A 48,267-nucleotide genomic window follows, 5' to 3' on the forward strand; every position below is an offset into this window, starting at 1 on the left:
GATCTCCACGATCCCCGGCGTCTCGTCGAGGATGCTGAACCAGATCTTCTGCTTCTCGGCGTCGGTGTAGGCGTCGAAGACCTCCTCCGGCGTGGCGGGCAACTGGCGCGCCATCCGCATCTCCAGCGTCATTCGTCGGTTCCTCTCGGTTCGGTGCGCAGGGTGAAGTAGGCGTCGAGACCGTCCAGGCGACGACCCCAGAGCCGCTGGTAGAAACTGATCCACGCCATCGCGTCGTCGAGCGGGGCGACACTGAGGCGGCACTGCCGGGCCCGGCCGACCTTTTCGGTGACGACCAGACCGGCGTCCTCGAGAACCTGGACGTGCTTCTTCATGCCGGTCAGGGTCATTCCGGTGGGCTCGGCGAGCTCGCCGACGGTGGCGGGACCCTCTCCGAGCCGGATGAGGACTCCGCGGCGGGTGGGGTCGGCCAGGGCGGCGAAGACCCGATCCAGGACGGCTTGCTGAACCATGTGGTTCACCGTAGGACACTGAACCGGAAAGTTCAATGTCCCCCGTGGCGTCGAAAGCGTTACGCCCGACCGGTCCCGATGGTCGGCATTGAGCGGAATGGGAGCGCTCCCGTAGCGTCGGTACTCCCCCGCCTGGCAGCCCTTAATGACAGGAGCATCCCGTGCGAAAACTCATTGTCAGCGCCGGCGCCGCACTCCTGGCAGGCACCGCGGCCGCCGTCGCGTTGCCGGCCGGCGCGGAGGCCGCCGGCTGCGCGGTGCAATACGGTGTGCCGTCGCAGTGGCCGGGCGGTTTCAACGCCGACGTCACGGTCACGAATCTCGGCGACCCGCTGACAAGCTGGAACCTGACCTGGTCGTACGGCGCCGGTCAGACCGTCGCGCAAGCCTGGAACGCGGCCGTGACCCAGAGCGGCGCCGGGGTGAGCGCCCGCAACGTCGCCCACAACGGGGCGGTGCCGACCGGCGGCTCGGTGTCGTTCGGCTTCACCGGCACGTGGACCGGAAGCAATCCCTCCCCCACGAGCTTCGCGGTCAACGGCGTGACGTGCACCGGCGGCACGACGCCGTCCGGCGGCACGCCGTCGGTCAGTCCGAGCACCGGCCCGCCGGCCACCGCGGACATCACCGTGAACACCGCCACCCGTCATCAGACGATCGACGGCTTCGGCGCGGCGGTCTCGATCTGGGGCGGCGCCTGGTCGGCCGCCGAGACGCAAACCCTCGTCGGACTCGGCCCCGGCCAGCTGGGACTGTCGATCGTGCGTACCGGGATCTCACCGGTCTCCAGCGAATGGCCGACACATGTCAACGCCCTGAAGACCGCGAAATCGTACGGCTCCGGAGTGAAGATCCTGGCCTCACCATGGACCGCACCGGCTGCGTGGAAGACGAACAACAGCCGGATCAACGGCGGCAAGCTGAGGACCGACTTCTACGACGACTACGCCGGTCATCTCAGCAACTACGTCCAGTACATGCGCGGACAAGGGGTCGGCATCGACGTCACCTCGGTGCAGAACGAGCCCGACTGGCACCCCGACTACGACTCGATGGACTGGAGCGGCACCGAACTGCGCAACTTCGTCCGCGACCAGGGCGCCAAGGTGCAGAACACGAAGCTGATGGTGGCCGAGGCCGTAAACCTCAACTACGGCTACACCGACCCGGTCCTCAACGACACCACGGCCCGCAACAACATCGGCTACATCGGCGGCCACCTCTACGGCACCGAGGAGTCCGGGCGGCTCAAGAGCTACCCGCTCGCCGGTCAGCACAACAAGCCGGTGTGGATGACCGAATGGAACCTCCACGAGGCCGACGGCAGCGGATCGAACATCTGGGGAAACCGTGCCAACCCGGCGATCTGGAACGAAACCCTCGACGACATCATGCGTACGGTCCACCGGTCGATGGAATCGAACTGGAGCGCCTACATCTGGTGGTACGGCAAGCGGTACTACTCGTCCTCGGTGACGGCGAGGCCGCCTACGGCACCACCGCCGGAGCCGTGCTCAAGCGCGGCTACGCGTCTCCCAGTTCTCCAAGTACGTACGGCCGGGTCACCAGCGTGTCGCCCTGGCCAAGAGCACCAAGGCGTCACCGCTGGAGGTGACCGCCTACGAGGGCGGCGGCCAGGTCACGGTGAACGTGCCGGCCCGCAGCATCTCCACCGTCGTGCTCACCCTCTGACGGCGCCCACGCCCCGCCCGGCCGTCGGGCGGGGCGTGAGACCCTTGCGCGGTGACATCACCCCAGCCACGCCGCGGACGCGGACGACCCGGCCACGACCAGGCAACGGTTCTCTCGACCGCGGTGGGGCTGTTCAACCGCAAGGGGTACGACGCCACCAGCATCGGTGACCTGGCCGCCGAGCTGGGTGTCACGAAGTCCGCCATCTATCACCACTTCGCCAGCAAGGAGGATCTGCTCCGGCTGGCACTGGACGACGCGCTCGACGAACTGACCATGGTCGTCACAGCGGCCGCCGGCGACACCGACGGCACCGGCGCGTACGAACGGCTGCGCGGCGTAGTGCGCCGGTCCGTCGAGGTCCTGGCCGCCCACCAGCCGGCCGTCACCCTGCTGCTGCGGGTACGCGGCAACACACCGGTCGAGACGGAGGCCCTGAAACGGCGCCGGTGGCTGGACGACCAGCTCGCCGGCCTGGTGCGGGCCGCGATCGCCGAGGGCGCTCTCCGCGACGACCTGTCCCCCGATCTGGTCAGCCGCCTGCTGTTCGGCATGGTGAACTCGCTTGTCGAGTGGTACCGCCCGGAAGGCACCCACGACCCGGTCTCGGTCGCCGACGCGGTCACCTCGATCGCTTTCGACGGCCTGTCCCGGCGCGATCATCACCCCGGTGCCCGCTGAGCGTCGTCCGGCCGGAAACTGGTAACCCGGCCCGTGCGATGCGGGCCGTCATGTCGGCGTGAAGCAGTACGCCTGCGGTACCTCGCGGCAGCCACCGGGTGCCGGATCATGGGGGCATGGATGACGCGGACTTCGATCGGCTCTGCCGCCGGGTGTACGCCGGGGCACGAACCGGCGTGCCGGACTGCACCGACGCCTTCGACCTGGCGGCCTCGGTGCTGGAGTCGAGTCCCGCCGACGCGGACGCCACCGAGCTGGCGCTGCTGAGCATCGACTGCACCGAGGCGGGCCGGCCCCGGATGGCGGCGCTCGCCCGCGCCGTGCTGGAGGCGGCCGGTTTCGAGCCTGGTTTCGCGGACGAACCGGGCTGGCTGGTGCACCTCGAGGACGCCATGCGCCTGGTGAACCGGGACGTGGCCGCGAGCGGCCTGCCCCACGCCTGCCGGCTGCACGTCCGGGACGACGAGCTCGGCCTCAACGGCAACGCCTACGCGGAGAGCTGGGACGGTGAGCCGGGCACCGGAACCGGTGTCTACCCCCGCTCCGGCGCCGACTCGGTGTCCGCGCTGGTGGCGGTGGCGGAGGATACGCAGGACGCGGTGATGCACACGTTGTGGTCGGCGTGGCCGGTGTGCCCCGTACACCGGCGCGGGGTCCATGCCCGGCAGCACGGCGAGGCCGGAGTCTGGTGGTGCGGCAGCGAGGGCGGCCATGTCGTGGCGGCGATCGGCGCATGGGAGGACCGCTGAGCCGATCGCTACGGCCGAGGAGGGTCGAACTCGGCTGACGCCGGCGTGGGCGGGGTCGGATCGGCGGTCACCAGGTGAAGAAGCCCTGTCCGGTCTTGCGGCCCAGGTGTCCGGCGGCGACCAGGTCGCGCAGGATGGCCGGCGGTTCGAAGCGGGGACCGAGTTCGCGGGCCAGATGTTCGGCGATGGCGAGCCGCACGTCGAGGCCGACCAGGTCGGTGGTGCGCAGCGGGCCGGTCGGGTGCCGGTAGCCGAGGGTCATCGCGGTGTCGATGTCGGCGGCGCCGGCCACTCCTTCCTCCAGCATGCGCATCGCCTCGAGGGCGAGGTGCACCCCGAGGCGGCTGCTGGCGAAACCCGGGGTGTCGTGCACGACGATCGGGGTCTTGCCGAGCGCCTCGACCCAGCTGCGGGCTTCGGCGACCAGCCCGGGTTCGGTACGGGCACCGACGACGATCTCGACGAGGGCGCTGACCGGCACCGGGTTGAAGAAGTGCAGGCCGAGGAACCGGCCCGGACCGGTCAGGCCCGCGGCAAGCGAGTCGATCGACAGGCTGCTGGTGTTGGTGGCCAGCACCGCCCCGGTGGCGTGTTTCTCGACAATGGCCAGGATTCGCGCCTTGAGAGCGGCGTCCTCGGGAACCGCCTCGATCACCAGGCCGCAGCCGGCCAGCGCGGACGGGTCCGTGGTGACCTCGAATCCGCCGGAGGTGCCGGCCCGGTCGAGGATGCGCCGGATCCGGGAGCGGGCCGCCTCGACGGTCTGCGGATCGGTCTCGATGACCGTGACGTCGCTGCCGGCGGCGAGGAACGCGTGTGCGATGCCGGCGCCCATCCGGCCGCCGCCGTAAACCCCGACCGAGGCGGGAACGGGCCCGGTCACGGGCGTTCCACGAGCAGGGCGCTGCCCTGGCCGACGCCCACGCACATGGTGGCGAGCCCGCGGCGGCCGCCGCCGCGCTCGAGCCGGCCGAGCAGGGTGACCAGGATGCGGGTTCCGGAGGCGCCGAGCGGGTGGCCGAGGGCGATGGCGCCGCCGTCGGCGTTGACCAGTTCCGGGTCCAGGCCCAGGTCGCGGATGCAGGCCAGGGACTGCGACGCGAATGCCTCGTTGAGTTCGACGGCGTCCAGGTCGCCGGTGGTCCAGCCGGTCCGTTCGAGCACCTTGCGGGTGGCGGGCACCGGTCCGATGCCCATGACCTCGGGGGCGACACCGGCGTTGGCGGCGGCGACGAGGCGGGCCCGCGGCTGCAGGCCGGTACGGGCGAGGAAGCTTTCACTGACGATCACGACGGCGGCCGCACCGTCGTTGAGCGACGACGCGTTGCCGGCGGTGACCACACCGCCGGGGCCGTGGACGGGGCGCAGCCGGGCGAGCCGTTCCAGGCTGGTGTCGGCGCGCGGGCCCTCGTCGGTGTCGAACGAGCCGTCGCGGGTCGGTACCGCGACGATCTCGCCGGCGAACCGGCCGTCCTTGATCGCGGCGACCGCGCGTTCGTGGGAGCGCAGGGCGAACGCGTCGAGTTCCTCGCGGCCCAGCTGCCAGCGCTGGGCCACGGTCTCCGCGGTCTGCGGCATGGTGGCGGTGGTCGCCTCGCCGAAACGCGGGTTGGTGAAGCGCCACCCGATCGAGGTGTCGAAGCTGGCGCCGGGTTTGGCGAACGCCTTGGCCGGTTTCTCGGTCACCCACGGGGCGCGGGTCATCGACTCCACTCCCCCGGCCACGACGACGTCGGCGTCGCCGGCCACGATCAGGGCGCGGGCGGTGGCGACCGAGGTGAGGCCGGACGCGCACAGCCGGTTCACGGTGAAGCCGGGGATCGTGTCGGGCAGGCCCGCCAGCAGCACGGCCATCCGGGCGACGTTGCGGTTGTCCTCACCGGCCTGGTTGGCGGCGCCGAGGATCACCTCGTCGATCGTGCCCGGATCGATGCCGGCGCGGCTGACGGCCTCGCCGACCACGAGTGCCGCGAGGTCGTCCGGGCGCACGTGGGCGAGGGCCCCCGCGTAGCGGCCGATCGGCGTCCGGGCGCCGGACAGGACGAAGGCTTCAGACATTCAACCGCTCCTGGCGTACGAGAGAAGGCGTTGTTCAGGCGTCGAAATCGACGGTGACCGTGTCGCTCACCGGGAAGGTCTGACAGGTCAGGACGAACCCGGCGGCGACCTCGGAGGGTTCGAGGGCGTAGTTGCGGCGCATGTCGGCCTCGCCGTCGCGGACCAGCGCCCGGCAGGTCCCGCACACCCCGCCCTTGCAGGCGAACGGCAGGTCGGCCCGGCCGGCCTGCGCGCCGTCGAGGATCGTCGTGTCCCGCGACACCGTCGTGGTGGCCTTGCGCCCGTCCAGGACGGTGGTCAGGGCGGTGCTGGCGCCGGCGATCTCCACCCCGGCCCGGCGGGGCTGCGGCGGGGGCGCGTCGACGTAGAACAGCTCGACGTGGATCCGTTCGGCCGGTACGCCGAAGCCGGCGAGCACGGCACGGGCGTCCTCGATCATCTGCAGTGGCCCGCAGAGCCAGACGTGGTCGTAGGTCTCGGCCGGGCTGACGTCGGTGAGCAGCTTGATCAGCCGGTCGCGGTCGAGCCGCCCGGAGAACAGTTCCACGTCGCGAGGTTCGCGGGACAGCACGTGCGAGACCTGCAGCCGGTGCCGGTACCGGTTCTTCAGGTCGCCGAGCTCCTCGGCGAACATGACGGTGTTGGTCGCCCGGTTGCCGTAGAGCAGGGACACGTGCGCGTCCGGGTGGGTCAGTACGGTCGCGGCGATCGACAGCAGCGGGGTGATCCCGGAGCCGGCCGCGATGCAGAGGTGCCGTTCGCCGCCTTCCGGGTCCGCGTCCCACGCCCCGGTCGGTGTCTGCACCTCGATGACGGTTCCCGGCTTGACGTCGTGGACCAGCCAGGACGAGAACAGCCCGTCCGGGATCTCCCGCACCCCGATCCTCGGCGCGGCACCGACCGGCGCGCAGATCGAGTAGGAACGCCGCTCCTCCCGCCCGTCGATCGTCCGGCGGAGGGTGAGCGCCTGGCCGGCTCGGAACGCGTACGCCTCGCGCAGTTCGTCCGGGACCGCGAAGGTCACCGCGACCGCGTCGTCGCACAGACGCTCGACCGCCGTGACCCGCAGCGGGTGGAAGGCGGTCCGGGGGCGGACGGCGACGGACATCAGATCTCCTTGACGTGGTCGAACGGTTCGAGGCAGTCCGTGCAGCGGTAGAGCGCCTTGCAGGCGGTCGCGCCGAACTCCGACACCCTCTCGGTGTGCGCCGAGCCGCATCGCGGGCAGGTCACGGCACGCCGGGTCGGCCCCAGGAGGAGCGGAACCGGTCCGCCGGCGGACGGCGCCGGGCCGGGCGGTGACAGACCGGCGTCACGCAGCGCGGCCCGTCCGTGCTCGGTGATCCAGTCGCTGGACCAGGCCGGGTCGAGGACCACCCGCACCTCGACCCGCGGAAACCCGGCGTCGGTGAGCCGGTGCACGAGGTCGTCACGCATGGTCGCCATGGCCGGGCATCCGCTGTAGGTCGGCGTGATCGACGCGACGACCACGTCCCCCTCGACCCGGACGTCGCGCAGCACACCCAGGTCGGCGAGCGTGAGCATCGGCATCTCGGGGTCCCGGACCTCGGCGGCGACCGCGGCGGCCCGCTCGAGGACGGTCACCACAGCCCCATCGGGTGGGCGCGGGCCACCACCTGCATCTCGGCGAGCATCAGGCTCAGCGACTCGGTGTGCAGCCCGTCGCGGCCGGTACGGCCACGCGTGCTGATCAGCGCCGGCCGTTCCACGTCGGCGACCGCCAGGACCTGGTCGAGGATGATGTCCGCCTCGGCGCGTACCTCGCCCGGGTCGACCGCCGCGGCCAGGGACCTCTCGATCGGGTGGGCGGTGAACATTTCGTCGTGCAGCGGCCAGAGCTGCTCGAGAGCGCCAAGCAGGCGGCGCCGGGACTCGTCGGTGCCCTGCGCGAGGGTGACGAACCAGCGTCCGGCCCAGTCCCGGTGGTACGCCAGCTCCTTGACACCCTTGGCGGCGACCGCGGCCAGGACGGCGTCGGCGCTGTCGCGCAGCCGTTGCAGGACCGCGAGCCGGGCGATCGAGAACAGCAGCAGCCGCACCACGACGTGCGCGAAGTCGCCGTTGGGCACCTCGGCCATCCGCACGTTGCGGAACTGCCCGGCCTCGCGGAAGAACGCGAGGGCGTCCTCGGCCGGCACCGGCGACCCCTCGGGCAGCGAGGGAACGATCGACGGGTCGGCGGCGGCCGCCCGGGCCAGCAGCAGCCGGGCCTGTCCGAGCAGGTCGAGCGCGAAGTTGGCGAGCGCGATGTCCTCCTCGAGCTCCGGGGCGCGGCTGCACCACTCGGCGAGGCGCTGGGACAGCACGAGCGTGTCGTCACCGAGCATCAGGCAGTAGACGGCCAGGTCGGCGGCGTCGATGCCGGCCGGCACGGTCGTGTCGACGCCGGCCAGCGGGTCCTCGAAGTCGGTGCCGAACGCCCACTGCGACGAGTCGCCGCCGAGCAGGCCGTCGTAGACGCTTTCGTCGTTCATCGTGGCCTTCTCACATGTGCGGGACGTCGGCGGGGATCTCGTAGAAGGTGGGGTGCCGGTAGACCTTGTCGCCGCTCGGGGCGAACAGCGGGTCCTTCTCGTCCGGGCTGGACGCGGTGATCGCGTCGGCACGCACCACCCAGATGCTCACGCCCTCGTTGCGGCGGGTGTAGACGTCCCGGGCGTGCGACAGGGCGAACGCGTCGTCGGGCGCGTGCAGCGAGCCGACGTGCACGTGGTTCAGGCCGCGCTTGCCGCGGATGAACACCTCGTAGAGCGGCCAGTCCCGCTTCACTTCAACCCCACTTCGGTCGTACGGGCGGCGAACGCGCTCGCGGCCTCGCGGACCCAGGCGCCGTCCTCGTGAGCTTTCCGGCGGTGTGCCATGCGCTGGGCGTTGCACGGCCCGTTGCCACGGATCACCGCGGTGAGCTCGTCCCAGTCGGGCTGCCCGAAGTCGTGGTGACCGCGTTCGGCGTTCCAGCGCAGTTCCGGGTCGGGCAGCGTGACGCCGAGTGCCTGCGCCTGCGGCACGGTCATGTCGACGAACTTCTGGCGCAGCTCGTCGTTGGAGTTGCGCTTGATGCCCCACGCCATCGACTGCTCGCTGTTGGGCGACTTGTCGTCGGGCGGGCCGAACATCATCAGGGACGGCCACCAGAACCGGTCGACCGACTCCTGCACCATGGCCCGCTGCTCGCCGGTGCCGCGCATCATCGTCATCAGCAGTTCGTAGCCCTGCCGCTGATGGAATGACTCCTCCTTGCAGATCCGGATCATCGCCCGGCCGTACGGGCCGTAGGAGGTCCGGCAGAGCGGCACCTGGTTGCAGATCGCGGCGCCGTCGACCAGCCAGCCGATGGTGCCGACATCGGCGTACGACAGGGTCGGGTAGTTGAAGATGGACGAGTACTTCTGCCGGCCGCTGAGCAGGAGTTCGACCAGCTCGTCGCGGGAGACGCCGAGCGTCTCCGCCGCGGAGTACAGGTAGAGACCGTGACCGGCCTCGTCCTGGACCTTGGCCAGCAGGATCGCCTTGCGCCGCAGCGACGGTGCCCGGCTGATCCAGTTGCCCTCCGGCTGCATCCCGATGATCTCGGAGTGCGCGTGCTGGGCGATCTGACGGATCAGCGTCCTGCGGTAACCGTCCGGCATCCAGTCACGGGGCTCGATGCGGTCGTGATGCGCGATGGTCGCGTCGAAGGAGGCTTGCAGCCGTGCGTCCGGCGGCTCTACCGGCGTCGTCGTCATGGACCCTCCGAACACTCCGACAATTTACTTAACGATCGGTCTGTAATACGGTGACACGAGGCTGCCGCTCTGCGCAACCGCCCCGATCCCGAGCTTCGACCCTGGAGGAGTCAGCGTGAGCACGCTGCTGGAGAGCTACGCCGCCGGAGGATGGTTCCGGGCCGCCGACGAAGGTCAGCCGCTGCTGGACGCCGCCACCGGCGAGGAGGTCGCCCGGATCTCGAGCCGCGGCCTCGACCTGGCCGCGATGGTCGGGTACGCCCGCGACACCGGCGGACCGGCCCTGCGCTCGCTGACCTTCCACGAGCGGGCCTCCGCCCTCAAAGCGCTCGCCAAGCACCTGATGGCCGGCAAGGACGAGTTCTACGCGCTGTCCGTGCGCACCGGCGCCACCGTCCGCGACACCGCGGTGGACGTCGACGGCGGCATCGGCACGCTGTTCAGCTTTGCCAGCAAGGGCACCCGCGAGCTGCCCAACGACACGATCGTGCTGGACGGGTCGCTGGAGCGGCTCGGCAAGACCGGGGCGTTCGTCGGGCAGCACATCTGGACGTCGCGGCCCGGCGTGGCCGTACAGATCAATGCCTTCAACTTCCCGGTGTGGGGAATGCTGGAGAAGCTCGCCCCGGCCTTCCTCGCCGGGTTGCCGACGATCGTCAAGCCGGCCAGCCAGACCGCATACCTGACCGAGCTCGTGGTCCGCCGGATCATCGAGTCGGGCCTGCTGCCGGAAGGCAGCCTGCAGCTGATCAGCGGCAGCGCCGGCAGCCTGCTGGACGAGCTGACCATGCAGGACTCGGTGGCGTTCACCGGCTCGGCCCACACCGCCGGCATCCTGCGGCGCCACCCCGGCGTCATCGACGGCGGCGTGCGCCTGGGCGTCGAGGCCGACTCGCTGAACTGCTCGATCCTCGGCCCGGACGTACGCACCGAGGACCCCGAGTTCGACCTGTTCATCAAGGGCGTCGTCGCCGAGATGACGGTCAAGGCCGGTCAGAAGTGCACCGCCATCCGGCGCGTCATCGTGCCGTCGCGGATCGCCGGCCAGGTCGAGGACGCGCTCGCCGCGCGACTCGCCAAGATCACTGTCGGTGATCCGCGCAACGCCGAGGTACGGATGGGCGCGCTCGCCAGCCTCGGCCAGCGCGACGAGGTCCGCAAGGCCGTCGAGGCGCTGCGGGCCAGCTCCGAGATCATCGTGGGCGACCCCTACGGCGGTACGCTGCTCGACGGCGACGCCGAGCGCGGCGCCTTCCTCACGCCGCTGCTGCTGCGCGCCGCCAAGGGCGCCGTCGAACCGCACAACGTCGAGCCGTTCGGACCGGTCAGCACCGTGATCACCTACGACGGCGTGGACGAGGCCGTCGCCCTGGCGGCCCGCGGCAAGGGCAGCCTGGTCGCCTCGGTGGTCACCCACGACCCCGACGTGGCCCGCTCGGTCGTCCTCGGCCTCGCGCCGTGGCACGGCCGCGTGCTCCTGCTCGACCGCGACGACGCCAAGGAGTCCACCGGGCACGGCTCCCCGCTGCCGATGCTGGTGCACGGCGGCCCCGGCCGGGCCGGCGGCGGCGAAGAACTCGGCGGCATCCGCGCGGTGCTGCACCACATGCAGCGCACCGCCGTCCAGGCCTCACCCGACCTGCTCACCGCGGTCACCGGCCAGTGGACCACCGGGGCGGCCCAGCGGGTCGAGGAGATCCACCCGTTCCGCAAGAGCCTGGCCGAGCTGCGCATCGGTGACACCGTCAAGTCCGCGACCCGCACGGTCACGCTGGCCGACATCGAACACTTCGCCGAGTTCACCGGTGACACGTTCTACGCCCACACCGACGCCGAGGCCGCGGCCCGCAACCCGCTGTTCGGCGGTATCGTCGCGCACGGCTACCTGGTCGTGTCCCTGGCCGCCGGCCTGTTCGTCGAACCGTCGCCGGGCCCGGTGCTGGCCAACTACGGCGTCGACAACCTGCGGTTCCTGACCCCGGTCAAGGCCGACGACACCATCGCCGTGACCCTGACCGTCAAGCAGATCAAGCCGCGCAACAGCGCCGACTACGGTGAGGTCCGCTGGGACGCCGTGGTCACCAACCAGGACGGCGCACCGGTCGCCACGTACGACGTGCTCACCCTGGTCGCCAAGAACTGAGACCAACCCCCGCCGATCTTGTGAGGTGGTGGCCCCGCGGAGGGCCGTACCTCACAAGATCGATTTTTTGTGCGCCATGATGCAACCACTGCTCTCGACAGCCGGTCATGGAGAACGTGAGACAAAAAAGATCGCCGGGCGGGAGCGAGCGTGACCGGGAATTCCACGAGTTCGTGGCGCGGCGGCGCGGACGGCTGCTGTACACCGCCCGGCTGCTGACCGCCGGCGATCCGCACCTGGCCGAGGACCTCGTCCAGACGGCGCTCACGAAACTGTACGTGTCCTGGGCCGCGTTCAGCCGGGCCGACAACCCGGACGCCTACCTGCGGCGGGCACTGGTCAATGCGCTGACCGACGAGCGCAAGCGGGTCTGGCGGCGGTTCGAACGGACCGTCGCCGAGATCCCCGACCGGCCCGGGACGGCGGACCCGCGGGGCGACGACCCGGAACTGGCCCGGGCCCTGCGGGAACTGCCACCAAGGATGCGTGCGGCCGTCGTCTTCCGGTTCCTCGACGAACTGGACGTCGCGCAGACCGCGGCGGCGCTCGGCTGCTCAGCCGGAACCGTGAAGAGCCAGACCGCACGTGGTCTGGAGAAGCTTCGCGCCGCGCTGAGCCGGTCCGGCGGGGACACCGTTCTTCAGACCTATCGAGAGGAAGTGAGCCGGTAATGGATCTCCACACCAGGCTGCAGCGGTTCGGCGGGCCGATCGAGTCCGTGCCCGAGGAGACCGTCGAGGCCGACGTGGCCCGCGGCCGGCGCGCCGCACAGCGGCGGCGCGTGGTCCAGACCGTCGGCGGTTCGACGTTCGCGGTCGCGGCAATCGTGGCCACGGTCGCCTTCAACGGCGCGCCGACCGGCGGCACCGGTGGGCCGAGCCATCCGCCCGCGATCGTTCAGGGCACCGTCGGCAACCTGGAACTGGTGCGCTACGAAGGCCGCCAGCCGAACAACTTCACCATCGAGAAGGTGCCGGAGGGCTTCTTCATCCAGAAGGACTACTGGGGCGGGCTCACCATCGCGCCCAAGTCGGTGGAGAACCCCGCTCCGGACGTGGACCCGTCGAAGAGCCCGATGTACGACCCGGACGACTTCTCCGGCAAGATCGCGATCTTCCTGGAGCAGAAGGCCCACCGCGGCGACATTTCCGGGGAGACCGTCGCCGTCGGCGAGCACCGGGCGATCCTGCATCCGACCGGCTCGACCTGGCAGCTGCTCATCGCGGTGGACCCGAAGGTCTACGCCACCGTGCAGGTCGACGTCGCCCTGAGCCGGGAACAGATTCTCGAGCTCGGTGCCGGTCTGCGCGTGCACCGGGCCGCCATCGACCGGATGGCCGCCGGCAACTGATCGCTTCCCCGTCCACCGGTGGGCGGACCATCACCCCGTCCGCCGAGGAGCCAACGGCGCTCGGCCATCGGACTCCGGCAGGTCGGTGTCCGAGCGTGCCGAGGCCGGGCTGACCCACTCGGCCAGCAGCACGGTGGCGTCGTCCTGCAGCCGGCCGTGCTGGTACTCCAGGATGGCGTGCACCAGGCGACGGGTCGTCTCCGGCAGGGGCAGCCCGTCAGCGACGGCACGGACGGTGAAGTCGACCAACCGCTCGATGCCGAACTGGTCGCCGTCGGCGGAGCGTGCCTCGATCACGCCGTCGGTGTAGAGCAGCAGGTGGTCGCCCGGCTCGAGGGCCTCCTCGACCACGACCGGCACCCGGCTGTCACCGAGGCTCACCGGCAGCGCCGTCGGCGTGGGAAGCACCCGGACCGGCTTGCCGTGGCGGATGACGATACCGCTGGGATGACCCGCGGAGATCATCCGGAGCAGGCCGGTGCGCTGGTCGACCTCGGCCAGGACCGCGGTGATCAGGCCGCGCCGGTCGTGCTCGCGTACCGCCCGGTCGATGTGGTGATAGGTGGCGATCAGGTCGAGACCGGCGCGGCGGGCGTTGCGGTAGCCGGCCAGCGCGAGCGACGCCAGGATGACGGCGCCCATCCCGGCGGACGAACCGTGCCCGACAGCATCGAACAACGCCAGGTGGGCGACGTCGCCGTTGACGGCGTAGTCGAAAGCGTCGCCACCGACGTCGTAGCACGGCTCGAGCAGCCCACTGATCGTCAGATTCCCGGTGGAGAAGGTCAGCGGCGGCAACTGGGACCGCAGCATCTCCGCCGCCAGTCGCATCGGCTCCCGGCGGCGCAGCCGTTCGATGGTGTCGCTGTACTGGCTGCGGGTCGTCGTCAGCTCGGCCAGCAACGACGCCACGCTCACACAGTCGCTGACCACCTCCTCGGCAACCGGGTGGGGCAGGACCACCTCCAGTACGCCGAACCGTTCCGCACCGTCGACCAGCGGCAGCCAGAGCCGCCGGCCGTCCCGCTCGGCGTCGCTGGTGCACGCCATGACCGTGCGGAACGCCCGGCCCGCGAGCGTCCCGTCCACCGGGAACGGTTCGCGGGCCGGGGCATCACCGGCCAGGAGCGGCAGCAGCACCCGCTGCTGGTGATCCGCCAGATAGATGATCATGTCGATCGCACCGACCAGCCCGGCGGCCCGCCTCGCCATCTCCGGGATGTCCTCCGGCCGGGCATGGTGGGACTGACGCAACAACTGGCGCACTGCTTGCATCCCGCCCAATGGCTCCTCCTCACGGCAGCACCAGCGCAGTCTGGCCTACCGGGCGGGACATTGCTGCATTACCCCCGCGATTCCGGCCCACCAGCGGCGGCGGATCCGCAGAAGGCCCGGTTGACCAGGTCTTCCATGGCCCGGGACTCCCCTACCATGTGCGGGTGACCATCGGTGGTTTCTCCCCGGCACGGCTGACCCGTGTCCGGGATCTGCTCGAACGGCACGTCGGCTCCGGGTTCGTTCCAGGACTGGTGGCCGTCCTCGCCCGGCACGGCGACGTGCACATCGAGTCGACCGGCACACTCGCCTTCGAAGGTCCGGGATCGACGGCACCGATGGCCGGCGACACGATCTTCCGGATGGGGTCGATGTCGAAACCGATCGTCGCCGCATGCGCGATGACGCTGCTCGAGGACTGCACGCTTCGCCTCGACGATCCGGTCGACGGTCTGTTGCCGGAACTGGCCGGCATGACCGTCCTCGCCGACCCGGCAGGGCCGCTCGGCGACACCGTTCCGGCGAACCGGTCGATCACCGTGCGTGACCTGCTCGACGGCACTCTCGGCACCGGCATGATTCCCGCCGAGCCCGGCACGATCCCGATCGCCGACGCGCTGGACGCCCTGACCGGGCTCACCGCCGACGAGTGGATCCGCCGGCTGGGAGAGTTGCCCCTGGTGCACCAGCCGGGCGAACGCTGGATGTACGACACCGCCGCCGGGCTGACCGGGGTACTCATCGCCCGTGCGACCGGCCTGCCGCTCGGCGACGCACTGCACGAACGGATCTGCGGTCCGCTCGGCATGGACGACACCGGCTTCAGCGTTCCGGCCGGAGATATCGGAAGGCTTGCCACGGCGTACGAGAGGGACAGCTCCCCCACCGGCACGGCGGTCGTCGAGGACCCGCCCGACGGGCAGTTCAGCCGGCCGCCGCTGTTCCCCTGGGGCGGCGGCGGGATCGTCTCGACGCCCGAGGACTACCTGACCTTCACCTCCGCCCTTCTCTCCGGTGGCCGGCACCGCGGCGTCCGGGTGCTGTCACGGCCGGCGGTGACGCTGATGACCACCGATCAGCTGACCGCTGCGCAGAAGGCGGTCTCCGGCTTCTGGCCCGGCTACTTCGACGCGATGGGCTGGGGTTACGGCCTGGCCGTCCGGACCCGCCGTACCCATCTGGGTCCGTCGGCCGGCAGTTACGGCTGGTCCGGCTACTACGGAACCGCCTGGTACAACGATCCCGCCGAGAACCTGACAGCGATCTTCCTCATGCAGCGTGCCCACGCCGGCGACCAGCGGCTCCCGATGTGGAACGACCTCTGGACCGCCGTCTACCAGGCCATCGACGACTGACAGAGCCGCGCCAGGCGGGTTGGCCGATTCCCGGCTGGGGCGGCCGGGACAGTGCGACGATCGACGACGTGGTGACCGCATGACGCGCACCCCGGCCGCCGCGCCGACGCGCGGTCCGGCCGCCGACGACCGTTCGCCGGGGCTGGACCGGCTGACGGCCATGGCGACACGGCTGCTCGGTGTCCCGATCGCGCTGGCCACCGTGATCGAGCCGCATCGGCAGCGGGTCCTCAGCGGCCGCGGGCTGAGGGAGCCGTGGGCGTCGATGGGTCACACGCCGCTGACACATTCGCTCTGCCGGTTCGTCGTCGAGGCCGGGACGGTCCTGGTGGTGTCGGACGCACGGCTGCACCCGCTGCTGCGGAACAGTCTGGCCATCCCGGACCTGCAGATCGTCGCCTACGCCGGATATCCGCTGGCCGCATCGGACGGAACCCCCATCGGGGCGTTCTGCGCGGCCGACACCAGACCTCGGCAGTGGGAGGCGGACGAACTGCTGCTGCTCAAGGATCTGGCCGCCATCGCGGCGACCGAGATCACCGGCCAGATGCACGCCGCGCGGCTGTCGGAGGCGAACCGCCAGGTCGCCGAGGCCACCCGCCGCGCCGAGGAGCACGAGGCGTTCCTGGAAGCTCTCCTGGATAGCTTGGACAGCGGGGTCGCTGCGTGTGACACCGAGGGCCGGCTGGTCCTGTTCAACCGTGCGTTGCAGCGGGCGCTCGACCACGAGGCCGATCCCAGCCTGACACCGATGGAGTGGGCGTCGCGCCTGCGCGTACTGCATCCCGACGGACGGCCGTTCACCGCCGCGGAGATGCCGGTGGTCCGGGCGTTACGAGGTGAGTGCGTCCGCGACATTGACAACATCCTCGTCAACGAGTCCGGGCGGCGGCGATGGTTCGTCTCGCACGGCAACCAGATCCGTAGCCGATCGGGAGTGCTGCTGGGAGCCGTGGCGACAGCGCATGACATCACCGAACGCCGTCTCGCGGAGCGGTTCCGCGACACCGAACTCGCCGTGCACCGGATCTTCGCCACCGCTGACGACCTCGCCGAGGCGGCTCCCGAGGTGCTGAAGGTCATCGCCGTCACCCTCGGCTGGGTGCACGCCGAACTGTGGCTGGCCGACGAGCTGACCGATCGGCTGCTTCCGGCCGGTTCCTGGACGGGCCCGGACCATCCGGTGCCGGTACACGTCCCGGCCGGTCTCGACCGTGGGTACGGTCTCGCCGGGGTCGCCTGGGGCCAGGACGCACCGGTGTGGGTGCCGGACCTGGCCGTCGCCCCGGCGCCGCTGACCGGCGACGCCGCCGCACGTTACCGGCTGCGGGCCGCTCTGTCGGTGCCGGTGCACGGCGGCGACCGGGCCATCGGCGCACTTACCGTCTTCGCGTCCACCACCGGGACCCAGGACGCCTCCTGCATCGCCCTGCTCGCCGGCATCGCCGCGCAGGTCGGCGAGTTCCAGCAGCGTCGCCGGGCCGAGGACCTGCACCGGCAGCTGGCGCGCTCACAGGACGAATACATCGCCCTGGCCGGCCACGAGTTGCGCACCCCCCTGACGTCGATGCTGGCGGCGACCACCCTGCTGCTCGACGCCGAACCGGACACGCCGGTGTCCGAGGTGCTGGACCTGGTCGGCCTGATCAGCCGTAAGGGCGATGACATGCGAGCCGTCATCGACGGGCTGCTCGACCTGGCCGCGCTCGACTCCGGGCACACCGGCCTGGACCGGCAGCGGGTCGACCTGGCCGCCGTCGTCCGGGAAGCCCTCGACGCGGTGTCCGCGGCCGCCGCCGGGCTGGGCGTCACCTTCCACCCGGTCCTGCCCGCCGAACTACCGGTGCAGGGCTGCCCGCTCCGGCTCCGGCAACTGGCCGACAACCTGCTCGGCAACGCCGTGAAGTACAGCCCGGAGGGCGGTCGCGTCGACGTCCTGCTGGAACATCGGGCGGGCGTCGCCCACCTGCGGATCACCGACTCCGGCATCGGGATCCCGGACAACGATCGCGACCACGTGTTCCGCCGCTTCTACCGATCCCCGCAGGCGGTGCAGCACGCCATTCCCGGCAGCGGACTGGGATTGGCGCTGTGCTCGGCGATCGCCGCCCGCCACCACGGGAGGATCGCGCTGGGTCCGGCCGGTGGTCAGGGCACCGCCGTCGTGGTGCGGCTCCCGGCCGATTGAGGGGCGGCCGGGTCCACCGATCGGCGACAAGTTGGCGGCCGTGACCGCGCGATCCGCGGGAGATGTCTCAGGTGGTGGATCGACACGCCGAATCGAGTGCCGTGACCGCGACACCCCCGCACCAGCCGACGATACGTGACCGCCTGGTCGCACACCTGCTGGAGCTGGAACTGCTCACGCCGAAGAACTTCGAGGCGGTTCCGGCCCCGGCCGCGATGCTGGAACTGCAGGCCCGCGAGCACGGATTCGAGGATCTGGTGCAGCGGGCCCAGCTGATCCTGGCCGACGTGGCCGGGCGTCGCGGCGACAGCGTCCAGCAGGGCCGGGTCGCCCGCGAGGTCACCTTCTGGGCCGAGCAGCACGGCCACGAACTGCTGATCGCCCGCGGCCACCGGTTGCAGGCCATCTTCTTCCGCCGGCTCGGCGACCCGGCGCAGGCGCTGTCGCACGCCATCATCGGCATGCAGCACGCCGACAGCCTGCCGGAGCGGTTGCTGTGCAGCCAGCTGGTCACCGTCGCGGTGCTGCTGGACCTCAACGGCCAGTTCCACGAGGCGGGACGCCGGTTCGCCGAGGCACTGGCGCTCGCCGAGAAGTACGACGACCCCGACCAGGCGCTGACCGTCCTCAACAACATGGCGTTCACCGCGTACGAGAAGGAGGACGTCGGCCAGGCCAACGAGCTGGCCCGGCAGATGCGGACGATCGCCGCCGAGCACGGGATCGCCCTGGACGGCCTCTACCTGGACACGCTGGCCCGGATCGCGTTCCTGCAGGGCCGGTTCGACGAGGCGGAGGCCGCTTTGCAGCCCGTCCTCGACGACCCGGAGGGGCCACTGGTCAGCGAAGGCGACAGCCTGCCGGAATGCCTCCTGACGCTGGCCGAGATCTACAGCGGCACGGGCCGTCCCGAGATGGCCGGCGAGGCGCTGGACCGGGCCTCGGTGATCTGCGACGAGCGCGGTATCGACGGGACCGGCAGTCGTGTGCACCGGGCGCGGGCCGAGTGGCATGCCGGGGCCGGGCGCTTCCGCGAGGCGTACGAGGAATATCGGCTCTTCCATGCCCGGGCCGAACGGCTGCACTCGGCCGAACGGGAGGCTCGCGCCTACGCCATGCAGGCGGTGTTCCAGGCGGAGGAGGCCCGCCGTACCTCCGAGCGGTTCCAGGCGCTCGCCTACCAGGACGCGCTGACCGGCCTGTACAACCGGCGCTACGCCGACGAACGCCTGGCCGCCGCGGTGGCCACCGCGCAGCGCTCCGGCGATCCGCTGTCGGTCGCGGTGATCGACGCCGATCACTTCAAGCGAATCAACGACCTGATGTCGCACGCGGCCGGTGATGCCGTGCTGCAGGAGCTCGGCGCCCTGCTCAACCGCTTCGTCACCGGTGCCGAACGCGCTGCCCGGCTCGGCGGCGAGGAGTTCTTGATCCTGCTGCCCGGCGTGAGCGAGGCGGCGGCACGTCACCGGTGCGAGGCGCTGGCCGATCTGGTACGCACGACGAACTGGAGCCCGCTCACCGGCGCCCTGCCGGTGACCGTCAGCATCGGCGTCGCCACCTGGACGGTCGGTCCGGTGTCCGCTGAGTCGCTGCTCGGTCAGGCCGACACCAGCCTGTATGCGGCGAAACACGCCGGCCGTGACCGGGTGGCCGCCGTCGCCCTGTGACGGCGGCGCCGCCTTCGCCGGAAGCCGGGGTCAGCCGGTCAGGCGGGAACCGCTGATCGACGGGGAACCGGCACCGAGGTAGAAGATGCCGGGCAGGCCGTCGGACTCGAAGCCCTCACTGGTGTTGCGGCGCAGCGTGGAGTTGCGGATCGACAGGGTTCCGGTGCGGTCGTTGCTGACGAAGAAGACCGCGCCACCGCCCTCGTTCGCCCGGTTCTTCTCGATCCGGGTGCCGTCGAGTCTGAGCTGGAAGGTGTTGCCGTCCAGGTAGATCGCTCCGCCGCTGCCGCCGCCCGGGGTGCCGTCACGGGCCGGGTTGGCGCCGGTGCCGACGGCCGAGTTGCCGGAGAAGTGACTGTTGAGCAGGGTCCAGGAGACGCCGATGCTGCTCAGGGCTCCACCGTTGGCACAGCTGCCGCCGGTGAAGGTGCTGCCTGCCACGTAGACGGGCTGGTTCGCGCCCTGCAGCCGGACCCGGATCGCGGCGCCGCCGAGGTCGGGTCCCGTACGCGCGCATCTGTTGTTCGTGAAGCGTGAGTTGATCACCTTGAGGCCGCCGCCGTTGACGAAGATCGCCCCGCCGCCGCCGGCCTCGTCGGTCGGGTCGGTCGCGTTGCCGCGGGTGAACGCCAGATTCTGGACGGTCAGCCGCGGGGTGGCCTTCTCGTGGCAGTGCCCGCTCGCCGGGCTGGTGCCCTGCGCGGTGTCGCAGACGTTCATGTAGAGGATGCGGCGCTTGCCCGCGCCGTCCAGGGTCACGCGGCCGCCGCCGTCGAGAACGACCCTCTTGACCGGGTTGCGCACCTCGGCGGTCGCCGTCATGGTGATCGTCACCGGCGACGGGCCGCAGTCGAAGGTGATCAGGCCGCCGTCCGCGACCGCCTTAACCACGGCCGCGGAGGTGCAGCTCGCCGGGGTGCCGTCGCCGATCGTACGATCCGGCTTGCTGGTGTCGACCGGCCGCGCCGCCGCCGGAATCGCCGCCCGGCCCGCCGCGTTGCCCGGCTTGGGCAGCGACTTGACGGCCGGCGTCGCGGACGGCGTCGCGGAGGTGGACGCGGCGGGCGGCGTGGCCGGGGGCCGCACGGAACCGGCCACCGTCACCGGGGCGGACGGTGTCGGGGCGATGCTGGGTGCCGCCTCTTCCGACTGACAGGCGGCCAGGCACACGGCTACGGCGGCGGTCAGGGCGATCCTTCGAGTTCGCACCGGGCGATGCTACGGCCGGCGTCCGGGTGCCGTTGACCCGACCGGCACGATCAGGGAGCGCCCCGGACGGCGCAGCCGCGGATGAACGGGGAGGCGGGGCTGGTCGGGCCGTCCGGCGGGAACCGGAAGCGATGCAGCTCGTCGACGGTGAACCCGGCCGCCGTGATGGCGGTGGCGGTGTCGCGCCCGGTGTGGCAGCCACCGGCCAGCCACGGCCACACCGTGGCGTCGACGACGCGCTGAACCCGTCGCAGCGTGCCGGGCTGCTCGGCGAGGACGTGTTCGAGGAAGCGCAGCCGGCCGCCGGGCCGCAGCACGCGGTGGATCTCGGCGAGCGCGGTCCGCTGGTCGGGCACGGTGCACAGCACCAGCGCGGTGACGGCCGCGTCGAACTCGCCGTCGCCGGCGGGCAGCGCGTCGGCAAGGCCGTCGACGACCCGGATCGGCACCGGCGCGGTCCGGGCCGCGGTCTCGGCGGCGGCGCGGAGCCGGGGTTCCGGCTCGACCGCGAGCACCTCGGTGACGGCGGGCGGGTAGTGGGTGAACATCCGGCCGTTACCCGCGCCGATCTCGACGACCCGGCCGGACAGGCCCGCCACCAGGACCCGCCGGTGCTCGGTGACTCCGGCCCGGTCCATCTGCACGCTCAGCTTCTCGTAGAAGCGGGCGAAGATCGGATGCCCCATCGGCGCCTCCAGGGTAGAAACCTTGCGACCCGAAACTATCTCCCAACGGCAAGGACCACCCCGGACAATGACATCCACCAGCTCCATCAGTACGCCCGAAGCGCGCCGGACGCTGCAGCGGCGCACCCTCGCGGTCGTGATGGCCTCGCAGGTGTTCAGCGGCGCCGGTCTGGCCGCCGGTATCACGGTCGGCGCGTTGCTCGCCGAGGACATGTTCGGCACGACCAGCCTGTCCGGGCTGCCGACCGCCCTGTTCACCGCCGGCTCGGCGGCGACCGCGGTGCTGGTGGGCCGGCTGTCGCAGCGTTCGGGGCGGCGGGCGGGACTGGCCGCCGGGTACGCCGCGGGCGCGCTCGGCGGGGCCGGCGTGGTGCTGGCCGCCGTTCTCGACAACCTGCCGCTGCTGCTCGTGTCCCTGCTGGTGTACGGGGCGGGCACCGCCACCAATCTGCAGGCCCGATACGCCGGCACCGATCTGGCCACCGTGGACCGGCGCGGGCGGGCGGTCAGCACCGTCCTGGTCGCGACGACGCTCGGTGCGGTCGCGGGCCCCAACCTGGTCGCGCCGATCGGTGAGCTCTCCGAGCGGTACGGCATCCCCGCTCTGGCCGGGCCGTTCGCACTGGCGGCGGTCGCCTACGGCATCGCCGGCACGGTCCTGTTCCTGCTGCTGCGCCCGGACCCGCTGCTGGCGGCCCGGACCGCGCCCGCCTCGTCGGTCGCCGGCGGCCGGGAGCCGGGCCGGCGGTTTGCCGGGAGCGTGATGGCGGGCGCGGTCACCATGGTGCTCACCCAGGTGGTCATGGTCGCGGTGATGACGATGACGCCGGTTCACATGCAGGCCCACGGCCACGATCTGCAGGCCACCGGCCTGGTGATCGCCATCCACATCGCCGCGATGTATCTGCCGTCGCCGGTCACCGGCGTTCTCGTGGACCGGGCCGGCCGGGTGCCGGTCGCGGTAGCGGCCGGGTCGACGCTGCTCGCGGCCGGTGTCGTGGCGGCGCTGGCCCCGGAGGACTCGGTGGTGCTGCTCACGGTCGCTCTGGCGTTGCTCGGGCTGGGCTGGAACCTCGGGCTGGTCTCCGGCACTGCCATGATCACGGACAACGCTCCCACTGACGGCCGCGCCCGCACCCAGGGCACCGTCGACCTGTGCGTCGCGCTGGCCGGTGCCGGTGGCGGCATCACCAGCGGCATGATCATGAACGCCACCGGTTACGCCACCCTGTCGATCGCCGGTGGCGTGCTGGCACTCGCGGTCGTCCCGTTCGTCGTGACGAGCGCCCGCCGCAAGCCGCGCCTCAGCCGACGGCCATGACCTGGAGCCGGCCCTGACGCTGGCGGACCAGGTAACGCCCGGCCAGCTCGTACGGCTCGTTGATGAGCTCATACCCGACCTGCCCCAGGAGGGTGCTGCGGCCGGTGACCGTATCCAGGTCGTAGACGCTGGCCGGGGCGACCGCCGGGCCGTGAGGCCGCAGCACGACCAGCCGGCGATCACCGGTGAAGGAGTACGCCGGCAGGCCGGACACCTCGTCACCGAGCCGCCGGCCGGTCGCCGCGTCGACAATCGAGAGCAACGGTTGCCCGTCCGGCGAGCGGGGATTCTCGAAGGCGAGGAGCCGTTGGCCGGACACCGGCGACATGCCCTGGGCCCCGGGCACGAGCCACCGTTCGGCTCCGCTGCCGGGTTCCAGTCCGGAGACCCCGGCGCCGCTGGTCAGGCAGACGACCGGACCGCAGTCGTCGGCCGAGCCCCAGCCGGGAACCTCGGTCCGCCAGCTCTCGGCGAGGGTGTCCAGCCGGTGCGCGGTGATCGAGACCCGATTGTCGAAGTAACGGCTGACCAGCAGCTGGTCACCGGCGAACGACAGCTGCGGCGCGTCGACGCCGGCCTGCGGCAGGTCCGTACGGCCCATCATCGCGCCGTCGTCGTAGCGGAGCAGGGTGAGGTCGCCGTCGTTCACGGCGACGACCGCCGGCCGGCCGTCACGGTCCTGAACCCGCATGGTCTGAACGTCGCCCACCGGACGCTGCCAGATCGTCCGGCCATCCCGGGCCCCGGCCAGCCGCAGCCGGGACGCGCGGCCGTCGTCCCCGCCCTCGCGCAGCAGGAGGGTGTCCACGGTCCGGCCCTCCACGCTGCCGGCCAGTGTCCACAGACTAGTGCCGGTGGCCGCGTCCAGAACCGCGGCGCCGGTCTCCGTCGGCAGGAGCACCAGGCCCGGTTCCGGGAGCACCGAGATCCAGCCCGCCGAGACGGCTGCCGGTGTGGTCGGCACCGCCCACCGGATCCGTCCGGTGGCCAGGTCGTGGGCGACCAGCTCACCGCCGCGGCCGACGGCCCGATGGGCGAAGACCGTGCCGGGGCCGGCCTGCGCGAGCAGCAACCCGTCGAACGGCGACGTCCACAGCGTCCGGACCATCGGCGCGGTCACCGGCACGGAGTGCAGCGTCGCCAGGCAGAGCACGGCCACGAACGCCAGGCCGAGATCGCGCCGGCGGTAGCGGTGACGCGGCCGCCGGTCCGGGCGCGGGTATTCCGGCGCACTCACGTCACCGAGGTCGATCATCACCACCCGATGATCTTATGGAGGCTTCTCAAGGGCTGTTCAGCGATCGATCGTCCGCTGCATGGCGGCCGAGTAGCGGTCGCCCTGGACACCGATCTTCTCCGCCGCCTCGGTGAGGCCGGCCAGGTCGTCGGCGCTCAGCTCCAGGTCGGCGGCAGCGAGGTTCTCGGCCAGGCGCCGCGGGTTGCGGGTGCCTGGGATCGGCACGATCCACGCCTTGCGGGCCAGCAGCCAGGCGAGAGCGATCTGCGCGGGAGTCGCACCGAGGCGGGCGGCGACGGTGCCGATCAGGTCGACCAGGGCCTGGTTTGCCTGGCGGGCCTCGGCGCTGAACCGCGGCAGGCCGTTGCGGATGTCGCCGTCGGCGAAGACGGTGCTCTGGTCGATCTTGCCGGTGAGGAATCCCCGGCCGAGCGGGCTGAACGGCACGAATCCGATGCCGAGCTCCTCGAGGACGGGCAGGATCTCCTCCTCCGGCTCGCGCCACCACAGCGAGTATTCACTCTGCAGGGCGGTCACCGGCTGTACGGCGTGGGCCCGGCGGATGGTCCGGACGCCGGCTTCGGAGAGGCCGAAGTGGCGGACCTTTCCGGCGGCGATGAGTTCGCCGACCGCGCCGGCGACGTCCTCGATCGGGACGTCCGGGTCGACGCGATGCTGGTAGAACAGGTCGATCGTGTCGATCCCGAGGCGCTTGAGGGAGGCGTCGGCCACCGCGCGGATGTGCTCGGGACGGCTGTCCAGGCCGGCCCGCTGCTGCCCGCCGCCCAGGGCGAACCCGAACTTGGTGGCGATGACGACCCGGTCCCGGTAGGGAGCCAGGGCCTCGCCCACGACCTGCTCGTTGGTGTACGGGCCGTACGCCTCGGCGGTGTCGAAGAAGGTGACGCCGGCCTCGACCGCGGCGCGGATGACCGCGACCCCCTCGGCACGGCCGGCCGCCTCGCCGTAGCCGTGGCTGATGCCCATGCAGCCCAGTCCGAGGGCGGACACCTCGAGTCCCCTGCCCAGCGTGCGTGTGCGCATAATCCGAGTCCTCTCAGGATGGTAGGAGAAGGGCATCCAGGGTGCGGATCCGCACGATCGGCGAGGCCAGGAGCCACCCCACGGAGAGGGTGCCACCGACGGCCGCGATCAAAAGACTCGGGCGCATCCCGGCGTACGTTCCGAGCACTCCCCCGACCAGCGCGCCGAGCGGGCGGACCCCGTAGTTGACGGTGCTGAACGCGCCGGACACCCGGCTGCGCATGTCGTCGGGCACGACGCTGGTCTGCAGCGAGTTGAGGTTGACGTCGAGCAGCATCACGCCGAACCCGGAGACGAACTCGGCCACGGCGAGTGCGCCGATCCGCGCCCAGACCGGGCCCCCGGCGATGGCGATGACGGCGATCGGGGCGGCGAACAACACGACACCGGTGGCGATGGTCGGGCCGACGCCGATCCACCGGGAGATCCGCGGGGCGAGGACGGCGCCCAGGACACTGCCGATCGCGCCCACCCCGAAGGCCAGGCCGATCGCTCCGGCGGACAGGCCGAGGTCACGGCTGGCGAAGAGCACCGTCAGCCCGTACGCGATGAAGGTGAAGAAGTTGACCGTGGTGCAGCAACCGAGGCTGGCCCGCAGCACCGGGTGGCCGACGACGTACCGCAGGCCCTCGCGGGCCCGGTTGAGCATCGACGGCCGGGTACCGGCGGCGAGGGCCGGCTCCGGCTCCTCGATGTGGATCCGGCCGATCAGCAGGGCGGACAGCAGGAAGGTGAGCGAGTCGGCGAGGAGCGCGATCGGCGCGGTCAGCAGCTGGACCAGTCCCCCGCCGGCCGCGGGGCCGGCGACCTGGGAGACCGAACGGCTGGCGCCGAGTTTGCTGTTGGCGTCGAGGTAGGAGCCGCGCGGGACCAGGCGGGCGAAGAACGACGCGTAGGCGGTGTTGAACAGCACGCCGGCGATCCCGGTGGCGACGGCCACCAGATAGAGGTGACCGAGCGTGACGGTGCCGAGCAGGTAGGCGACCGGCAGCGTGGCCAGGGCCACCGCTCGGGTGAGGTCGGCGAACACCATGAGGCGGCGTTTGCGGCGCTGCTGATCGACCCAGGCGCCGAGCAGGATCGCCAGCAGGTTCGGCCCCCAGACCAGCGCGGTCAGGGCGGCGACCTCGGCGGTGGAGGCGTGCAGCAGGGTCACCGCGATCAGTGGCAGGGCCAGCTCGGAGATGCGGTCGCCGAACTGCGACAGCGTCTGGCCGCCCCACAGCCGCAGGAATCCCCGGTGGCGCCATAGATCACTCACTGTGTGCCTCCGGCAGGGTGTAGCGCATCAGGCGCACCGGGCGGCTCTGCTCCGGGCGGTCGTCGGCATCTCTGGTCACATATGGCGCGAGCACCTGCTCGATGGCGTTCTCGATGTTCTGGAGCTCCTCGGCGGTCAGGTGGACCCGGGTGTTGGCCAGGCCGCCGAGCCGGCGCCACTGCGGCTCCAGCTGTGGCTCGACCTCGGTGACCCAGTGGTGCGGCAGGTCGGCGTAACGCAGGAACATCTCCCGTCCCAGCGCGCGGGCGGCGGCCGCGCCGGCCTCGTCGTCGATCGGGGCGCTGAAGCGGAAACCTCGGCCGACCACCTCCCAGCGCCGCTGCCGGCGGTCGGGTCCGGGCTCGGCGTCGCGGACCAGGCCGAAACCGGCCAGGTGACGCAGATGCCAGCTGGTCACGGTCGGGGTGGCACCGACCTCCGGTGCCAGCTGGGTCGCGGTGGCGGGGCCGTTGCGGCGCAGGATGTCCAGGATGGCGAGCCGGACGGGGTGGGCCAGCGCGCGCATGGCTTGCGGGTCGGTGATCTCGACGTCGCCGAGCGGATTCGTAGCCTCCATTCCTGAGAGTGTCCTCTCACATTTTATGAGAGTCAACTCTCATATCTCCCTCGTCTTGCGATCCCATCGAGCCGTCTCTATTCTCGCCAGGAAAGCGCTTTCCCCCCGCTCGAAGGCGCTGCCCCATCCCCACATGAAGGTGAGCACCCGATGAGAAGACCAGTCGCCCTCCGCTGGATAGCCGTGGGAGCCACCGCGGCCACCAGCGCCGCGATCGCCTTGATGCTGCCGACAGCGCAGGCCATGGCCGCCGACAACCTGAGCCTCGGCGCCGGCGCCGACGGTTCCAGCAAGGCCAGCGGCACCAGCTACGGCAACGTCAAGGACGGCAACGCCGGCACCTACTGGGCGCCGGGCAGCAGCACCGGTTACGTCTCGGTCAAATGGGGCAGCGCCACCACGGTGTCCTCGGCCGTCATCAAGCAGGCCTCCGGCGGCGGCTCGATCAGCTCCTGGCGCCTGCTCAACGCCGACAACGGCGGTGTCCTGGCCAGTGGCAGCGGCAGCCCCAGCACCATCAACTTCGCCTCCACGTCACTGAAGAAGCTGACCCTCGACATCACCGGCGCGTCCGGCGCGCCGCGGATCGCCGAGTTCGAGACGTACTCCAGCGGCGGCTCCACCCCGACCAGCAGCCCCACCTCCGGCCCGACCAGCCCGACCCCCGGTCCGACCGGCCCGACCCCGGGACCGACCGGCGGCACCGGCACCCCGACCGGTGCGTGGCCGAGCTCGACCGGCAACGTCTCGATCTCCGGCACGGTCAACGTCTCCGGCACGTTCGACGGCGGCATGAAGACCTACTGCTGCATCGGCGACGGCGGCCAGAGTGAGTCGCAGGACCCGATGTTCAAGATCGCCAACGGTGGCACCCTGCAGAACGTCATCCTCGGCTCCCCGGCCGGCGACGGCGTGCACTGCGAGGGCACCTGCACCATCCGCAACGTGTGGTGGAACGACATCGGCGAGGACGCGGCCACCTTCAAGGGCACCACCGGCGGTACGAGCTACGTCATCGGTGGCGGCGCCCGGTCCGGCAGCGACAAGACGTTCCAGCACAACGGCAACGGCACGGTCAGCATCTCCGGCTTCTACCTGAGCGGCGCCGGCAAGCTGTACCGCGGCTGCGGCAACTGCACCACCTCGCACCAGCGCCACGTGAAGATCGACAACGTGCTGCTGAACAACATCGACATGGTGGCCGGCATCAACAGCAACTGGGGCGACACCGCCACCATCACCCGCGTGACCCTGACCAGCAGCTCCGGCGCCACGGTCTGCGGCAAGTACCAGGGCGTCGCCAAGGGCAGTGAGCCCAAGTACCTCGGCGAGGGCTGGAACGACAGCAACTGCAAGGTGAGCCAGAGCGACATCACCTGGAAGTAGTTCCTGATCCGGCGAGGGGCACCCATCACACGGTGGGTGCCCCTTTCTAATGTGTACGCATGGACTCCTCCGGTTGGCTGCCACTGCGACCGGACGAGGACTTCGTCGCACAACTGCTCGCCGCGTCACGCGCCCGTCGTGGCCTGACCTGCGCGGGCGCCGACGTGGACGCCGCCGGTCTGCGCGCCGCCTGCCTGTCCGCCGACGAGGCCGACCCGTTCGGCCTGCGACTCGCCGACGCACGGGTCACCGGCAGTCTCGACCTGCGCACCTGCACCGTGCCGGTTCCTCTCCGGTTCGAGTCCTGCACCTTCACCGGCCCGGTCAACGTGCAGGGCGCCAAACTGCAAGAGCTGGTGATCATCGCCGATCCCCGGGCGTCACGGCCGGCCGTCCTGCCCGGCCTCCTCGCCTCCGGCACCCGCATCACGCGCGACCTCATCCTGTCCGGCATGGTGGTCGACGGCGACCTCCCCACCGAGACCGCGACCGGAGGCCCGGCGAGCGTCTGGCTCACCGAGGCCGACATCGGCGGCAGCCTGATCGCGTACGGCACGCGGATCCTGCCGTCGACCGGCCGCGCCGTTCAGGGCGACCGGATCCGGGTGGCGGGGAACATCCGGCTGGTGAACGGCTTCCGGGCCACCGGCGAGATCCGTCTGCTGGCCATGCAACTCGGCGGCTCGCTCGACGTGATGGGCGCCGAGTTCGCGCCGGCCGGCGGACGCGCGCTCGACCTCGCCGAGGCGACCATCGGCGGGAGCATGTTCCTGCTCGACTCGCCGGACACCGGCCGTCGCTGCCGCCTCCACGGCCGGATCGACATGAGCCACGCGACGATCCGCGGCGCGCTCGTGATCCGGAACGCTGACCTGACCGCCCCACCGGCCGGCACCGGTGCGCGCATCTACAGCATCGCGTCGAACGCCGGGCGGACGTTTCTGCTGGCACCGCGACTCACCGTGCACGGAACCCTCCAGATCGAAGGCGACACCGTGGTGCACGGCGGCATCCTGCTGCCCGGCGCCCAGCTCGGCGGCGGGGTCAGGCTGGGCGGCGCCGTCTGGAATCCCCTCGACGTGGCACTCGACCTGTCCCAGGCGCGGTTGGACGGCGGCTTCGACGCGTCGGCGGCCTCCATCGAGGGCACCGTCCGCCTCGACAGCGCACGGGTCGACGGCCCGATCTGCCTGGACCACACGACGCTGACCAAACCGCTCAACCGTCGCTGCCTCTCCGCCGTCGGACTCGTCGTCACCGGCGACGTGGAACTCCGCGGCATGACCGCCGTCGGCGGCCGAACCGCCTTCCGGGGCGCCTCGATCACCGGTGTCTTCGACGCCGAGGACGCCTTTGTCAGCAATCCGGGCGACACGACGATCAGCCTGCACATGGCCCAGGTGACCGGCAATGTCCGGTTGTGCGGTGACTTCCGGTCGACCGGTCTGGTCGTCCTGAGCCGTGCGAACATCGGGGGCCGGCTCCGGGCCGACGGCGCCACCCTGGCGTGGTCGCCGCCCGCCGAGCCCTTCGACCCACCGGGCGCGTCGAACCGGCGCGGAGCCGCGATCGACGTCATCGCGGCCGTGATCCGCGGTGGAATCGACCTGGGCTGGCGGATCACGTCAGGCGGCGCCGACTTCACCGGCACGACGACGTCCTACCTCGCCGACCGCCCGGACCGGGACTGGCCACCTGACTCGTATGTCGGTGGTTTCGTCTATGAGCGGTTCGAGGCGGTCGAGGCGGATGGCGGCGCGGTCTGGGAAGCCGACGCACGGATCGCCTGGCTGTCCCGGATGACGCCGTACGACCCCCGCGCCTGGGAACACCTGGCGGCAGTACTGCGGACGGCCGGCGACGCCGACGGAGCGGACACCGTACTGGTGGCCCAGCGCCGCCAGGCCCGTCAGCTGCGGACCGGACGCCGCCGCTTCTTCGATCTGCTGCAGGACGTCACGGTCCGCTACGGATTCCGGCCGCAGCGGGCGCTCTATCTGCTGCTGGCCCTGATCGCCGCGGTCACCGCCGGACTGAGCCTGCCCGGCGTGCAGGCGCAGATGCGCGCCACCGACCAGAACGCGCTGGTCTTCACCCCGTCCGGCGCCCAGCCCCTGCCGGACGAACACGACCCGCCGGGCGACTGCGGAAACGGCAAGGTCCGCTGCCTGAGCCCGTTCTTCTACGCCGTCGACACGGTGGTACCGCTGATCGACCTGCACCAGCGGTCCACCTGGTACCCGGTGGCGGAGCGCAACGGCGTACTGCTGGAGTGGCTGTTGAACCTCTGCACCATCCTCGGCTGGATCGCCTCGACCGTCTTCGCGGTCTCCTTCACGCGTCTCGGCCGAGCCGGCTGACACCCTCAACCCGGCTGCGCGGCACCGCTGCCTGGTGGCTGTGCCGCGCCTGGCTCAGGAAGGCGACCTGACCCGGCTAGGCTGACCTGGAAGATCGCATCGCCAACTCCGGGAGGACCGCGTGACGCAGCCGGCCATCTACGACGTCCAGATCGCCGACCTTCAGGGCAAGCCGCTGGATCTCGGCCAATTCCGCGGCACCGCCACCCTCGTGGTCAACGTCGCCTCCCGCTGCGGCCTCACGCCGCAGTACGCGGTCCTGGAGAAGCTCCACGAGCGGTACGCGGACCGCGGCTTCACCGTGCTAGGCGTACCGTGCAACCAGTTCGGCGGCCAGGAGCCCGGCACCGCCGACGAGATCGCCGAGTTCTGCAGCGCCCGGTACGGCGTCACCTTCCCGATGACGGAGAAGGTCGACGTCAACGGGGACGGACGGCATCCGCTCTACCAGGCGCTCACCGGCCACGCCGACGCCGAGGGCCACACCGGCGACATCCGCTGGAACTTCGAGAAGTTCCTGATCGACGCGGACGGCCGGGTCGTCGCCCGGTTCTCCCCGCAGACCAGCCCGGACGCTCCCGAGCTGGTCTCCGCCGTCGAATCGGTGCTCGCCACGTCCTGATCCGATACCCGTCCGGTGCCGGACACCGCCGGCCCGGCGCCACCTCCGCCCGGGCCGTGCCAAGCTCCGATCAGGCTGCGACGTCGCGCCCCCGCGGACGGCCGGCGAGGCGGCGCAACCAGGTGAGCACCGAGTCGGCCATGATGTCGTCGAGTTCGGCGCGGGCCGCCGGAGCCGACACCGCTACCGCCGTGTTGTGACCGGCGGCCCGCTGCCGTTGCGCCTGCATGGCCGTCAGGCAGGCGCCGACGACCGCGTCGAAGGTCGCCCGGTCCGCGGCCGTCATGGCGAGCAGGACCCGGTCGACGACGTCCGTCCCGGCCGGACCAGCCGGGACGTCGAGCAGCCAGGCACGCTGCCGGGCCCGGCCCGCATCGCTCACCGTGCACACCCGCCGTGTGCCGGGCCGGACGACGGCCGCGGTCCGCACGTACCCGAGTCGTTCCAGGCGGTTGAGGGTCGCGCCGACCCGGGTGACGTCGACGACACGGTCCGGGCCGAAGGTCTGTGTGTGGCGCTGCTGCAGGTCGTACGCGGTTCCCGGCCGGTCGGCCAGGAAGACGAGCAGCAAGTCGCCCAGCGTTGCCGTCATCGTGTTGCGCTGCCCCTCCGGTCAGCACCAACTTCTACAGGCTGTAGAAGTTAGCACGCCCCGGCCCGGCACGACTGTCCCCTTCAGACACCCGGATCGCCTCTGCGAGAATCAACGGACATCGATTCTCGGGAGGTTGCTGGAATGCCGGAGCCGCTGGCGCCCTGGTGGCGGGACGCTCACGACGCCGCACAGTTGCTCGCCTCCAGCCTCGACGCCGCCGCGGGGCAGGCCGGCCGGGAGGGCGTCTACACACCCCCTCCGGGGTCGGCCCCACCCCGGCGCCGGCGACGACCCGGGTCGTTGCGGCACCTGGCCGAGGTGATCCGCACCCACCGGCTCACTCCCGGAATCTCGGTCGACAAGGACATCGTCGCCAAGGTCCTCGCCGGCGACCTGCGCCACATCACCGACCCCGTCCTGGTTGTCGGGGTGGCCCGGGCCGCGCACCTGATCGCCGAGGCACCGTTCGACGACGCCGACGCCCAGCGGCTGGCCGTGGCCAGCGCCCGCATCGCGGCTCTGGTCGAGGCGGCCGAGCAGGCCGACCGGGACGCACCGGCGCTGCTGCCCGCGGCACGTGCCACGCCGGAACGCCGGGAAGCGGAACCGGTGGTCCTGGAGGCCACGGTCACCGTTCATCGTCCCGGCCGGAGGCGGCGGCGGTGGGGCATCGCTCTCGGCAGTTTCCTGGTGGTCCTGTCGTGCACCACGGCCGGGATCTTCATGGCCCGCCCGAACACGGCGACCGAGGCCGCCTGCCGGGACGGCGCCTCCGGCGACGACATCATCGACGCCACGACCTCGGTCTTCGCCGACGATCGGGCGACCCGGCTGAATCCGACGCTCGACTTCGACCAGATGAACGGCTCGGCCCGGTACGCCCGCCATCAGGGACGCACCTACTACTGGGGCCGGGCGGGCTCCGACGACCACGATCCGCACGCCGGCGGGACACGCGTCCGCTGGCGGATCGGCGACAGCCCGTGGCGCAGTTGCGACAGGGTACTAGCCGTTACTGAGCGTAAGTATGTGCACACTCCGGCGGTGGCCACGACCATCGCCGGCGCACCGGTCACCCTGCAGGTCTGCCTCTGGCGGGACGATCCGCGCCGCGAGAATTGCACCGACGAGGTCAACACCGGTTGAGAACGACCGGGCAGAAACCCGTGGGCCGAACAGCCATTGTCGCTACGCAGAGCTACCCAAAGAATCGACGGCTACATAACGTGACGGTTCGCCGGGGATGCGCCCGGCGGGGATGGGAGCAGAGATGCGCACCGTGGCCGCCCTGATGGGCATGCTTTCCCTCGTCTGCGGAATCACGTTCGTCGCCTCGCCGGCACAGGCGGCACCGGCACGCAAGACGGTCTACCTGACCTTCGACGACGGGCCCCACAGCAAGTGGACACCGCGGTACCTCGACGTCCTCAAGAAGAACGGGGCGAAGGGCACCTTCTTCACCACCGGTCGCAACGTCAAGGCGTACCCGGGAATCGTCGCCCGTATCGACCGTGAAGGGCACCTTCTCGCCAACCACACCTGGAGCCACCCGAACCTGACCAAGCTCAGCAAGGCGCAGGTCAAGAGCCAGCTCACCCGCACCCAGAGCGCCCTCGGCAGTCACCGCAGCGACTGCATGCGCCCGCCGTACGGGGCCACCAGCACGGCGGTGCGCCGCTGGACCAAGGAGGTCGGCCTGCGGACCGTGCTCTGGGACGTGGACAGCCGGGACTGGGAGAACTCGCAGACCTCGTCACGCATCTACCACCGCGTGCTGAAGAACGTACGGAACGGATCCGTGGTACTCATGCACGACGGCGGCGACTCCCAGGCCGACTCGCTGGCCGCCCTCAAGCGACTGCTGCCGAAGCTGAAGAGCCAGGGCTACACGTTCAAGATCCTGCCGAACTGCTGAGTGCGCGGAGCACGGCGAGGACGACCGTGCGGGCCACCCGGACGGTCTCGGTGACCGACACCTTCTCGTACGGGCTGTGCGCCAGGCGTACGTCGCCCGGCCCGTACTGCAGAGTCGGCACCCCGGCGGCGGAGTAGAGGCGCAGGTCGCTGCCGTACGGTGCGCCCCGGTTCTCGAGGTGCGGTTCGCCCGTGACGTCGCGGTGGGCTTCCCGGATCAGATCCTCGAGGGGGTGCCCGGCCGGGAGGCGGCCGCTGGCGAACTGGCCGCCGGTCCAGGCGACCACCGGCGGGTGGTCGCGCAGCCACGGGTCGGAGGCGGCCGCTTCGGCGACGCACCTCTCCAGTTCGGTACGGGCGGCGGCCGGATCCTCGCCGAGCCGGACGCCGAGGCGGCCTTCCGCGACGAGCAGGTCCGGAACGGTGCTGGCCCAGTCACCGGCCCGGACGATGCCGACCGCCAGCGGGTAGGGGATCCGGTAGCCGGCCATCAGCGGGTCGGCGCCGGTGTTGCGGCGAGTCTCGAGCCGGGCCAGCGCGGCGTGGATCGGCAGGTACACGTCGATGGCGCTGACACCCGCGTACCGGGTGCTGGCGTGGGTGGCCTTGCCGGGCACCTCGATGCGGAAGGTCAGCGCCCCCGCGTTGGCGGTGATGACGGTGCCGCCGGTGGGCTCGGTGATGATGCAGGCGTCGCCGGTGTGGCCGCGCTGCAGGGTGCCGAAGGCGCCGAGGCCGCCGTCCTCCTCGCTGACGACGAAGTGGGCGGCGACACGGCCGGGCAGCCGGATGCCGGCGGCGCGGATGGCCGAGATCGCGGCCAGGTTCGCCACGAGCCCGGCTTTCATGTCGCAAGCGCCACGGCCGTGGATGTCGTCCCCGTCGGCGTACGGGACGAACGGGTCGCCGGCCCACTTGCCGAGGTCCCCCGGCGGGACGACGTCGACGTGTGCCTGCAGGATGACGGTCGGACCCTCGGCCGCGGGGGTGGTGGCGACCAGGCCCCACGCCTCGTCGCGGGGCGCCTCGGTGCCCGGGAAACCGGGGTTGCCGCACAGGGCGGGCAGGTCCATGGACCACAGGTCGATGTCGAGCCCGAGCCGGTCGAGGTGGGCAGCGAGCAGGTGCTGCATCTCGCTCTCGGCGGGGCTGCCGGTGATGCTCGGGATCGCCAGGAGTTCCGTGAGCTGCCTGGCGATGGACTGCTCGTCGATGGCGGCGAGGGCGGAGGCCTCGGCGGAGCTGAAGGTTGCGGTCATGGCGGGGCCTCCGATGTCACGGTGTCGCGATGTTCTCGTCGTCGGTGGTGAGCCACAGCCAGACCAGGAAGCCGATCGCCACCACGGCGGCGGTACCGGCCGCACCGGTGAGGAAGGTCAACCGGCTGGGCTCCGGGGTGGTCGTCATGCTCTCCGAGGTCTTCCCGAGAAGCAACCCCAGCACCGTGACGGGCGCTGTGATCGCCGCCGTCGCCAGCAGCGGCACGACACCCAGCCAGCTCGGGCGGCCGGGCCTGGCCGCTCTGCGCCACCGCACCAGCCGGAGGCCGAGGACCGCGACCGCACCCCACGCCAGCACGACGAGGACCGCGGCGACGACGTCGCTGGGCCGGTGCCACTGCGCCCAGACGGTGCCGATCGAGATCACCGCGGTGTAGGCGGCGCCGATCAGCGCGGCCGTCGCCCGCAGAGCCGGTGGCAGAACCAGGACCAAGGCGAACGCGACAGACGCCGCGGCGGTGGCGTGACCGCTGGGCAACGAGTTCGGGTACGTCAGCCCGTCGGACGGCGGCCGCGGCAACGAGCCCTTGAGCAGCTGGGTGGTGATGTTGGCGGCCAGCACCAGGACGGCGGCCGCGATCGCCAGGTCGGCTCGCTTGCGGAACAGCCCGACCGCGGCGGCCACGATACAGACCAGCACGAGGCTGGTCAGTGTGGTCGCGTCCATGGTGCGGCCCAGGATCTCGGCGACCCGGGGGTGCTCGACGTCGGTGCCGAGCATCGCGGCCGTGTCCAGCCACTGCCCGGAGATGGTGCCGACGAAGACCCGGTACGTCGCCACCACGCCGGCGGCGGCCAGCCCCGCGACGACCAGCGGGCCCAGCAGATACACGGCACCGGGCCGGCCGGCGGATTCGCGTACACCGTCAGCACTCACCATGGTCATCCGTCGCCGCCTCCCAGCCCGCCGAGCGACTGAGCGTACGGGCCGCGGTCAAGCCCGATCCCGGCGGGCCTGATACGCCGCGACGGCGTTCTCGATCGTCGGGTGGACGTGTTCCGGGCCGAGGGCCGGACGCTGTTCGTATCGTTCCAGTTTCTCCAGCACCGGCGTCTTCAATTCGGCGAACACCAGCGTGATCCCGGCGGCGGCGAGTTCGGCGACGAGGTCCTCGAGCATGTCCGCGGCGGTGGTGTCGACGTCGGTGATCGGCTCGGCGGCGACCAGGATCCACTCCGGTCGTGGCTCGGCGCGGGCCAGGTGCCGCACCTCGTCGCGGAACGTGCGCGCGTTCGCGAAGATCAGCGGCGCATCGAACCGGAACATCACCAGCCCCGGAATCCGGTCGGCGTCCGGGTAGACCCGCACGTCGTGATAGCCGGCCACCCCGTCCTGCCGGCCCAGTACGGTCCGGTACGGCCACCACGCCCGCCGGAACACGTTGAGCACCGACAATCCCACCGCGACCGCGATGCCGGGCAGGACCCCGAGCAGCGCCACCCCCAGGAACGCGGCGAGCGTCAGCAGGAACTCGGTGCGCCGCTGCCGCCACAGCCGCCGCATCCCCGCCGCGTCGGCAAGCGACAACGACGCGGCGATCACGACGGCGGCCAGCATCGGCTGCGGCAGGTTGCGGAGAAGGCCGGGCGCGAGGACCAGCAGCAGCGTGATCGCGACCGCCCCGACCACTCCGGTGAGCTGGGTACGCGCGCCCGCGCTCTCCGCCACCGCGGTCCGCGAGCCGCTGGTACTGACCGGAAAGCCCTGGAACAGGCCGGCCGCCAGGTTGGCGGTCCCGATCCCGATCATCTCCTGGTTGCCGCGGACCTCCTGGCCGGTACGCCCGGCGAACGTCGAAGCGGTGGAGATCGTGTCGGTCAGCGACACCACGGTGATACCGACTGCCCCGGCGGCGAGCAGAGCCACCTGCGACCACTCGACGGTGGGTACGGTGAACGGCGGGAATCCCTGCGGCAGCGGCCCGACCACGTCCACGCCCCGCTCGGTGAGCCCGAACCCGACGGTCACCACGATGGCGCCCACCACCGCGATGAGGATGCCCGGCACCCTGGGCAGCCACTTCCGCAGCACCAGGATCGTCAGGAGCCCTCCGGCGCCGACAGCGAGCGCGGCCGGGACGGTCCGGCCGTCGACGACCCCGCGCACGAACCCGGCGGTCTCGGCGAGAAGCCCGTCACCGTCGACCGAGAACCCGAACAGTTTCGGCAGCTGACTGATGAGGATCGTCAGGGCCAGGCCGTTCACGTAACCGAGCTGCGTCGGCCGCGACAGCAGGTCGGCGACGAAGCCGAGCTTGGCGACCGCCGCCACGGTCATCATCGCCCCCACCATCAGCGCCAGCATCGAAGCGAGCGCCACGGCCTGGGCCGGATCACCGCCGGACACGACGATCGGCAGGATCACGGCGGCGATCATCGGCCCCAGCGAGGAGTCCGGGCCCAGGACCAGAATGCGGGAGGGACCGAAGACGGCGTACGCCAGCAGGCACAACACCGACGTGTAGAGCCCGGTGATCGCGGGCAGTCCGGCGAGCTCCGCATAGGCCATACCCTGCGGCACGAGCAGCGTGGTCAGCACGATCCCGGCGAGCAGGTCCCGAGGCAGCCAGCGCCGCTGATAGGTGGCCAGCACCCGGATGCCGGGCACCGGATCGGCGCCGCCCATGCCACCTCCCAGCGAGAGTCACGCCGCTCAACGGTCGAGCGTTGCCGCGACGCTATGCCCCTGGATCGTGCCCGGCCTCACCCCCAGCGGCTGGTGTCCGGCCGGCGGCGCGGGACTCCAGGTAGCGCTGTTCCGGCCGGCTGAGCGTCAGGCGGGCCGCCAGCCGGTACTGCTCGCGCGCCCCGGCCCGGTCACCGGCCAGCTCCAGCAGATGGGCCCGCACCGCGGCGGTCCGGTGGTGCCGGGCCAGCACCGGGTCCCCGGCCGCCCGGTTCAGGGCCGCGAGCCCGGCCGCCGGGCCGTCGACCATGGCACCGGCCACGATTCGGTTCAGCGTGACCATCGGGCTCGGCGCCAGCGCGTGCAGCATCCCGTACAGAGCAAGGATCTGCGGCCAGTCGGTGTCCTCGGGCCGCGCCGACTCGTCGTGCACCGCGGCGATCGCGGCCTGCAGCTGAAAGGGCCCGATCGGGGCCCGCGCCAGCACGTCGGTGACGATCGCGACGCCCTCGGCGATCGCGGCCGGGTCCCAGCGGCTGCGGTCCTGTTCGGCGAGCGGGATCAGGCTGCCGTCCGGTCCGGTCCGCGCGGGCCGGCGCGCGTCGGTGAGCAGCATCAGTGCGAGCAGCCCGGCCACCTCGCCGTCGTCCGGCAGGCGCCGGTGCAGCTGCCGGGTCAGCCGGATCGCCTCGCGGGTCAGTTCCACCCGGTTCAGGGCGTCACCGGAACTGGCCGTGTAACCCTCGTTGAAGATCAGGTAGAGGACGTGCCGGACCGCGGTGAGCCGTTCACCGAGCTGATCCGGCGCCGGCATCTCGAACCGGGTGCCGGTGTCACGGATCCGCTGTTTGGCCCGGCTGATCCGCTGGCCCACGGTGGCCTCCGGCAGCAGCAACGCCCGCGCGATCTCCGCGGTGGTCAGCCCGCCGACCGCCCGCAAGGTGAGCGTGACCTGCGCCGGCACGCTCAGCGCCGGATGGCAGCAGAGCAGCAGCAGGGTCAGCTCGTCGTCGCCGCGGACCTCCGGCACCGGATCGTGACGGACCGCCTCCTCACGGCGCCGGCGGGCCACCTCGTTGCGCACCGACTCCACCCGCCGGCGACCGGCCACGGTGATCAGCCAGCTCCGGGGCTGTTCCGGTATGCCGGTGTCCGGCCACTGCCGGGCCGCCGCGATCAGCGCCTCCTGCACCGCGTCCTCGCAGGCCTCGAAATCGCCGTACCGCCGCACGACGGCGGCCAGGACCCGCGGCGCGCACTCACGCAGCAGGTCCGGCAGCTCGTTCAGATCTCCCATGTGCTCATGTCGAGGACGGGACGGACCTCGACCCGGGTGTACGCGGCGTCCGGCGCCTGGGCAGCCCAGGCGACCGCCTCGTCGAGGTCCGCGACGTCGATCAGGTAGAAGCCGGCCAAATGCTCCTTGACCTCGGCGTACGGCCCGTCGGAAGTGATCGTCCTCCCGTCGCGCACCGAGACCTGGGTGGCCAGCGCCGGATCGCCGAGCCCTTCGCCGACGACCAGCACACCGGCCTCGCGCATCTGTTCGGTGAGCCGCAGATGCCCGAGGCCGAAGTCGGTCCGCTGCTGGTCGGTCAGGGTCTCCCAGACGGCAAGCGACTGCGGGTTCGACTGGATCAGGATCAGGTATTTCATTTTTGCTCCCCTTCGCTGTCATCCGGATGTCGAAACCGGCCGGCCCGGCTTCGACATCGCAGCATGAACGAGATCCGGGAAGTCATCGAAAGCAAGGCCGCGCTGCTGGAGACCGGCGACGCCAAGGCCATCCTGTCCTATTACGCGCCCACCTTCGTCGAGTTCAACCTCGCGCCACCGCTGCGCCAGCCCGGCGACGGCCGCGACCCGGCCCCGCTGGAGACCTGGATGGCGAACTTCGCGGCGCCGCCACGGCGCGAGGTCACCCAGTTGGAGATCACCACGGACGGCGACGTGGCGTTCGCGACCAGCATCGACAGCCTGTCCGCGGTGCCGCGCGGCTCCACCGACCGGTTCACCATGTGGTTCCGGGTGACCCTGGGCCTGCGCCGCATCGACGGCCGATGGCTGGTGACCCACGAGCACGAGTCGGTCCCCTTCGAGATGGACGGCTCGTTCCGCGCCTCGACCGACCTGACCCCCACCGACTGAGGCACGCCCTTTCCGACCTGGCCCCACCGCCTGAGGCGACCCTTCTAAAGGCCGTGGCGGTCGGCCAGATCCCGGAGCCGCCGAACCTCGTCGATGATCGACTGGTCGGCCGGCTCCGGGATCCGCAGAATCGAGGCCAGCGTCACCCGGAGATCCTCGGTCGACGCCGGCCCATCCAGCTCGCCCCGCAGTTTCCGCACCGCCTTGTCGACCTGGTCCCGGTCGTAGCCACGCAGGACCACGTCGAACGAGGCGGCCCGCAACGCGTCCCGCGCGGCCGCCCGTTTCGCGGGACCACTCCCCTCGTCGAGCGCGTCGAAGCCCTGCCCGATGACGGAGTCGACCTGCGCACGGTCGTAGCCCCGCAGTACCACGGTGAAATCCTGCTGCATCGCGACATCGTAGATCGCCGATGCGAACCCTCGGCAGCGACGGAGCTCCACGACGCTGGTCTACCGTCGCCTCTTCGTTTCGCCGTCCGCTCGCCCGCCCATCGCCTGTGTGATTGTGCTTCGGACCGCTGCTGCACGCTGCGTATCCGGGTGCTCGGGGCCGAACAGCTTTCGCAGGCCCTCCCACGCCTGGTCAGCGGTCCGGCGAGCAGCCAGGATCTGGCGAAGGTTCAGGTAAGAGACCGCGAGATTCAACGCCGATCTGAGCGTGTCCGGATGATCCTCACCCAGCACCCGCCGCCGCTGCACCTGCAACTGCTCCTGAATGGCCAGCGCCTCTCGATGTCGCCCCAGTTTCGTCAACGCCGCGGCAACATTGTCGGCAGACATCAGCGTGTCCGGATGATCCTCACCCAACACCCGCCGGCGCTGCATCCGCACCTGTTCCAGAAGCGCCAATGCTTCCTGATACCGCTCCAGGAGCATCAGCGACCAGGCGATATCACTCCCGGCCCGCAACGTGTCCGGATGCTCCGCACCCAAGACCCGGGTCATCCGCTCCCAGACGTCACGGCTGATTTGCACCGCCTGCCGATACTCGCCTGAGGCCCGCAGGACTGTGGCAAGATCGCTCGCCGCGCTCAGAGTCCCCGGGTGATCGGCGCCGAGCTGCTCCCGCCAATCCGCGGCCAGCTTCTCGGCAAGGTTCAGAGCTGATTCGATATCACCCCGGCTGACCAGGTACCGCACGGCGTCATGCGCACAGTCGCGCAGGGCCGGAGTGGCATTGCGCCCGGGGTCCAGAGCAAGCACCTGCGGCAGCAAACGGATCCACACCGGCCAGCTCTCGAGGGCTGTCGGGTCCCCCGGCCGCATCTGGGCCAGCCTCGACTCCAGGTGCTTCCGTAACTCGGCTGTCTCGGAAGGCCCCATCTGGCTGCGAACCACCGCCTGAGTCAAACGGTGGACCTCCACCGTTCCGGGACTCAGCCGGGCGAGCCCGTACGCGCCGATCCGGCCGATCGACTCCTGGCGCGCCAAGGGCCCACCGATCACCTCCCGCAGCGGCTCCAAGACGCGCGGATACTCCTCGGACGGCTGCGCCAGCGCGACCAGCACCTCGATCGAGACAGGTTCCAGCGCGAGCATCGCGCACAATCGCACAACCGCCGCTGCCGCCGGATCCGCCTCGGACAACGCGGCCATACTCGACGCGATCGCGTCCGCTAACGACTGCGGATAGTCGATCGGCTGCCCCAGCTCCAGGACAGGTACCATTTCCTGGACCAGCAGTTGCAGGTAGTCGGCACCCGCCACAGCCGTCACGGAGAGATAGTCGGCCGCCTGCGTCAGCGCCAGGGGCAGGTCACCCAACGCCTGCGCTATCTCCACCGCATCGCCGGCGGCCAGGTCGGGGCGCCGCTCCAGCAGGAATTGCACCGCTTCCGCGCGAGGCAGGACGTCCAACTCGACGGAGGGAGTGATCTGCCGCCAGTCCTCCGATCGCGAGGTGACCAGGACATGGCCGTTGTCCCGAGGCAGCCACGGGAGAATGTCCTCGCGGGCGACCACGTTGTCGAAGACCAGCAGCCAGCGCGCTCGCGCCGTCAGACTGTCCTCTATCTTGCTCATGGCGACCATCGGATGCGCCTCCGGACCGACGATCCCCAGTTGCAAGCACAGTGCACCGATCTGCTCACCGATCAGCCCGGCGTGCTCAGCGGAGATCCACCAGACCAAGTCGTACTCGTCGGCGTATCGGTATGCGAATTCGAGCGCCAACTGGGACTTACCGACACCGATCAGGCCGTGCACCGCGACTCGGGCACCCGGCTGGGACAGCACGTCATGCACCGGGTTCAGAACATCGTCGCGGCCGATGAACGCCGAGTTTCGCCGGCTCAGATTCCATACCGGAGGCAGGGATCCCGGAAGACGCGGTCCAGAGCCGGCACCCTTCGACGCCGGCCCGGGCGGCGGCCCGAGTACCGAACCAACAGTGTCCAGCAGCAGTTGAACCGCCTCGGCCGAGTCCAGGCCGGCCACGCTGGGGACGAAGCGCAGCGCCCAGTTCGTTGACGACAGATCAACGTTGTCGATGTGTAAGGGAATGAGGTTGTCGGGGTCGGGGCGCCCCCGGGTAAGCCGAGCGGCTATATAGTCCGCCATGAAGCCCGGTACCGTCGAGGCCTTCGAGAGCAGTAGCAGCACCGGGTCCGACAGCCACGGAAGCTCGTTCTTCCCCTCGAACGAGCTGTCGATCGGAACCCATTCGGCAGATGTCAGCTCCGCGGCGAATCCGGCGGCCTCCAGATGCCAGCGAGCCCACTCCGCCCATGCCCGGTCCGCTCCCACGTAGGAGATGAAAATCTTGCGCCGGGCGGGACCGGGACTCGCCGGGTCTTCGGGTCCGGGGAGGTCCGGGAACAGACGTCGCAGGGTCCGGAGCACTCGCCGAGCCGTCTGACCGGCCTCGGTCGACGTCCTCGCCGCACGTTCCAGGGCCGGGACGATTCCCGCCGGCTCGCTTCCTGGCAGCAGTACGAGTTCGCCGACCTCACGTACCGCTTCCGCGTCACCGGTCTCCATCCGGCGGAGCGCCGTCGCCATGATCTGGTTCAGATCCTCGCGCCGGCTGGCCTTGCTGTTGCGGAGGTCCATCGCCACGAACCACTCCCGGCTGAGCGCATCGGTGCCCTCGGACTGCTCCCGTGCCTCGTGCAGCCACCGTTGAGCCGCGTCTGGGTTCAGCAGGTTGAGTGCCGTGAGCCGCTGGGCGTATTCCAGCTCGGGTGTGAGACTCCACGCCTGTCGCCGGTCGGTGTACATCTCCAGCAGGATGGCGGTTCGCTCGAGTCGCTCGTTGCCGAACGTCGCCACGAGGCTGGACAGCAGCAGGTCACGGATCTGTGGGTCGATCTCGTACAGGCCCTCGCCCAGCTCCCGGCACAGTGGTGACAGCAGCAGGGCGGCTTCGGCGTGATACGGCAGGACGATCGGCGGATCCAGGAAGAAGTTGACGCGTACGAGATTGAGGAATCCGGCGTCGAAGGCCACCGGAACGGCCACATGGCACGCCAGCTCCAGCGTGCCACTGGGCAGTCGCTCCCGGATGCTGGCCAGCCGGCTGACCGCGGAGCTCGCCATCAGAGAGGCCTCTCCAGCTCGACCGGCCGGCCGCGGAGCACGTCCACGGCCCGGTACATCCCGTCGCGCGTCAGCTCGTACATCGGCACGTGCCGGGCCAGCTGACCGGCGGTGGCGCCGTTCCAGGTCGACGCCGGCAACGGATTGAGCCAGGCCAGCATGCGGCCGTCCCTCGTCAGGGCCTTGAGGAGGGCGACGGTGTCCAGGAGACGTTCCAGGACCAGCCGGCCTCGGGCAGCCCCGCCGTCACTGATCACCACGACGCCGGTCTCCGGAGGCAGCGGCCGCAGCACCGAGCTCAGCCATCGGGGTTCGGTGAGGGCGTCATCCGCGTACAGGTGTCCTTCGCCGAGCGGTGGAACCGCCGGGAGTATCAAGTCGACCGAGGTGCTGAACGGGTCGTCCATGGTTGCGATCAATTGCCGGTCCGGGCTGTGACCGGCCGTGTTGTGAAAGTAGGCGACGGTGATCGTGTCGAGGCGCGCACTTGACATCACCGCGCACGTCAGGTGGTCGACGTAGTCGTGGAAAGGCGTCATCGACCCCTGCCGGTCGATCACAAGCAGCAGCTTCGCCGAGTTGCGGCGGCGCGGTACGAGGACCGGAGGAGTCGCGACTCCGGTTACCGCGTACCGGTGGAGGGTCTCGGCCACGTCCAGTTCGATGGCGGGGCCGTCACGACGGGGACGGCGCAGCCCGCGCCAGGTCTGGGCGATCTGCCGGGCGGACAGCGGATACTGCTGCTCGGTGACCAGCGTGGCGTCGTGCCGGCCGGTGGCGGGCGGCATGGCCGGGAAGCCGCGAACCGGCTGGGTGACGGGACCGGAACCGCCGCTGGAGATGACCGGCTGCGAAGCCGGTGGAACGGTCGGTCGCCCGGACTCGCTGTCCATCGACATGGCGGCGGCACCACCGGCCTTGATTTCTCCGATGACGGGCGTGGGAGCGGCCGCCGGGCCGGGCGTTTCCTCAGTGGTCCAGGTCGGGGCCTTGACGCGGGGGAAAGTGGCGCGGATGATCTCGGCTTCCGATGCCGACTTCGCCCACAGCGCGATGCAGACGTTGAGCAGGCTCCGGTCCGAGGACCAGCCGAGTCCGGCGGCGAGGACCTGCCGCAGGGCGGCGATGTCGTCGATCCCCAGGGTGAGCCCCCGCCGTCGCAGCTGTGTGGTCAGCTGGTGAAGGAAGTCCGGCACCGTCGACATGGCTATCGGCCGGCCAGCCACTCCGTCACGCGTGCTTGATCGGTGTGCTGCTTCACCAGCGCGCCGGAATAGGCGAGCCGCTCGATGTCACGGTTTCCGGCGTCGACGGCCTGCAGATAACCCACCCAGTCGAGCAGCTCGCTCAGCCCCGGCGGTTTACCCAGGTCCAGCTCGCGCAGGCTCAGCAGCGTCGTGATCGTCTGCTTGCGCAGCGACCGCCGCCTGATGCCGTGCAGTTCCAGGATCGAGTCGAGCTCTTCCGGCCGGGACGGGAAGCGGACGTAGTGGAAGACGCAACGGCGCAGGAACGCCGGGGGCAGCGTCTTCTCCTCGTTGTTGGTGACGATGACGATCGGGCGGAGCTCGGGCCGGCCCGCCGGCACCGCGTAGGAGAGGCCGGGGACCTCCGGCACCTCGAACTTCAGCTGGTCGAGCTCACGGAGCAGGTCGTTGGGGAAGTCGATGTCGGCCTTGTCGATCTCGTCGATCAGCACGACGGACCGACGGCCGTACGCCGCGCGTGCGATGGCCCGGCCGAGCGGGCCGAGGCGTACATACTTGTCCGGCTCCTCGACCGGCCGCGCGCCTGATCCCCGTGCCGACTGGATCTCGTAGAGGCGACGGACCGCGTCGTACGTGTAGAGAAGCTCCTGGCCCCGGCTCGTCGACTTGATGTAGGCCTCTTCGAGCGGGAGGCCGAGGGCGTACGAGACGGCGTACGCGAGCCTGGTCTTCCCCGCCCCGGGATCGCCCTGCAGCAGCAGCGGCCGGCCGAGGGCGATCGCCACGTTGACCGCTTCCTCCAGGTCCGGATCCGCGATGTAGGGCTCGCGCGTGACGGTTTCGGTCACCGGGTCCGTCTCGGCGATCGGCTCGGTGCCGGCCACCTCGATCAGCCGCTCGTCGGGCAGTTCCCACTCCCGGTTGAAGCGGGTGGTGGTGTCGACCTCGTGTCGCGACCTCACCAGGCCTCCATGTCTTCCAGCTCGCGTTTCAGTTCCTCGGCTCTGGTGCAGACTCTGCCGATGTGGTCCTCCAGGACCTCGTAAGTCGCGCGTACGTCCAGCAGGCCGTCGACCATGCCGACCTCGTCGACGATCCGGTCGCGCCATACCGGCGCCAGATGCTTCGGCCAGCGCCGCAGAGCGACCATGCGATAGGCCCACCCACCCACGTCCTCCGGAGCGAAGGAGGGGAGCGGAAGAGCGGCGACGGGATCCGGGAATCCACCCGCCGGCTCGCCCACCAGCAGGAGGAACATCCACCTCCGATGTCTGCCCAGGGCCGCGCGCACCTCGTTGATGAACCGCGAGACGGTCTCGGGTGACACCCCGTCGGCCAGGATCGGGCAGAACACGTTGACGCGTTCGAGCTCAGCGCGATAGCGCACGACGTAGCTGACCGCCCGCTCCACCGAATTGACTTCCGGCCGGAGTGTGATCTGACCCTTCGGTGCGAACTCGCCGAGATGAGAGGGCAGCCAGTCGCGCAGGTTGTCCACGACCTTCATGTCGGTGCACTGGACAGGGATACCGAACGACAGGAAGCGGTCCGTCACCGTGGCTCGCGCGTCGAGTATCGCATTCTTAAGGCGGTCAAGGTCGAAGTAGGCGGTGTTCAGCAGCTGCCGGGAGTCCTTCGGCCCAGGCTGCCGTTCCACCCTCAGCCCCAGCCGGAAACGGGCGACCAGCCGGTCGACCGGAACGGCATAGAGGACGTTGGCCGCCCTGGGTTTCGCCCCGGGGCCGGCCGTTCTCTCTTTCACCTGCTCGACGAGAAGCCCGACGATGGAGTCACGGACGACGACCGCGCTGCCGGAGTATCCGGAGAAGTCACCGAACTTCTGGGTCACATCCAGCTGGAGGACGTTCATCTCGTGACCGCCGGCATTCTGGATCAGGTGGTCGACGGCCGTGACCGCACCGGTGAGGCGGGAGTCGGCGTTCTTGGGCCGCGCCGTGACCGACCAGCCCTCATCCATTGCGGCATGCGCCAGCGACGGCATGATGGCCAGCGACTCGGCGACCCTCAGGACGGCGGCATCGAGCTTCGGCTCGATCTGGATGTCCTCGACCTGGACCGACGAGCCGGCCGTGATGAACGTGAGGTCGCCGGGCTCCCGCTTGCGGACCACGTGCGCGGCCGTGGCCACGATCCGGTCGGTCAGCGCGAAGGCGCTGCCAAGGTCTTTGCCGCCACCGAAGATGCGTCCGTCGATCATGCCCGCTCGATGGTCACGGTCACCTCGAAGGTCGATTCGGCGGAGGCGCGCGACAGGACCACGCCGGCCTCGGCGGAAAGGGTGATGCCGAAGGTGGCGGACAGTTCCTTGATCTGCCAGCCCTCAGCGGTGGGCAGGTCGTTCACATCGGCGTTGATCGCCTGCGCCCCGGCGATGATCGCGCTGCGCACGTCGGCCGCACGATCCTTGAGACGCTCGACGAGACTGCTGTTCCAGGAGATCTCACGCCCCTCGGAGACGTCGACGACCTGAACCACCACCGAGCCGGGAATCTCCTGGTCCGCCATCAGTCCTCCGTCGTCGAGTCTCCACAGTCGAGAACACTCTACGGAGAGCAGGAGAGAAGTCCAGACACCTGTCGAGGTATTGGGCCCTCCCGATGTGAGCCGGGAACGGGCGAGGCCGCTGAGCACCGTCACCGGTGTCAGCGGCCGTCCCCTCATGAGCCGGTGCCGAACGGATTGTTGATGAGATAGCGCCAGCGGCCGTCGGCACCGCGACGCAGCACGTCGGCGGCGACCCCGTGCAGGTCGAGCGGGAAACCCTGGCGGGCGGTGCCGCGCATCGACCAGTCGACGATCGACAGCGCGATGTCACCGGCGACGTAGAGATGCCGGGTCCCGGCCTTCATCGGAACTCCGAAACCCAGAAGATGGTCGTACGCCGCGGCGCGCTCGGACACTCCGGAAAGCGGTGTACCCGGCTGGGGAACGAGAACGGCGCCGGGCTCGTAGAACCGGTCCACCAGGGCGCTCGATCCACTCGCGAATGCCGCACAGTAGGCGGCCACATGCGCGCCCGGATCGGATGCCGGCCCGTTCGGATCCACAGGGCCGGCGGGGACATGACGAGGTGTCTGCTCAGAATCTGTCATGCCCCACCAGCATGACGCCGCGGGCCCCGCAGACCCGGGACGCCACGCCGGGCGTCGATGTCTTCACTGTCCGGCCGGGACCGCCGTGACGACGACGTTGTCGCGGTAGTGGCGGGTGTCCGGGTCGAACGGGCCGCCGCAGGTGATCAGGGTGAGCCGGACCGCGCCGTCGCGGGCGAAGTACTTCTCCAGCGGGACCGCCGTCTTGCGGTAACGCTCGCGGGCAACGACCTCGAACGTACGGTCCCGGCCGTCCGGTCCGGCGACTGTCACGACGTCACCGGCCTTGAGATCGCCGAGCCGGAAGAAGGCGCCCTTCCCTTCGGCCGCGCTGTCCACGTGCCCGGCCACGACTATCGACCCGGCCCGCGCCGACACGCCGGGGCCGTAGCGGTACCAGCCGACCCGGGCCACCCGCTCGGGGATGGCGACCTCCCCGGTCCGGGTGTCGAGCCCGACCGCGTCGACGGGTGCGTCCACGCCCAGCGACGGGATGCGCAGCCGGGCCGGCCCGTCGGCGGCGGCTTTCGGGAGCTTCGCGTCCTGCACCGGTACGCCTGCCGCCGCCGACGTCGACGGCGTGGCGGCAGGCGACGCCGACGCGATCGCGGCCGGCCCGCCGAAATCGCGGGCGGGTGCGGGGGGGGGGCCCCCCGGCGCGGGGCGGGGGGGGGGGGGGGCGCCCCGGCGGCCCCGCCGCCGGGGCGGGCCGCGGGGGTTGAAGGACCGGGCGCCCCCCCCCCCCCCCCCCCCCGCCCGG

Annotated in this window: 45 protein-coding genes and 1 pseudogene (1 of these 46 running past the window's edge); 16 read left to right on the top strand and 30 right to left on the bottom strand. The window is 70.9% G+C overall.

The genetic code is table 11. The annotated features are described in order from the left end of the window. Positions 1–132 carry the 5' portion of an SRPBCC domain-containing protein gene (locus tag AB0G04_RS27045; protein ID WP_360987968.1) on the bottom strand. 333 nt of this gene lie to the left of the window's left edge, so 132 of the gene's 465 nt are visible here — the first part of the coding sequence; it begins with the start codon at positions 130–132; its stop codon lies off the left edge, out of view. Continuing rightward, positions 129–473, bottom strand: a complete 345-nt coding sequence (locus AB0G04_RS27050; protein ID WP_360987970.1) for a metalloregulator ArsR/SmtB family transcription factor — start codon at positions 471–473, stop codon at positions 129–131. The genes AB0G04_RS27045 and AB0G04_RS27050 overlap by 4 nt, the downstream gene beginning before the upstream one ends. A gap of 161 nt (positions 474–634) precedes the next feature. Between AB0G04_RS27050 and AB0G04_RS27055 the strand changes: the two genes are divergently transcribed. From AB0G04_RS27055 to AB0G04_RS27065, 3 genes are all read left to right on the top strand, one after another. Then, positions 635–2,335 carry a cellulose binding domain-containing protein gene (locus tag AB0G04_RS27055; protein ID WP_360987972.1) on the top strand — a complete coding sequence of 567 codons (1,701 nt, stop codon included), beginning with the start codon at positions 635–637 and terminating at the stop codon, positions 2,333–2,335. Next, complete coding sequence (locus AB0G04_RS27060) at positions 2,289–2,846, top strand: TetR/AcrR family transcriptional regulator (protein WP_360987974.1); 558 nt, start codon at positions 2,289–2,291, stop codon at positions 2,844–2,846. The genes AB0G04_RS27055 and AB0G04_RS27060 overlap by 47 nt, the downstream gene beginning before the upstream one ends. A 116-nt stretch (positions 2,847–2,962) precedes the next feature. Further along, positions 2,963–3,595, top strand: a complete 633-nt coding sequence (locus tag AB0G04_RS27065; protein ID WP_360987976.1) for a hypothetical protein — start codon at positions 2,963–2,965, stop codon at positions 3,593–3,595. A 67-nt stretch (positions 3,596–3,662) separates the two neighbouring features. Here AB0G04_RS27065 and AB0G04_RS27070 read toward each other — a convergent pair whose 3' ends face one another. The 7 genes from AB0G04_RS27070 to paaA are packed head-to-tail and all read right to left on the bottom strand — an operon-like array spanning position 3,663 to position 9,399. Beyond that, positions 3,663–4,478 (bottom strand): 3-hydroxyacyl-CoA dehydrogenase family protein, encoded by an 816-nt coding sequence (locus AB0G04_RS27070; RefSeq protein ID WP_360987978.1) that lies wholly within the window; start codon positions 4,476–4,478, stop codon positions 3,663–3,665. Further along, positions 4,475–5,653 (bottom strand): thiolase family protein, encoded by a 1,179-nt coding sequence (locus tag AB0G04_RS27075; RefSeq protein ID WP_360987980.1) that lies wholly within the window; start codon positions 5,651–5,653, stop codon positions 4,475–4,477. Before AB0G04_RS27075 ends, AB0G04_RS27070 begins: the two co-directional genes overlap by 4 nt. A gap of 34 nt (positions 5,654–5,687) precedes the next feature. Then, a complete protein-coding gene (paaE, locus tag AB0G04_RS27080) occupies positions 5,688–6,761 on the bottom strand; it encodes a 1,2-phenylacetyl-CoA epoxidase subunit PaaE (protein WP_360987982.1) in 1,074 nt (357 codons plus the stop codon). Next, complete coding sequence (gene paaD, locus AB0G04_RS27085) at positions 6,761–7,261, bottom strand: 1,2-phenylacetyl-CoA epoxidase subunit PaaD (protein ID WP_360987984.1); 501 nt, start codon at positions 7,259–7,261, stop codon at positions 6,761–6,763. The genes paaE and paaD overlap by 1 nt, the downstream gene beginning before the upstream one ends. Further along, positions 7,255–8,148: a 1,2-phenylacetyl-CoA epoxidase subunit PaaC gene (gene paaC, locus AB0G04_RS27090; protein WP_360987986.1), complete on the bottom strand. Its 894-nt coding sequence runs from the start codon at positions 8,146–8,148 to the stop codon at positions 7,255–7,257. The genes paaD and paaC overlap by 7 nt, the downstream gene beginning before the upstream one ends. Before the next feature lie 10 nt (positions 8,149–8,158). Beyond that, positions 8,159–8,443 (bottom strand): 1,2-phenylacetyl-CoA epoxidase subunit PaaB, encoded by a 285-nt coding sequence (paaB, locus tag AB0G04_RS27095; RefSeq protein ID WP_360987988.1) that lies wholly within the window; start codon positions 8,441–8,443, stop codon positions 8,159–8,161. After that, on the bottom strand, positions 8,440–9,399 hold the full coding sequence (paaA, locus tag AB0G04_RS27100) for a 1,2-phenylacetyl-CoA epoxidase subunit PaaA (RefSeq protein ID WP_360987990.1): 960 nt from the start codon (positions 9,397–9,399) through the stop codon (positions 8,440–8,442). Before paaA ends, paaB begins: the two co-directional genes overlap by 4 nt. 115 nt (positions 9,400–9,514) lie before the next feature. Here paaA and paaZ point away from each other — a divergent pair, with 115 nt between their 5' ends. The 3 genes from paaZ (at position 9,515) to AB0G04_RS27115 (ending at position 12,893) form a co-directional block, all read left to right on the top strand. Further along, a complete protein-coding gene (gene paaZ, locus AB0G04_RS27105; protein WP_360987992.1) occupies positions 9,515–11,542 on the top strand; it encodes a phenylacetic acid degradation bifunctional protein PaaZ in 2,028 nt (675 codons plus the stop codon). 116 nt (positions 11,543–11,658) lie between these two features. After that, positions 11,659–12,213, top strand: coding sequence for a SigE family RNA polymerase sigma factor (locus AB0G04_RS27110; RefSeq protein ID WP_360987994.1), 555 nt, complete (start codon positions 11,659–11,661; stop codon positions 12,211–12,213). Then, complete coding sequence (locus AB0G04_RS27115; RefSeq protein WP_360987996.1) at positions 12,213–12,893, top strand: hypothetical protein; 681 nt, start codon at positions 12,213–12,215, stop codon at positions 12,891–12,893. The genes AB0G04_RS27110 and AB0G04_RS27115 overlap by 1 nt, the downstream gene beginning before the upstream one ends. Before the next feature lie 30 nt (positions 12,894–12,923). Here AB0G04_RS27115 and AB0G04_RS27120 read toward each other — a convergent pair whose 3' ends face one another. After that, positions 12,924–14,168, bottom strand: coding sequence for a PP2C family protein-serine/threonine phosphatase (locus AB0G04_RS27120; protein WP_360987998.1), 1,245 nt, complete (start codon positions 14,166–14,168; stop codon positions 12,924–12,926). Between the two features lie 164 nt (positions 14,169–14,332). Between AB0G04_RS27120 and AB0G04_RS27125 the strand changes: the two genes are divergently transcribed. The 3 genes from AB0G04_RS27125 to AB0G04_RS27135 all read left to right on the top strand — a co-directional run bounded on the left by AB0G04_RS27125 (position 14,333) and on the right by AB0G04_RS27135 (position 19,381). Beyond that, positions 14,333–15,523: a serine hydrolase domain-containing protein gene (locus tag AB0G04_RS27125; RefSeq protein WP_360988000.1), complete on the top strand. Its 1,191-nt coding sequence runs from the start codon at positions 14,333–14,335 to the stop codon at positions 15,521–15,523. 79 nt (positions 15,524–15,602) lie between these two features. Continuing rightward, positions 15,603–17,711: an ATP-binding protein gene (locus AB0G04_RS27130; protein WP_360988002.1), complete on the top strand. Its 2,109-nt coding sequence runs from the start codon at positions 15,603–15,605 to the stop codon at positions 17,709–17,711. Between the two features lie 101 nt (positions 17,712–17,812). Continuing rightward, positions 17,813–19,381, top strand: coding sequence for a GGDEF domain-containing protein (locus tag AB0G04_RS27135; protein ID WP_360988004.1), 1,569 nt, complete (start codon positions 17,813–17,815; stop codon positions 19,379–19,381). Between the two features lie 30 nt (positions 19,382–19,411). On the opposite strand, the gene AB0G04_RS27140 is transcribed toward AB0G04_RS27135, so the two are convergent. Together AB0G04_RS27140 and AB0G04_RS27145 are read right to left on the bottom strand one after the other, a co-directional pair. Next, complete coding sequence (locus AB0G04_RS27140; RefSeq protein ID WP_360988006.1) at positions 19,412–20,590, bottom strand: hypothetical protein; 1,179 nt, start codon at positions 20,588–20,590, stop codon at positions 19,412–19,414. Between the two features lie 50 nt (positions 20,591–20,640). After that, on the bottom strand, positions 20,641–21,276 hold the full coding sequence (locus AB0G04_RS27145; RefSeq protein ID WP_360988008.1) for a methyltransferase domain-containing protein: 636 nt from the start codon (positions 21,274–21,276) through the stop codon (positions 20,641–20,643). A 67-nt stretch (positions 21,277–21,343) separates the two neighbouring features. Here AB0G04_RS27145 and AB0G04_RS27150 point away from each other — a divergent pair, with 67 nt between their 5' ends. Next, entirely contained in the window at positions 21,344–22,597 is a 1,254-nt protein-coding gene (locus AB0G04_RS27150; RefSeq protein ID WP_360988010.1) for an MFS transporter, read from the top strand. Here AB0G04_RS27150 and AB0G04_RS27155 read toward each other — a convergent pair. Genes AB0G04_RS27155 through AB0G04_RS27170 form a run of 4 tightly spaced genes read right to left on the bottom strand, consistent with a single transcriptional unit; the run spans position 22,581 to position 26,716 of the window. Further along, on the bottom strand, positions 22,581–23,852 hold the full coding sequence (locus tag AB0G04_RS27155) for a PQQ-binding-like beta-propeller repeat protein (RefSeq protein WP_360988075.1): 1,272 nt from the start codon (positions 23,850–23,852) through the stop codon (positions 22,581–22,583). The two genes, AB0G04_RS27150 and AB0G04_RS27155, sit on opposite strands and share 17 nt — an antisense overlap. A gap of 39 nt (positions 23,853–23,891) precedes the next feature. Further along, positions 23,892–24,878: an aldo/keto reductase gene (locus tag AB0G04_RS27160; protein WP_360988012.1), complete on the bottom strand. Its 987-nt coding sequence runs from the start codon at positions 24,876–24,878 to the stop codon at positions 23,892–23,894. A 13-nt stretch (positions 24,879–24,891) separates the two neighbouring features. Continuing rightward, positions 24,892–26,139, bottom strand: coding sequence for an MFS transporter (locus AB0G04_RS27165; RefSeq protein ID WP_360988014.1), 1,248 nt, complete (start codon positions 26,137–26,139; stop codon positions 24,892–24,894). Continuing rightward, on the bottom strand, positions 26,132–26,716 hold the full coding sequence (locus AB0G04_RS27170; protein ID WP_360988016.1) for a helix-turn-helix domain-containing protein: 585 nt from the start codon (positions 26,714–26,716) through the stop codon (positions 26,132–26,134). The genes AB0G04_RS27165 and AB0G04_RS27170 overlap by 8 nt, the downstream gene beginning before the upstream one ends. A 150-nt stretch (positions 26,717–26,866) precedes the next feature. Here AB0G04_RS27170 and AB0G04_RS27175 point away from each other — a divergent pair, with 150 nt between their 5' ends. The 3 genes from AB0G04_RS27175 (at position 26,867) to AB0G04_RS27185 (ending at position 31,084) form a co-directional block, all read left to right on the top strand. Next, complete coding sequence (locus tag AB0G04_RS27175) at positions 26,867–28,102, top strand: pectate lyase (RefSeq protein WP_360988018.1); 1,236 nt, start codon at positions 26,867–26,869, stop codon at positions 28,100–28,102. A 59-nt stretch (positions 28,103–28,161) separates the two neighbouring features. Next, complete coding sequence (locus AB0G04_RS27180; RefSeq protein WP_360988020.1) at positions 28,162–30,462, top strand: hypothetical protein; 2,301 nt, start codon at positions 28,162–28,164, stop codon at positions 30,460–30,462. A gap of 121 nt (positions 30,463–30,583) precedes the next feature. After that, a complete protein-coding gene (locus tag AB0G04_RS27185; protein ID WP_360988022.1) occupies positions 30,584–31,084 on the top strand; it encodes a glutathione peroxidase in 501 nt (166 codons plus the stop codon). Positions 31,085–31,154: 70 nt separating this feature from the next. Here the strand turns inward: AB0G04_RS27185 and AB0G04_RS27190 are convergent, their stop codons facing one another. After that, a complete protein-coding gene (locus AB0G04_RS27190; protein ID WP_360988024.1) occupies positions 31,155–31,676 on the bottom strand; it encodes a PadR family transcriptional regulator in 522 nt (173 codons plus the stop codon). Between the two features lie 144 nt (positions 31,677–31,820). Here AB0G04_RS27190 and AB0G04_RS27195 point away from each other — a divergent pair, with 144 nt between their 5' ends. Continuing rightward, positions 31,821–32,825 carry a hypothetical protein gene (locus AB0G04_RS27195; RefSeq protein WP_360988026.1) on the top strand — a complete coding sequence of 335 codons (1,005 nt, stop codon included), beginning with the start codon at positions 31,821–31,823 and terminating at the stop codon, positions 32,823–32,825. Between the two features lie 124 nt (positions 32,826–32,949). Then, complete coding sequence (locus AB0G04_RS27200; RefSeq protein WP_360988028.1) at positions 32,950–33,594, top strand: polysaccharide deacetylase family protein; 645 nt, start codon at positions 32,950–32,952, stop codon at positions 33,592–33,594. Here AB0G04_RS27200 and AB0G04_RS27205 read toward each other — a convergent pair. The 5 genes from AB0G04_RS27205 to AB0G04_RS27225 are packed head-to-tail and all read right to left on the bottom strand — an operon-like array spanning position 33,572 to position 39,155. Next, a complete protein-coding gene (locus AB0G04_RS27205) occupies positions 33,572–34,852 on the bottom strand; it encodes an ArgE/DapE family deacylase (protein WP_360988030.1) in 1,281 nt (426 codons plus the stop codon). The two genes, AB0G04_RS27200 and AB0G04_RS27205, sit on opposite strands and share 23 nt — an antisense overlap. Before the next feature lie 16 nt (positions 34,853–34,868). Next, positions 34,869–35,759 (bottom strand): phosphatase PAP2 family protein, encoded by an 891-nt coding sequence (locus AB0G04_RS27210; RefSeq protein ID WP_360988032.1) that lies wholly within the window; start codon positions 35,757–35,759, stop codon positions 34,869–34,871. A 48-nt stretch (positions 35,760–35,807) separates the two neighbouring features. Continuing rightward, positions 35,808–37,499, bottom strand: a complete 1,692-nt coding sequence (gene sulP, locus AB0G04_RS27215; RefSeq protein WP_360988034.1) for a sulfate permease — start codon at positions 37,497–37,499, stop codon at positions 35,808–35,810. Positions 37,500–37,551: 52 nt separating this feature from the next. After that, positions 37,552–38,796 (bottom strand): DUF6596 domain-containing protein, encoded by a 1,245-nt coding sequence (locus AB0G04_RS27220; protein ID WP_360988035.1) that lies wholly within the window; start codon positions 38,794–38,796, stop codon positions 37,552–37,554. Beyond that, positions 38,784–39,155, bottom strand: a complete 372-nt coding sequence (locus AB0G04_RS27225) for a YciI family protein (protein ID WP_360988037.1) — start codon at positions 39,153–39,155, stop codon at positions 38,784–38,786. Before AB0G04_RS27225 ends, AB0G04_RS27220 begins: the two co-directional genes overlap by 13 nt. Positions 39,156–39,218: 63 nt before the next feature. Between AB0G04_RS27225 and AB0G04_RS27230 the strand changes: the two genes are divergently transcribed. Continuing rightward, the gene (locus tag AB0G04_RS27230) at positions 39,219–39,647 is read left to right on the top strand and encodes a nuclear transport factor 2 family protein (RefSeq protein WP_360988039.1); all 429 of its coding nucleotides are present in this window, start codon (positions 39,219–39,221) and stop codon (positions 39,645–39,647) included. 44 nt (positions 39,648–39,691) lie between these two features. Here the strand turns inward: AB0G04_RS27230 and AB0G04_RS27235 are convergent, their stop codons facing one another. The 8 genes and pseudogenes from AB0G04_RS27235 to AB0G04_RS27270 all read right to left on the bottom strand — a co-directional run. After that, positions 39,692–40,039 (bottom strand): DivIVA domain-containing protein, encoded by a 348-nt coding sequence (locus AB0G04_RS27235; RefSeq protein WP_360988041.1) that lies wholly within the window; start codon positions 40,037–40,039, stop codon positions 39,692–39,694. A 60-nt stretch (positions 40,040–40,099) separates the two neighbouring features. After that, positions 40,100–43,186: an FxSxx-COOH system tetratricopeptide repeat protein gene (gene fxsT / locus AB0G04_RS27240; protein WP_360988043.1), complete on the bottom strand. Its 3,087-nt coding sequence runs from the start codon at positions 43,184–43,186 to the stop codon at positions 40,100–40,102. Then, complete coding sequence (locus AB0G04_RS27245; RefSeq protein ID WP_360988045.1) at positions 43,186–44,382, bottom strand: VWA domain-containing protein; 1,197 nt, start codon at positions 44,380–44,382, stop codon at positions 43,186–43,188. Before AB0G04_RS27245 ends, fxsT begins: the two co-directional genes overlap by 1 nt. 11 nt (positions 44,383–44,393) lie before the next feature. Then, positions 44,394–45,356, bottom strand: coding sequence for a MoxR family ATPase (locus AB0G04_RS27250; RefSeq protein WP_360988047.1), 963 nt, complete (start codon positions 45,354–45,356; stop codon positions 44,394–44,396). Next, the gene (locus AB0G04_RS27255) at positions 45,353–46,612 is read right to left on the bottom strand and encodes a hypothetical protein (protein WP_360988049.1); all 1,260 of its coding nucleotides are present in this window, start codon (positions 46,610–46,612) and stop codon (positions 45,353–45,355) included. Before AB0G04_RS27255 ends, AB0G04_RS27250 begins: the two co-directional genes overlap by 4 nt. Next, positions 46,609–46,920: a CU044_2847 family protein gene (locus AB0G04_RS27260; RefSeq protein ID WP_360988051.1), complete on the bottom strand. Its 312-nt coding sequence runs from the start codon at positions 46,918–46,920 to the stop codon at positions 46,609–46,611. The genes AB0G04_RS27255 and AB0G04_RS27260 overlap by 4 nt, the downstream gene beginning before the upstream one ends. Before the next feature lie 152 nt (positions 46,921–47,072). Then, positions 47,073–47,507: a nuclear transport factor 2 family protein gene (locus tag AB0G04_RS27265; RefSeq protein ID WP_360988053.1), complete on the bottom strand. Its 435-nt coding sequence runs from the start codon at positions 47,505–47,507 to the stop codon at positions 47,073–47,075. Positions 47,508–47,570: 63 nt separating this feature from the next. Next, a pseudogene (locus AB0G04_RS27270) lies at positions 47,571–48,116 on the bottom strand (class F sortase); the annotation flags it as partial. Between the last annotated feature and the right edge of the window lie 151 nt (positions 48,117–48,267).

This window comes from Actinoplanes sp. NPDC023801 (assembly GCF_040639655.1).
Lineage (GTDB): Bacteria > Actinomycetota > Actinomycetes > Mycobacteriales > Micromonosporaceae > Actinoplanes.

What these genes read in the sequence shown, in the direction of transcription:
- AB0G04_RS27210 (WP_360988032.1), bottom strand. Translation starts at nt 35,759, where the DNA reads ATGACCATGGTGAGTGCTGACGGTGTACGCGAATCCGCCGGCCGGCCC.
- paaE (WP_360987982.1), bottom strand. Translation starts at nt 6,761, where the DNA reads ATGTCCGTCGCCGTCCGCCCCCGGACCGCCTTCCACCCGCTGCGGGTC.
- AB0G04_RS27175 (WP_360988018.1), top strand. Translation starts at nt 26,867, where the DNA reads ATGAGAAGACCAGTCGCCCTCCGCTGGATAGCCGTGGGAGCCACCGCG.
- AB0G04_RS27115 (WP_360987996.1), top strand. Translation starts at nt 12,213, where the DNA reads ATGGATCTCCACACCAGGCTGCAGCGGTTCGGCGGGCCGATCGAGTCC.
- AB0G04_RS27195 (WP_360988026.1), top strand. Translation starts at nt 31,821, where the DNA reads ATGCCGGAGCCGCTGGCGCCCTGGTGGCGGGACGCTCACGACGCCGCA.
- AB0G04_RS27220 (WP_360988035.1), bottom strand. Translation starts at nt 38,796, where the DNA reads ATGGGAGATCTGAACGAGCTGCCGGACCTGCTGCGTGAGTGCGCGCCG.
- AB0G04_RS27265 (WP_360988053.1), bottom strand. Translation starts at nt 47,507, where the DNA reads ATGACAGATTCTGAGCAGACACCTCGTCATGTCCCCGCCGGCCCTGTG.
- AB0G04_RS27235 (WP_360988041.1), bottom strand. Translation starts at nt 40,039, where the DNA reads ATGCAGCAGGATTTCACCGTGGTACTGCGGGGCTACGACCGTGCGCAG.
- sulP (WP_360988034.1), bottom strand. Translation starts at nt 37,499, where the DNA reads ATGGGCGGCGCCGATCCGGTGCCCGGCATCCGGGTGCTGGCCACCTAT.
- paaA (WP_360987990.1), bottom strand. Translation starts at nt 9,399, where the DNA reads ATGACGACGACGCCGGTAGAGCCGCCGGACGCACGGCTGCAAGCCTCC.
- AB0G04_RS27075 (WP_360987980.1), bottom strand. Translation starts at nt 5,653, where the DNA reads ATGTCTGAAGCCTTCGTCCTGTCCGGCGCCCGGACGCCGATCGGCCGC.
- AB0G04_RS27155 (WP_360988075.1), bottom strand. Translation starts at nt 23,852, where the DNA reads ATGATCGACCTCGGTGACGTGAGTGCGCCGGAATACCCGCGCCCGGAC.
- AB0G04_RS27255 (WP_360988049.1), bottom strand. Translation starts at nt 46,612, where the DNA reads ATGATCGACGGACGCATCTTCGGTGGCGGCAAAGACCTTGGCAGCGCC.
- AB0G04_RS27160 (WP_360988012.1), bottom strand. Translation starts at nt 24,878, where the DNA reads ATGCGCACACGCACGCTGGGCAGGGGACTCGAGGTGTCCGCCCTCGGA.
- AB0G04_RS27225 (WP_360988037.1), bottom strand. Translation starts at nt 39,155, where the DNA reads ATGAAATACCTGATCCTGATCCAGTCGAACCCGCAGTCGCTTGCCGTC.
- AB0G04_RS27050 (WP_360987970.1), bottom strand. Translation starts at nt 473, where the DNA reads ATGGTTCAGCAAGCCGTCCTGGATCGGGTCTTCGCCGCCCTGGCCGAC.
- AB0G04_RS27065 (WP_360987976.1), top strand. Translation starts at nt 2,963, where the DNA reads ATGGATGACGCGGACTTCGATCGGCTCTGCCGCCGGGTGTACGCCGGG.
- AB0G04_RS27230 (WP_360988039.1), top strand. Translation starts at nt 39,219, where the DNA reads ATGAACGAGATCCGGGAAGTCATCGAAAGCAAGGCCGCGCTGCTGGAG.
- fxsT (WP_360988043.1), bottom strand. Translation starts at nt 43,186, where the DNA reads ATGGCGAGCTCCGCGGTCAGCCGGCTGGCCAGCATCCGGGAGCGACTG.
- AB0G04_RS27260 (WP_360988051.1), bottom strand. Translation starts at nt 46,920, where the DNA reads ATGGCGGACCAGGAGATTCCCGGCTCGGTGGTGGTTCAGGTCGTCGAC.
- AB0G04_RS27120 (WP_360987998.1), bottom strand. Translation starts at nt 14,168, where the DNA reads ATGCAAGCAGTGCGCCAGTTGTTGCGTCAGTCCCACCATGCCCGGCCG.
- AB0G04_RS27130 (WP_360988002.1), top strand. Translation starts at nt 15,603, where the DNA reads ATGACGCGCACCCCGGCCGCCGCGCCGACGCGCGGTCCGGCCGCCGAC.
- AB0G04_RS27190 (WP_360988024.1), bottom strand. Translation starts at nt 31,676, where the DNA reads ATGACGGCAACGCTGGGCGACTTGCTGCTCGTCTTCCTGGCCGACCGG.
- AB0G04_RS27145 (WP_360988008.1), bottom strand. Translation starts at nt 21,276, where the DNA reads ATGGGGCATCCGATCTTCGCCCGCTTCTACGAGAAGCTGAGCGTGCAG.
- AB0G04_RS27170 (WP_360988016.1), bottom strand. Translation starts at nt 26,716, where the DNA reads ATGGAGGCTACGAATCCGCTCGGCGACGTCGAGATCACCGACCCGCAA.
- paaC (WP_360987986.1), bottom strand. Translation starts at nt 8,148, where the DNA reads ATGAACGACGAAAGCGTCTACGACGGCCTGCTCGGCGGCGACTCGTCG.
- AB0G04_RS27180 (WP_360988020.1), top strand. Translation starts at nt 28,162, where the DNA reads ATGGACTCCTCCGGTTGGCTGCCACTGCGACCGGACGAGGACTTCGTC.
- AB0G04_RS27205 (WP_360988030.1), bottom strand. Translation starts at nt 34,852, where the DNA reads ATGACCGCAACCTTCAGCTCCGCCGAGGCCTCCGCCCTCGCCGCCATC.
- AB0G04_RS27200 (WP_360988028.1), top strand. Translation starts at nt 32,950, where the DNA reads ATGCGCACCGTGGCCGCCCTGATGGGCATGCTTTCCCTCGTCTGCGGA.
- AB0G04_RS27150 (WP_360988010.1), top strand. Translation starts at nt 21,344, where the DNA reads ATGACATCCACCAGCTCCATCAGTACGCCCGAAGCGCGCCGGACGCTG.